We start from the raw sequence: 57,671 nt of genomic DNA, 5'->3' as shown, positions 1-57,671 counted from the left end.
TCATAAAAGTTACCTCCATTTTTAATTCTTAAAAATTTAAGAATATTTTAGATAGCTCTATGGCATTGCATTAAAGATCTTATTTCAGTTATTGCTCTAAAAGTACGCAAAAAATACCTGTAGAACAATAAACTGTCCCACAGGTATTTAAGTCCTGTTGCCAATTAAGGCCCGGCTCCATAAATTAAAGTCATTCATCGGCCTGATCAGTTTGTACTGTAGATTTATATGCAGTGCAAAGAGATTTTATATTATTATATGACTTTTTCTTTATAAACTCCACTAATATTTTCATTCTTTTTTCGACATAAATAATAATTATATTCCAACTTTACCTTTTATTAAATTGTCTTAATGTTGAATATTCTACTATAGAATCACCAATAATTACTTTATACTTAACTAATCCTAATCCCTTTGAATAGTAACATACCTTAACGCTTTCAGAATCATTATTTTTTGTTTTTTCCCATGTTTTAACGTATGGTCCATTTAAAATTAGTCCATCTAAATTTAGATTTTCACCAACTTCAACTATTTCTTTATTTCCCCATCTAGTACCAACAGCTATTGGAGTACTTAAAAGTGCTACCTTTTGACTTACATCATTTTTACTTAAATAATCAAAATTTTTTATTTCATCTTCAGTCAAGTCACTAGAATAATACACTTCACATAACTTGTTGTCTTGTATAGAATATACTGTTACAAAAGGTCCCTTACCATTTGTCCCAATAGTTTCAAAAGATTTTCCATTTCCCTTTATATAATTTAAGTTGGGTGACAAATCGCTACCTAAATATGATACTTCGTAGCTTCCATTAGGAACAAACATTGAAACACCTAAATCCTCTTTTTCACTAACCTTATTGTCTACACTTTTAGATGTATTATCTTCTTTTAACACTGGTACCTTATTAACTTTTGCATCATTACTATTATCTTTAGGTTTTTCTATATTTTTTTCATTAGGTTCTTTATCTTTCTCTATAATCACTTCACTCTTTTTCTCTTTTATCTTAGCATTACTCTCATGTTTTACAGTCTGAGAATTTTTATTGTCTTTGCTTTCTATAGAAGATTCCTTCTCTTTATTAGTTGTACATCCTACCATTATTATTGTCGTTACAATTAATCCTAACCATATTAATTTTCCTTTCATTTATTTCCTCCTATAAAATTTCAAATTGAAATTACTGTATTTCTAGAGTTCCAAGTTCAAATCTTAAATAACATCTTTATCAAGTGATACTATTATTACAGTTTACTCCTGTTTTTGTAGTTGGAACCAAGTAAGAAGTAAGAGTGAATAATGAGCAGTTATGGTTGATATTACTCATTTCATTCCCAACATTCAAAATTCAATGTATATTTTTTATAAATCAAGGAAGTAAGTCGCATTAATAATGTCATTTTATTAACTAGAATTTAATTACATAGTTCTGAATTTAGCCGTTTAGTCTTGGAAATAAAATGACAAATCAATTAGAGTTTCTTTGAAATTTTTATGAATAATATTTAAAATAATTACTGTTTCTTTGAATCAAATTATCCTCAGTTAATATTTGAATAATTTGATTTTTTAGTTTGGAAACATATAGCTTTAAACATACTAATATTTTCTGTACTTAGCTTATATATTACTTTCATTATATGAAAATTTAAATATTAAAATACAAATTATTCAAATTTGTATCTTTTATGTTACTTTTAATAAGACTAAAATTTTATTCTAATTATAATTAAAAGGAGCCTTTATAAAAGACTCCCTTTAATAAATTTATGTTTTATTTCTTATTTTTAGATTTCCAATATGCATTTGCTTCATTTTCAAGTTTCTTTAATCTTGTATAATAATCTGGAAATTCCATTAAATGAGCTAATGCTATTTTCCCAGTTAATATAGGATCATTTTGTGTAACATTTGTATTTGGAAACTTACTTCCATGTTCAAGTTCCACATTAACGCCTATAGTAAATTCATCTAAATCAAATAACTCTTTTGAAAAATCAATGCCTAATAATTTTGCTATTTCTTTAGCCTCCTCTTTACTAAATGAAACTTTATTATTTTCACCTCTAAAATTCATTATTATCCATGTATCTTTCATTTATACACCAACTAAATATTATTTCACAAAATTATTATATGATTTACTTCATAATATTGATTATACTTATCTCTATTTTATTATTATATTATATCCAAAATCCTTTTTCCCAAAGTATGCTTCTGCACATACAAAACTATTTTCATATACACTACATATATTTTTTATTACATTTTCAACACTTATACTACGATTAGCAATCTCTGTCTCATTAATTTTAAATTCAATATTTGCTTTAAGTTTATCTCCTTTCTTATTCTCATCTACTAACTCATATACACTAATATATATTTCTATTTCTTTCATATAAATTATTTCTCCTTAGTTAATATTTTTATAAATTATATCATTTTCTAATATTTAGGTGAATTATTATTTATAATTTTTTATTATAAGGAAATTATATATTTATAATAACTGATTTTTGAAAGGAGATTTTTATATGAATTTAAAATATACTAAAGAGCTTTCTAACAAAAAAGACTTATATGAATTATATAATACTCTAGAATTTAGTAGCTTATCAAATTTAAATGAATTTCAATTGTTAAGAGCAATAAATAATAGTTACTATGTACTTTATGCTTATAATGATGATAAACTAATTGCTATGGGAAGAATAATTTCTGATGGTGTCACAAATGCTTATTTATGTGATATAGGTGTTCATCCTAATTATAGAAATAAGCATGTAGGTTACACTATAGCTAATAAATTGATAGATAAATGTAAAAATGATAACTTAAAGCCATATGTAAATTGCACTGAAAATCTAATACCTTTTTTTGAAAAATTAGATTTCAAAAAACATAATATTAATTTAACTATATAGATAAATAAAGCTAGAAAACACATTGTTTTCTAGCTTTATTTCTTTATTTATTATAATATTCTTCTACTTTTGACCAGTCTATTATATTCCATATATTCTCAACATAGTTTTGTCTTAAGTTCTTATATTTTAAATAATATGCATGTTCCCATACATCTATCATTAATATTGGAATTAATTTGTCACTAAATGGAGAATTTTGATTTGATACTTGCATTACTATTAATCTATTCTCTTTATCTTTAACTAAACATCCGTAGCCAGATCCAAATTGCTTTATAGCTGCTGAAGTTAATTTTTCTTTTAATTCTTCTAAACTTCCAAAGGTTTTATTGATTTCATCTAAAAACTTACCTTTTGGAGATTTAGCTGGCTTTGGAGAAAGTATTGAAAAATATAGATTATGATTAGATACTCCACCACCTTGATTTATTATATCTTGTCGTATTTCTTGTGGGATATCTTCTATATTGTAAAGAATTTCATCTAGTGTTTTGCCTTTAACAAATTCATTATACCCATCTAAAGCTTTGTTTAAATTATTTACATAAGTTTGAAGATGCTTATTATAATGTATGTTTACAGTTTCTGCATCTATGTATGGTTCTAGTTCATCATAAGAATATGGTAATTTAATTTTATCATACATACTTTTATACTCTCCTTAATTTATAATTATTTAATATTATCTTTTCTTGATTTATATATTATATTCATAAATTATATATCATAACTATAGATAAATAAACTTAATATTGAAAATTTTTTGTTTATTTTATTTGTTATTGATATTAAATTTATTTTTTATTAACAAAAGCTAGAAAACATATTATTTTCTAGCTTTATATGTTTATTTATTATAATATTCTTCTACTTTTGCCCAATCTATTATATTCCATATATTTTCAACATAGTTTTGTCTTAAGTTTTTATATTTTAAATAATATGCATGCTCCCATACATCTATCATTAATATTGGAATTAACTTCTCATTAAGAGGACAATTTTGATTAGGAGTTTTCATAATCATTAATTTTCCATGTTTATCTTTAACTAAACATCCATATCCAGATCCAAATTGCTTTATTGATGCTTCAGTTAAGTTTTTCTTTAACTTATCAAAACTTCCAAAAGCCTTATTTATTTCATTTAAAAACTTTCCAGTAGGACATTTAGTTGGATTAGGTGATAATATAGAAAAATATAAATTATGATTGTATACTCCACCACCTTGATTTATTACATCTTGTCTAATTCTTTTAGGTACCTTTTCTATATTGAAAAGTAATTCTTTTAATGTATATTTATTTACTAAGTCATCATATCCTTCTAATATTTTATTTAAATTATTTACATAAGTTTGAAGATGCTTATTATAGTGTATATTTACAGTTTCAGCATCTATATATGGTTCTAATGCATCATAAGAATAAGGTAATTGAATTTTATCATACATATAGTTTTCTCCTTAAACATATTATTACTTATAAATAATATATATTACATAAAAAAAATTATATTACAACATTTTCTTCTCTAATTGTACTTTTCCCCATTTTGTGATTTCTAAAAGTGCAGGCATTAAAGTTTCTCCTACTTCTGTTAACGAATATTCTACACGTGGTGGAATCTCGTTAAATTGAACTCTTTCTATCACACCATCTTTTACAAGTTCTTTTAGTGAGCTTGAAAGAACCATATCTGTTATTCCATAAACTGTTCTTTTAAGTTCATTATATCTAATATTTTTTTCTTCATCTATCGCAACTATAATTCTTATTTTCCATTTACCACCTATTATTCTCATAGCATATTCAAGTGGGCAAATCTTTGAAATGTCCAATCTACTTTCAATTTCCCTTTTTAAACTCTTTTCCATTATAAGCTTTCTCCTGTTAAATAGATTTATTTTATAATATTAATTTTAACACATTATATAAATAAGTTTTTAGATAACTTCAACTGTATTACTCACATTTTTGTGAGTTACTAATAAAATTCTGCATACTTGTTCTTATTTTTATAATATTTATAATGTTTATAGAGAAACAACTTAAGATTTTACAGGGTTCTAAATTTTATTTTTAAACCCTAAATAGGAGGATTTTTTATGGAAAAATTATTAAAATTTTTAAATGACAGTTCTGTTTTTTATCTTGCAACTATGGAAGGTAATATGCCACGTGTTAGACCTTTTGGTTTTTCAATGATTTATGATAATAAATTGTATTTTTTAACTAATACTGAAAAAAATGTTTATAAGCAATTAGAGAACAATCCATCATTTGAAATTTGTGCATTATCACCTTCAAATGAATGGATACGTATAAATGGACAAGCTAAATTTGATAATGATAACTTAGATGCAAAGAAAAAGGTATTTGAAATTGCTCCAGATTTACTAGGATTATATGAAAGCCCTGAAAATCCTAAAATGTCTTTATTTTATTTAAGCAAAGGGTCTGCTACTGTATATTCTATGAAAAATGACCCTAAGCTAATAAACTTTTAAATTTAAAATAGGAATTCAATTATTGCTTGAATTCCTATTTTTATTCTTACATGTAGAAATATATATAAATTTTAATTAAGCCCAATATAATTAAGTGCAATGGATAAAATATATAAAATCCCCATTTGGTAAGGACTGTTTTCTTACCTCTTTCACCATTATAAAAATATATTATTGGCAATGATAGTAATATACCAAATTGGAAGAATTGAGTGTATATTGGCCTACCATATTGATATGCAGAAATTCCAAAAATAAACACAAATACAACACTTATAATACATAACCACAAACATTGTTTTTTAAATTTTCCTCTATTTATATAAAATGCAAGAGTCATAAATATTGCAATAAAACTCCAATCCCCTGGTATTGCTAAAATACATAATCCTAATATTGCTAAAGTTTTTAATCCTTTATTATTAATTTTATCATAAGCCCAAATTGATAATAAACTTAAAAATAATGTATATATTACCCCTGAAGGAAAAAATATACCTATTCTACCTGTTTCAAAAAATACAAATGGTATATGTGATATTAATGCAAATATGCCTAATCTAGTAGCATATTTTTTTATATTTTTAGTATGAGTATATCCCTCTGCAATAAAATAACACATAGTTGGTGCTGTTATTCTTCCAATAATATGCATTATTTGACCTAATACTGAATCAAAGGGTACAAAGGCCCACCCAATATGATCTATTAGCATTGCAACAATTGCAATAACTTTGATTGTATTTCCATTAATTCCATTTTTGTTATTTTTTAAACTTTCCGACATGATATCCCCCTTTAATAGCTTGTACAACTTTCCTTTTTAAGTGAAGATATATAAATTCTATATCCTCACTTTAACTTTATTTAAAATATACTTTAAATACTACTGCCCAATCGGCTTTAGAAACCCCATCATCTATGCTCATGTTTGGTGTCATAGTCTCTTTATGTGCAGTTATAGCAAATATAGATGTTTCTTCTTCGTCCTTTTTAGTTATAGGTTCTTGTAAATTAAGACGTACAGTAGAATAATCAATAGGTGCTGAATCAATTAATGTTCTCACATTTCCTTTATTTGTTTCTATGGTTAATATATTTTTATTTATACTTTGCTTATTTTTAAGTATTAAATTATCTTGCAAACTTACACTTACATTTATTAATTTATTTTTGTCATCCTTAGTAATTACATTCCCTATAGATTCATGTGATTCTTTAATTTTACCATTTTCCCAAATTTCATATTTTACATATAAATTTTCTTTATCACCTTTATAAATAACATCTACACATCCACTTATAAGTCCTAAATGTGGCTCTATTTTTTTTAATTCTTCAGTTTTAAATAATGTGCTTGGCTTGACTACATAAGTGTTATTTGCACTTTCTCCAACTTTACATCCAACTAAAAATATGCAAATTATAGTAATAAAAATCATATAAAATTTTTTAATAATAACCACCACACCTTCTTATATAAAATTTTTAATATCTATAATTAGTATTATGGCAATAATTCAAAGTTATATCCTTGATTTTTAGCTTCTTTTATAACTTTATCAAGTATTTGTGAATTTGTTTTAGATACTGGATGAAGCAGTATTATACTTCCATTATGAAGCCCATTTAAAATTGTATTTTGAGCATATTCACATGTAGGTTGATTATCTATTTCCCAATCCTTATATGCAAAACTCCAAAAAACTGTCTTATAGCCTAATTCTTTTGTCATACTTAAAGATTTTTCAGAGTATTTTCCCATTGGTGGTCTATAATATTTTTTTATTTCTTGTCCAGTGAGATTTTTAAAGCTCTGTTCAACACTTTGAAGTTCACATTTAAATGTATTTACATCATTAGTTAAAGATGTTGTTGATAAGTGTGATTTTGAATGATTTGCTACAACATGACCTTCATTTACCATCCTTAATACTATATTGGGGTTATTTTCTATATACGATGACAATACAAAAAATGTGGCTTTAACATCATTTGATTTTAATACATCTAAAATTAAGTTAGTATAATTATTTTCATATCCTTCATCCATTGTTAAATATAGAACTTTTCTACTTGTATCACCTACATACATAGTATCATACTTACTTAATATAGAATTTAAATTTTCATCTATTTTAGGTTTCATATGTTCTGAGTTAGGTACATACCAAAAATCATATTCAGTATTATCTAATTCATTAATTTTTTCAAGTTCAGTATATAGCCTATTCTCTTTATTTTCTTTTTCTAATTTTTCATTTTGTTTTTCTAAGTTACTATTTTCAGTTTTATCGTCTGTTTTCTCATTTTTTTGAGTTTTTTTATCTAGACTTTTATCTAATTGAGTTTTTTTATTTTCTTCCTTTTTTGTATTATTTCCTTTGTCTTTTATTACTTTATTATTAGGAGTTTTTTCATTTTTTTCTTCTTTATAACTCATGTTCTTATCTATTTTGTAAGTGTATATACATGTAGAAATTACTGCTATTATTAATATTAAAATAATAATTAGCCTTTTTTTAATAATTGATTTTTTCATAACAATCCTTCTTATAAATCAATTTAAAATAAAACTTTAATTTAAAAAGTAATATTTCTCTACTATATTAATATATGTTGTAAAATTTTACTTATTACTTAAAACTTGTTTCTATATCTATAATTATAGTAAAATTAACTTTGTTGTATATAAATAAATTTACAACTTTAAAATTATTTAACATTTAAATATATATTAAGGAGATGAAAATATGAAATCTACACCTACTATAAATAAATTTAAAGGAATTATATTTATAATACTTGCATCATTTTTATTTGCTACAATGAATTTATTTGCTAAGTTAGCATCAGGGTGCACACCTTATCAAAAAACTTTTATTTCAAATGCAGTAGCAACTATAGTGGTTTGTTTTATAATTTTTAGAAAAAAGCAATCTTTTATAGGAAAAAAGGAGAACAGAAAATATCTTTTTCTAAGAGGTGTTATGGGAACAGCTTCTATATTAACACTTTATAGTTCTATGGAATCTTTACTTTTGGCTGATGCCACAATTCTTACAAAACTTAGTCCTTTTTTCACTATAATCTTTTCTTTTATTATAATTAAAGAAAAAATTACTAAAAAACAACTAATTTCTCTAATTATAGCTTTCTTAGGTAGCTTATTTGTAATAAAACCTGAATTTAATTCATCTATGCTACCATCAATTCTAGGTGTTATATCAGCTCTAACTGCTGGTATTGCATACACTATGATAAGAGTTTTAGGTGATAAAGAAAGCTTTTTTACTGTAATTTTATCTTTTACAGGCATAGCTACTATAACTATGTTTCCATCAATATTTATTAACAATGAGCATTTAACATTTTATAATCTTTGTATTTTAATAGCTGCTGGAATTTGTTTTACATTAGGTCAAGTTTTCTTAACCTTAGCCTATAAAAATGCTCCTGCATCTGAAATATCTATGTTTGATTATATTGGACTTTTATTTGCTGCTTTTTATGGATTTATACTATTTAGTGAAGTTCCTGATTATTTATCTATAATTGGTTACATAATTATTATTGGAATATCTATAATTAACATATTATCTAATAAAAAAAATAATTTATAGAGTACTATATGGAAACAAGCTCGAATTCAAAACTATTCTTTTATCTGTAAATATATTGCTTTCAAAAGAAATGCTTATTATAAAATAATTCCGAGCTAGTCTCAATCTTAAGGGTATCCAAGTTTTGGAACTAATAATTATGAAGATGAACTTGGAACCCTATACTAAATTTAAAATAAAATAAAGCTTACTATGTTATAAAAAAATAGTAAGCTTTATTTCATAAAAGTTTATTCTTTTACTTTTTTATTCTTACTTAATTTTATTATTATAAATAAAATTAAAGCACCACATATAGGAACTGACAATATAATTAATCCAACTTTAATATCACTTAAAGTCTCAATTTTTATATTGGAATCTTTAAAAACCAGGGATTTTGCTGCATTTGTGTCTTCTATATATATGATTCCATCAAAAGAATCTCTTAAATCAAAATTATACACTCCAGAATTTTTACATAATATAGACGTTGATCCATCAATAACATATAAATTTTCCTTTTCACTAAATATTTTTCCTAACTTATTACTCTTCATAGCTTTGTTTATATCAAAATATATAATATCTTCATTTAAAGGTTTTAACTTAGCTGATAAATGACTTTTGGGACTACTTTTTATATTAAATTTAGTTGGATTATCACTTTTTTTAAAATCATTAAAGGCTAAAAATGAACCTTTATAAAAATCTATACCTATACTATAATAATCGTCTTTATAGATTTCATTTAAAATCTCACCCATAGCTTTATAATGTATTTTTTCTGTTATATGCATATTGTGACCCCAAAGCATCATCTTATCATTATTAAAGTACTTTCTTTCATATGATACTAACCACTTTACATTTTCAGCCATAAACTTATCTCTTAATTCATTCTTATTATATTCATAAACATTACTATTTTCATACTCTTTAAATTTATCTACATTATCTAAACAATGTTTTATATAATCATATTCAACTTCAGATGTTTTACTTATATATACGTCTTTGTTTTCATTAATTTTTTCTTTTATATCTCTTGATATATCTATAATTTTAGATATATCACTATCTTTATCCGTATTTTTGGGATCTATATTTATTTCAAGACCTTTACTATCTTCTACTTTTTCTAAATATTTATAAGCTACATCTATAGCTGATAAATAATTTTGCATATCAAATCCATAAAATCTTACTTTTTCATTTATAGGTTTATCACTATTATATGTTTTTAACCAATCTATAAAATCCAACATTTCTTCTGTTTTCCAAAACCAAAGTTCTGTTTTTAAAAGAGCATTTTTGCCACTTTCATTACCATTTATTATATAGTCATTTATATAAGATGCACTTGAAAAATCTATTTCCATTGCAAAAGCTTTATAATTAAGTTCTTCTATTAAAAACTTCATAAATTTATGTTTTACTTGAAAAAATTCTTTAGTATTATGAGTTGCTTCACCTATTCCTATAATCTTTTTATCATTTAATATACTTTTTAATGGCATTAAATCTTTATAACTACTATTAGGATCTACAGACTCTAATATATATGCATTTTTTTTAACTTCTCTTTCTATATCATCATTAGCTTTTACTCCATAACTAGTAATATTTAACAATATTAACAATGCAATAACTATCTTCTTTATTCCTCTTCTCATAAAAATATCCCCCTAGTTTTTAACTATATCCTTATAATACTACTATATCATTTAATTATTACTTATAGGTGAATTTTAAAGTTACAATTTGGTAACTTTAGAATAATTCAAAGTTAAAATAATATCTTTATAAAATGATACTATTAAGCTTATAGTTTATTCTGATATCATGTTGGAAAGCAAGTAAAAAGTAAGAGTGAATGGTGAATATTACTCACTTCGTTCTTAATATTTAAAATAGAAATAATTAAAAACTATTTTTTTATATTGTTTTGAACTAATTTACTCTGTAAATCTAATAAAAAATCATTCTTTAAAATTGGAAATTCAATTTTCACCTTTTATACTTTTAATATAAAACTCTATAGTTGCACCACCATAATTATTATTATATATTTTCATGTTTCCACCATGCTTTTCTACTAAGATTTTTGATATATATAACCCAAGTCCTGAGTTTCCATTTTGTGAACGACTTTTATCTCCCCTATAGAATTTAGTAAAAACACTTTTAAAATCTTCTTCTGTAAAACCAATACCATTATCATTAATTTGAAAATCTAAACAATTATCTTTATAATTAGTATTTAGTATAATCTTTCCACCAAATGGAGTATATCTAAAACTATTCATAACAATATTATCTAACACTTGAGAAAGCCTTAACTTGTCAATATTTAAACACATTTCATCACTTATATTATTCATATTCACAACTAAATCCACATTATTTTTTAAAGCTATAATTTTATATTCTTCAAATTTAAAATTTATAAAATTTTTAATAGAAATCAATTCTGAACACAACTTAAAATCAGAATTTTCAACCTTAAAAAGAGCATTTAAATCTTCAACAAGAGCTATAGATCTATTTGTTGAATTTTCAATTATTTTTAAGTATTTCAAAAGTCTATTCTCATTTTTATAACTTCCCTCTTCCAATAATTCAACATGTCCTTTTATTAAAGTAAGCGGTGTTCTTAAATCATGAGACAATGCAGAAATCATATCTTTCTTTTCTTTTTCAACCTTCCAGTTTTTTTCTAATGTAATTTTCAACTCATATCTCATTGCTTCAAAAGATTTAATAAGATTTCCTAATTCATTATCATAAGGATATTTTAATTCAAAATCTAAATCATAATTTTTAATCTTATTAGATGCATTTACTAATATTTCAATTGGCTCATTTATGTTTTTACTAAATTTTTTACCAAATATATATGTGTAAAGAATAATAAAAACAAAAGGTGAAAATAATACTACAACTTTAAGAATTTCATATTGAAATTTCTTATTTTCAACTGGTTCCATTTCTAAGGTATATTTAACACAGAGAACTCCATCTAAACTTTTCTTATCATTAGATATTGGTATGATTTTTGTAACAAATCCATTTTTATAATTTGTATAATTAATGTTATATAAAATTTTATCTTTATTTAAATTAAAGTGTTCTAAGTTACCGTAATGCTCATTAGTATTTAAATTTATAACTCTATATGACATACCTCCACTTGGAATAATTTCTTCTATTTTCTCCTTAAAATTATTATTTAAAATAACATTACTATTGTTTTTAACAAACTCTTCTATCTTTGGAACTTGTTTTTCATAATAATTAGCAACATGAACTAAATCATTAGTATTTATTATATGCATTGAAAAAGTAATACAAATAAGTGTACTTATCATGCTAGTAATAATTATAGCTATAAAACTTATTGTAAACTGTTTCTTTAAAGTATATTTTTTTAACATTATCTAATTATCCCTTCACTTTCATTGTTCCATTTATAGCCTACACCCCAAACTGTAGATATATATTGAAATTCTATTTTCTCATTTACAAATTTGGCTCTTATCTTTTTTATATGCTCTGATACAGTAGATGCATCTCCTTCTGCATCATATCCCCAAACTTTTTCATATATCTGTTCTTTAGTAAATACTTGTCCCTTATTAAAAGCTAAAAGCTCTATTATATCAAACTCTCTTTTAGTTAATCCAATCTTATTGCCTTTATATATTATTTCCCTACCACCTAAATCTATTTTTAAATTATCAAAAATAATATAATTTTTTTCTATATTTAAATTTCTTTTATCTCGTCTTAAATGTGCAGCTACTCTTGCCTTTACCTCTTTAATATTAAAAGGTTTTTTTATATAATCATCTCCACCTAGTGCAAGACCTTTTAAAATATCTTCTTCTTCTATTTTTGCTGTTATAAATACTATAGGACAGTTAACAACATTTCTAATTTCTCTACAAAATTCAAATCCATCTTTTCCTGGCATCATAATATCCAACAAAATTATATCTGGCTTAAATTTTATTTTTTCTAAAGCTTCATCACTATTTTTAGCTGAAAATATATTGTATTCCTCATCTAAAAGTATATCTGAAAGCAAATCTATAATTTCTTCATTATCATCTACTATAAGAACGTTAGATTTCAAACTTATCACCTCATTAAATATTTCAATTAATAAATTAACCACATTTATATAATACTTTAAAAGTTTAAAGATTTCATAAAGTTTCAGTAAAATTAAATTTATATATAATCTATAAATTTAATCTCCATAAAAAAATAGTAGGCTTCATTAAACCTACCATTAGAATTTTATAATTTCCTTGGCAATATTTTCCAGGAAATGTTTTTTTATTCTGCTTGTTTTATTAATTTTTTCATTACATCTTTTAATTTTAATTCACCAATTTCTTCATTAGCTACAGCCATTATTAATTTTATATCATTATCTGAAGGATCCCATTTATATGCTCTTATGTCTAGAATTGATTCTTCTGGCATATACTCTTCTAAATCTGTAGCAATCTCTTCTGCAAGAGTTAGATATTCATCAAATAACTCATCTTCATTTAATTCACTTAAATCATAATCTTCTTTCATTATTTCATTTAATATATCTATTTTTACACTTAAAGTATATGCTAAAACATCTTCTCTTTTAGTTCCTTTACACATATCTTTAACCACTTTAAATTCTGAACTCTTCTCAATTTTTTCTTTCATTTCTTTACTATCTATTACTGTATTTCCTAATACTATATACATTCTATCTCTCCTAAATTTAATAATAATTAATATATTTTACAATAAATTATATCATAATATATTACAAATACATATAATTAAAGAATATTTTTCTTTTATCTTATAAATTCTAACGTATCATTTATAAATATAAAAGGGAGAATAAATTCTCCCTAAATAAATTGTTTTAACCACTTCTTAGTGCTATCATTTGCAAAAGTAGCTTCTATTGAATCTAGATATATTTCTCTATATTCATCTTTAGTTACTCCTAAATTATTAAATATAACATCACATTCACTTGTAAGATTTATATCTGATACAGTTCTATTATCTGTATTTATTGTAACTTTTATTCCATCTTTATAGAAATCATAAAATGGATGATTTTCATATGAATTTACAGCTTTAGTTTGAACATTACTAGTTGGACACATTTCTAGGGCAATTTTTTTATCTTTTACAATTTTATAAGCACTTTCATCATTTCTAATAAAAACCCCATGTCCTATTCTTTCTGCACCTAAAATGTTTATAGCATCTAATACATTCTTTCCAAAACCTGTTTCACCTGCATGAATTGTAACTCTATACCCATACTGTCTAGCAAGGGAAATTGGCTCTTCAAATCTTTCACAAAAGCCCTCTTCTTCCGGACCACATAAATCTATTGCAACAACACCATTATTAAGATATTTTTTTCCTTTTTCAATTACTTCAAATACAGTATTAACATCTAAATGTCTTAAACACCCTAAAATTAAATTACCTTTTATCTCATACTTATATTCACCTTTTTTTATACCATTTAAAACACTTTCTATTACTTCTTCAATTGTTAATCCTTTTATTGTATGAAGTAATGGTGCAAATCTTATTTCTATATATTTTACATTTTCTTTAGCAGCATCCTCCATAAGTTCAAATGCTATTCTTTCTAAACTTTCCTTTGATTGCATAACTAAATTAGGTATATTAAATCTTTCTAAATATTCATTTAAAGAAGTACACTCTACTGGTGCTATAACTTTATTTTTTATATAATTAACATCAAAAGATTCTAATTTTATATTTTCTTTCTTAGCTATTTCTATTATTGTTTCTGGTCTAACACTACCATCTAAATGACAATGCAATTCTATTTTTGGAAGTTTTGTTAACATATTTTATTCCCCCTCATTACTTGTAATTTATATATTTTCTTATTTTCACAGTAATATTTTTATTAATTTTCACATATAAATATAAATTTATATACAAAAAAAATTCCTAATTCCAAAGAAGACATAATTATCCTGTCTTCTTCGTAATCAGGAATTATTGGTACCTGGTAGAGACCCCCAAACCATATTATTGGGGTTATACGAATTATTACTTTCTAGTGATTATAAACTGTTTTATATTCCATGTCAATAGTATTTTATATTACTTTTAAAATTTATTTCATTTAAATATTACATAAAATCTACAAAAAATGAAGCCACTCTTAGTAGCTTCATTTTTTATACTAATTATAATATAGGTTTTCAGAAGGATATTCAGCATCACAAGTTACATCTATACCTAGTTTTCTAAATGTTTGTTCTGCATTTTTACCTATTATAGTTGTTGAGTGTGCTTGACATCCTTTTAATTCTTTTAACTTATCAAGTGCAACTTGTGCTGTTGGATTAGTTGCTGCACATATACTAAGTGCTATAAGAATTTCCTCACAACTTAATGTAACATTTTTATTTCCTAAAGTTTTAGATTTTAAATTCATTATAGGTTCTAATATTACTGGTGATATTAGATGTATTTCATCTTGTATATTTGCAAAGTATTTTATAGCATTTAAAACAACTGCTGCTGTTGCATCCATAACACTTGAAGTTCTTCCTGTTAAAATAGTTCCATCTTCAATTTCTAATGCAACTGCTGAACAAATTTCATTTTTAGCACAATTTTCTCTTATTTTGGCAGCATGTTCTCTTGCTATAGTAACTACTTTTCTATCTTCTTCTTTTAAATTAAGTTCTTCCATTATAAGTTTCGCTCTTTGGAATGTTTCTTTATCTACATAACCTTTTTTATATTCACAACCAGTTTTAAAATATCTTCTAATGATTTCTTGTTTTGAAGCTTCTTTTACAACCTCATCATCAATTATTCCAAATCCAACTCTATTAACACCCATATCTGTTGGTGATTTATATGTTGATTCTTCTCCAGTTATTTTTTCTATAATTCTCTTTAATACTGGGAAACTTTCAATATCACGATTATAGTTTACTGATACTTTATTATAAGCATCAAAATGGAATGAATCTATCATGTTTACATCTTTTAAATCAACTGTAGCCGCTTCATATGCTATATTTAATGGATGTTTTAGTGGAACATTCCATACAGGGAATGTTTCAAATTTTGAATATCCTGCTACTTTTCCACGTCTATATTCATGATAAAGCTGACTTAAACATGTAGCAAGTTTACCACTTCCTGGACCTGGAGCTGTTACTACAACTATAGGTTTAGTAGTTTCTATATATGGATTTTTTCCATATCCTTCATCACTTACAATGGTATCTACATCTGTTGGATATCCTTTAGTTGCTTCATGTTTGTATACTTTTATTCCTCTACGTTCAAGTTTATTTATAAATACAGTTGTTGCTGGTTGACCATCATATCTTGTTATAACAACACTATTTACATCTAATTCATAAGATCTTAAATCATCAATTAGTCTTAATACGTCCATATCATATGTAATTCCAAAATCTCCTCTGATTTTGTTTCTTTCTATATCACCAGCATATACACATATAACTACTTCTACTTTTTCTTTTAATTTATGTAATAATTTTATTTTTGCATTTTCATCAAATCCAGGTAAAACTCTTTTTGCATGAAGATCAAATAAAAGTTTTCCTCCAAATTCTAGATATAATTTATCATAATTATTAACTCTTTCCAAAATATATTTAGATTGTTCTTCTATATATTTTTTGTGGTCAAATCCTATTTTCATCTTATCTACCTCACTAACTTGTAAAACATACTTATATATTATCACACAAAATTTTCATTTCGTAAAATACTATTATGTCATTTTTTTTAGTTTCTAGTTATAATTTATTAATTTTTTCATCATTATACAGTATTCTTCTACAAATTTTAAATAATTATTAGATCAATAATTTCCCTACATAGTATTTTAAATACCATATAGGGAAAATTAATTAAACAATACTTATATTTACATTTATTTACTTGTTACATTCAAATGTATCAACATGGATATTATATACTTTTGTAAATCTATTTTTATGCATATTTAATATGTCTTCTACTTTCATTTTATTAATGCCTTCAGTTTTTATAATTTTAAAGCATGGAACATATTCTATATGAAATAAAATTACCTCTTTTAATATAAGTAAATGAATTTGGAATATTTGCTCTGAAGATAACTTTAAATCTTCTTTCATTATATTTCTAAATAATTTCTCAATTTCTACTTTTGCTTTACTTAATATATTTTGTAAAATTTCATTAGATGAATTTTCTTTATTCATCTCTACATTGTCATAACACTTAAATACATTCATATGCATTTTTAAAGTTACTCTAAATTTATTTTCATGAAATTTCAAAAGTTGTTCTAAATTCATTCCATTTATGCTTTCAGTTTTAGCTTTTGAAAAACATTTTACATTATTTGCATGTAAATCAAATATAAATTTTAATATATCAGTATAAAAATTTACAGCCTCATCAACATTTAAAATACTTACCATAGGCTTTAACTTTTCAAATATATTTATTAACTCATTTCTGACATTACTTTTTATAATGTCAAATTCTTCATAACTTACACCAATTTGTCTGTAAAAACAATTCCATATTTCAATATTTCTATGCTTTGTTATTAATAAATCTTTTTCATTTTCTAATTTCCTTTTTGTAATATTAAATAACTCTTCATTTTTAAACTGGCTATTATAATCCATTGTAATCCAATTTGTATTCTAAAACTGTAATACAAATTAGGATTTTCACCTGCCTTTTTATAATTATTCCATATTATAATATGTATAATTTTATATAATGAACCATAATTAACTAATTTAAAATTATATAAAAATAGTTATTATTATAAAAAAGGTTGCTTTCATATGTGTACTTTTATAAACCTAAATTGTGGATTGCATATTATATATAAAATTTTCATCTAAAAAAGTTATCTTAATGTAAATTCAACTCTACATTAAGATAACTTTCTATTTTATATAAGTGCTCATTTTTTCCGATACATCTACTAACTCTATTAAACAATCTTTAGCTATTAAAACTTCATTAAATAAAATTTCTATTTCTGCTTTAGTGTTTTGAGAATTAGCCAAAGTCTCTTCTGAAATAGCTGATACATTTTCAACCTTTTCATTTATTTTATTATTATCCATACTTACCTTACTTATTTTATTAGATACCTTAGACATAACTTTTTCTAACATTAATAAATCTTCTTTTAATTTTTCTAAATTGTTGTTAGTACTTTTAACTAATATATCTTCATCCTCTATAATATTAGAAACATCTTCAATAGATGTAGATATATTTAATACTTCTTCTTCTAAGTTGCCTATAATTGTACTAATCTCTTCAGATGATGACTTACTTTGCTCTGCAAGTTTTCGTATTTCTTCTGCAACTACCGAAAAACCTTTACCATACTCTCCAGCTCTTGCAGATTCTATTGCTGCATTTAGAGCTAATAAATTTGTTTTTTCTGATATAGCCTTTATAATGTTAATTATTGAAATAACCTTATTTGTTTTTTCAACTAAGTCCTCTGATATTTTCTGAACATTATTGTTTTTATTTTTAATTAATACAGATTTTTCTTCTAAGTTTCCAACTAATTTAAAAGTATTTATAAATGTATTTTTACTTTCAGTAAAGCTATTTTCCATACTTTTTGAATTAACTAAAGTTTCATCTATGTCACTTTTTATATTATTAGTTGCAATTGTTTGATCTTCAATGCTTAAAGTAGTATCTTCGCAGCCATTTAAAATTTGATCTATTGCAATATGTATTACGCCAGATGACTTTTCTATAGTTTTAAATATATTTTCTATAGTTTCAGTATTTTTGCTTAATAATTCAGTTGCATTTTCTATGTCTTTTAATATTTCATTTTGAGATTTGTTAAGTTCTAGTGTTTTTAATTTTTCTTCTTCTCCATCTTGCCTTACTTCACCAGATATTTTAGTTACTATATAAGATATCATAAGAAATAAAAATAAACTAATCTCTGTAAGTAAAACCTGAGAATATATAGAACTGTCTCCAATATGTTTAAATGTCCATGCTCCATTTAATATTATAGCTCCAATAATAAGTCTTAATATAAATTTAGAATCTAAATAAATCATAGACATAACTATAAGTTCAGTTATTATAATAGGTGCTGCTAGTGAATCTGTTCCAAATAAACTTATTGCATATAAAATAGCAAAGGGTGTTGCTACTATGTGCCTTATTTTTATATTTTTATGATCTTTCCTGTAAGCTACTAACATTACAGATATGGCTGTGACTATTATTATTATACATAATAATCCTAAATACCCTTTCATTGTTCCATTTTTAACCATAAGCATTAATCCCACTGAATTTGCTATAGCTAAAATTGTTACACCTATAGCAAAACACTTATTGATTTTCTCTATCATTGTAATTTTCTCCATCAAATTCCTCCTTAAATCTTTACTTTCAAATTATTGAATTTAAATTTTGTAATAAGTTTTTCTTGTAAACTGAAATTCATGTAAAAATAGTTTCTATAATATATTCGTTTAATTATTGGTAAAAATTTATAGAAATTTGTTATTTTTTTCTTTACAGTTTGAATTTAGCTAAATTTTGCAAAGTAAATTACAATTTTTAATAATTCTTTAATAAAATTTCACAACTTATAAAATTATTAAAAGTTGTATTAAAACTCTATAGTTTGTATAATAAATTATTATTACTTAAACTATAGGAGAAAAATTTTTATGATTAATAATTTGTTAGATAAAAATGTTATATACATATTAAATAATTTTATTTCTGAAGAATTAAGAATATATATTATGAAAAATATAATCACTATATATAATTCTTTTGACAATGCTCATAATATAAAACATGCATTAACAGTAATAAATTCTTCCATATTACTTGCAAGAAATTACAATGTAAATTATAGTATGGTATTTACAATTGCGGCCTTTCATGATATTGGTCTTAAAGTAGATAGAAAAAATCATCATATTAATTCCAAACATATTCTTCTAAATGATATTTTGTTAAAAGACTACTTTTCTCAGGATGAATTAATTATAATGGCTAATGCATGTGAAGATCATAGAGCATCTAATTTAAAGATACCTCGTACGCTATATGGTTTAATAGTATCTGATGCTGATAGGACTACTAACATAGTAGATATGATAACTCGTTGTTATGACTACACATTAAATTACTATAATGATTTAACCAAAGAAAAAACTTACTCTATTGTATATTCACATTTAAAAGATAAATATGGTGAAAATGGATATGTAAAATTTCATTTGAAAGAAAGTCAAGAAATCATTATGCAACCAATTTTAGAAGCTCAAGAAATTTTGAAAAATGAGTCAAAGTTTAAAGAAGTTTATAACAAAATAATTTACTAAGTTGTATACATTTATAGGGTTACAAATTCAAAGTAATCTCTTTATCAAACGATACTACTAAAGTTACATGTTATTCCTATATTTATATTTGGAATCAATTAACAATGATGGTGAGCAGAAGTGCATAAAAAACTAAATTTTTATATAATGCTTAAATAATTTACTTTTCAAATTATTATAGAAATTGATTGAAAAAACTGATACTTCCGTTTTATCCTTCATTGTTAATTGCTATAAAATACTTAAAATCTCTATTTCTCCACTAAAGTAGTCATGCCTTACTTTCTTATATGTTCAACTAATTCTAACTTTTCGCCACTAGGACCTTCTATGAAAAATATTTTCTTGTTATCCACTTCTTTAAATTCTTTAGATATACATTTAACATTATTTTTCATTAATTTTTCTTTGTACAAATCTATGTTATCTACAGTAAATGCTATATGCTCAACAATTCCATTTTGTACATAATTATAATCTTTTTCTTTAGTATATATAAGTTCTATAATTGAATTTTCATTTTCCAAAAAAGTTAATTTAATTCTTTCATCTTCATACTCATGATGAATTTTAAAATCAAAATTTTCGCAATAAAAACTCTTACAATATTCTATATCTTTAACCTTTAATCCTATATGATTTGTAAACATTTCTTTTCCCTTCTTTCATTTTAATAATATTTACTTTAATACAATTATAATACAAATTACTTTTATATACATAAAAATCCTATATTAAATAAATATTAGATTATAATAATTAAAATTTTCATTTTGTTAACATTTTATAAATACAAAAATTCCTTTACTTTATTTAAAATTTTTTTAAAATTCTATTCCGTATTTTCCCATTTTGATTGTATATTTAAATATGTTGTTTAAAAAAGAAAAGCTATAATGTCAATTTTAAGCTTATATTTACTATGGTAAAATACTATAACTGTTATTCCATTTATTTCATTTTAATATAATAAATTGACAGTTGTACATCATTAAAATAAAATTTAATTATACACTTTAAAATATTTTAACTATGTATTCATAGAGAAGCGAGGCGTATCATGTTTAAAAATTATGAAGAATTAAAAAATTACGTTGATAGTGAAGGCATAAAAATTATTGATTTTAAAGTTGTAACCTTAGATGGAAAATGGAATCATTTATCTATTCCAAGCGAAAGATTAAATAATCAGCTTTTTATAGATGGAATTGGATTTGATGGATCTAGCTATGGCTACTCTTCTGTAGAAAATTCTGATATGTGTTTTATTCCCGATTACACTACTGCATTTGTAGATACATATTGCAGTGCTCCTACCTTAAGTATGCTTGCTAATATATATACTGTAGGTTCATTAGAGGACAGATATTCTGGTGATCCAAGATATATAGCTGAAAAAGCTAAAAAATGTTTAAAAGATTTAAATATAGCAGATACTTTTTCTATTGCTCCAGAATTTGAATTTTATATATTTGATCATGCAGCATTTGAAGTTAAACATGAGCATCAAGAAGTCACCATAGATTCAAAAGAAGCATATTGGAATAGCAATGTAGGAGAAAACAATAATGGATATAAGGTTCCATTTCAAAATGGTTATCACATGTCACTTCCTCATGATTTAAATAATGATTTAAGAAGTGCTATGATTTTAAAACTTGAGGAAATGGGTATTAGAGTTAAATATCATCATCATGAAGTTGGTGCAGCTGGTCAATTAGAAATTGAAGTAGAACTTGATGAAATGTTACACATGGCCGATGCAACAATGATGGCTAAATATTTAATTAGAAATGAATCTGTATTACATGGAAAAACTGCAACTTTTATGCCAAAACCACTATATAATGAAGCTGGTAGTGGAATGCATATTCATATGTTGCTTGAAAAAAATGGCGAAAATATTTTTTATGATGAAAATGGATATTCTAAATTAAGTGATAAAGCTCTTTATTTTATAGGAGGAGTTTTAAAACATAGTAAAGCTTTATTAGGATTTACAAATCCTTCAACTAACTCTTATAAAAGACTTATTCCTGGATTTGAAGCTCCTGTTTCTATATGTTTCGCTACTGGAAATAGAAGTTCCGTTATAAGAATTCCTGGATATATAAAAGATCCTAAAAAGCGTAGATTTGAATTCAGACCTTCTGATGCTACTTGTAACCCATACCTTGCTTATTCTGCAATTCTAATGGCTGGAATTGATGGAATTATAAACAAAATTGATCCTACTAAAGAAGGTTTTGGTCCATATGATGTAAATGTATTTGATTTACCAGAAGAAGAAAAAAATAAAATTAAAGCTCTTCCAACTTCACTAGAAGAAGCATTAAAAGAATTAGATAAAGATCATGATTTTTTATTGCGTGAAAATGTATTTACTGAAGACTTCATAAAAAATTGGATAAATCATAAATATAATAATGATTGTAAAAGAGTTAATAATATTCCGTCACCAATAGAATTTGAACTTTACTACGATTTATAAAATAGAAATATCCTACTTAAGATTATGATTAAGTAGGATATTTTTATTAGTTTAAAATTAATTAAAAACAAAAACCACAAGAATTTCTTGTGGTTTTTTATGAAAATATTTTAATTATCTTCTATTTTGTTGTTTTCTTGCTCTTCTGCAATCTGGGCATCTTACAGGATCGTTATCGAATCCTTTTTCTTTGTAGAATTCTTGTTCTCCTTCTGTGAATATGAATTCTTTACCGCAATCTTTGCATACTATTGTTCTATCTGCCATTGTATATTCCTCCTTAAAATTAAAGATTTTACATAAGTTAATATATTCTCTAATTTATATTAGGAGAAATGTATTTATCTTTGTAAAACTTTTTTTAAATTATGTATTAATTATAACACGTTTTATTATTATTACAAGTAGTTTATGGAAAATTTATTTTAAAATTTCAACATTATAGAAAACAATATTGATTCATTTTATTTTAACTTTTAGAAATTTATTTTTATAAATAACTTTCTAAAAATAATAAAAAACTACAAGGAATGCTTGTAGTTTTTCTATGAAAATATTTAATTATCTTCTATTTTGTTGTTTTCTTGCTCTTCTGCAATCTGCACATCTTACAGGATCGTTATCGAATCCTTTTTCTTTGTAGAATTCTTGTTCTCCTTCTGTGAATACGAATTCTTGTCCGCAATCTTTGCATACTAATGTTCTATCTGCCATTGTATATTCCTCCTTAAAATTAAAGATTTTACGTTGATTAATATATACTCTCTAATTTTTATTAGGAGAAATCTATCTTTCTTTGTAAACCTTTTTTAAATTATGTATTTATTGTATCATATGTATATATATTAATGCAAGTGTTTTTTAAAATTTGTCTTTTTTTATTTTAATTTAAATTTAATATAAATTATTTAAATCTATATCAATTCACATTTTAATAAAATATCTTATAGGGTTCCAAATTAAAAGTAATGTCTTTCTCAAATAATAATACTAATCTTACAGTTTATTCTGATATCATGGTTGAAACCAATTAAGAACTAAGAGTGAAAAGTGAATAGTTATGGTGAATATTACTCGCTTCGCTTTTAATATTTAAATTTGTTATTTTGAATTTGAACTTGTAACCCTATAGTTAATGCTAACTCTAAATTTTAAGTTTACATTTAATTATTGCTTTAGTTTCAAATACATACATAAGTATTATTACATCCTTAAAAGTTCAACTAATTTCATTTAATATGTAAAAACAAAAGCTATAAGATTACTCTTATAGCTTTTTATGAAAATATTTAATTATCTTCTGTTTTGTTGTTTTCTTGCTCTTCTGCAATCTGCACATCTTACAGGATCGTTATCGAATCCTTTTTCTTTGTAGAATTCTTGTTCTCCTTCTGTGAATACGAATTCTTGTCCGCAATCTTTGCATACTAATGTTCTATCTGCCATTGTATATTCCTCCTTAAAATTAAAGATTTTACGTTGATTAATATATATTCTCTAATTTGTATTAGGAGAAATCTATCTTTCTTTGTAAACCTTTTTTAAATTATGTATTTATTATATCATAAGTATATAGTTTAATGCAAGTACTTTAAAGTAAAATTTTATATTTACTTTTTCTTTGTAGAGTTACTACTTTAAATTAATTTTTTACTCTTTATACAAATTGAAATAAATAATAGTTTAAACTCAAAATATTTATGTAAAAACAAAAGCTATAAGATTACTCTTATAGCTTTTTATGAAAATATTAATTATCTTCTGTTTTGTTGTTTTCTTGCTCTTCTGCAATCTGCACATCTTACAGGATCATTATCGAATCCTTTTTCTTTGTAGAATTCTTGTTCTCCTTCTGTGAATACGAATTCTTGTCCGCAATCTTTGCATACTAATGTTCTATCTGCCATTGTATATTCCTCCTTAAAATTAAAGATTTTACGTTGATTAATATATATTCTCTAATTTTTATTAGGAGAAATCTATCTTTCTTTGTAAACCTTTTTTAAATTATGTGTTTATTATACCATATGAACATATATTAATGCAAGCATTTTATTTTTATATTTTGTATTATAGTTTTTTAAATTCAAAATTTAGACAACATCTTTATTAAATGATTATGCTAAAGTTGCAAGTTATTTCTATTTTTATAATTTTTTTTAAAAATAAAAGCTATAAGATTACTCTTATAGCTTTCTATGAAAATATTTAATTATCTTCTATTTTGTTGTTTTCTTGCTCTTCTGCAATCTGGGCATCTTACAGGATCGTTATCAAATCCTTTTTCTTTGTAGAATTCTTGTTCTCCTTCTGTGAATATGAATTCTTTACCGCAATCTTTGCATACTATTGTTCTATCTGCCATTGTATATTCCTCCTTAAAATTAAAGATTTCTGTTGATTAATATATATTCTCTAATTTATATTAGGAGAAATGTATTCATCTACGTAAACCTTTTTTTAATTTAAATTGATTATATCATATTTTTAAATTAATTCAAGTATTTATATTCAGTTTTTAAAAATTTTTTCAATAATTATTTATTTAATAATAAAAACAAAAGCTATAAGATTATTCTTATAGCTTTTTATGAAAATATTTAATTATCTTCTGTTTTGTTGTTTTCTTGCTCTTCTGCAATCTGCACATCTTACAGGATCGTTATCGAATCCTTTTTCTTTGTAGAATTCTTGTTCTCCTTCTGTGAATACGAATTCTTTACCGCAATCTTTGCATACTAATGTTCTATCTGCCATTGTATATTCCTCCTTAAAATTAAAGATTTTACGTTGATTAATATATATTCTCTAATTTGTATTAGGAGAAATCTATCTTTCTTTGTAAACCTTTTTTAAACTATGTATTCATTATATCATATTTAAAATTTAATTCAAGTATTTATATTCAGTTCTAAAAAAATATTTTTAATAATTATTTATTTTAACATTTAAAACTTATTATAATAAAAACAAAAGCTATAAGATTACTCTTATAGCTTTTTATGAAAATATTTAATTATCTTCTGTTTTGTTGTTTTCTTGCTCTTCTGCAATCTGCACATCTTACAGGATCGTTATCGAATCCTTTTTCTTTGTAGAATTCTTGTTCTCCTTCTGTGAATACGAATTCTTGTCCGCAATCTTTGCATACTAATGTTCTATCTGCCATTGTATATTCCTCCTTAAAATTAAAGATTTCTGTTGATTAATATATACTCTCTAATTTATATTAGGAGAAATGTATTTATCTTTGTAAATCTTTTTTCATTATGAATTAATTATAACACATATATTACTAAATGCAATACTATTTTTAAATTTTAATTATTAAAATCTAAATTTTTAATAATTACTCCAAACCAAATCATACATATACCTAGCATTGCATGAGTTGTACCAGCCATATGACTTAAGCCTACAAAATCTTTATTCATAACTTGAAGTATTCCTCTTAAAATTAACATAATCACAACTAGAATTAATGATATATTATATGACATAAACCAAATATTAAATTTCTTATACTTACTTATACTAAAATTTTTTTCAAGAATAAGTACTATTATAAAAAATATAAAACCTAAAACCAACAAATGTGGATGTATTGACTTCAATACAGTTTGTCCATTAAAGTCATTAAACTTTGTGAACTCTCTATAAAATACGCCACCTATAAGACCTAATATTAAATATAAAAATGATAAGTTAGCAAATTTCTTCATATTTTCTCCTTACTTTATAATAATTATTATTTAATAATTATTATAAAGTACTATTGTTTTTAATTCAACTACAAATTTTATTTAAATATATGTCTTATAAACTCATAAGGATGATAAAACAATAAACGCGGTCCTGAAAACTTCATAACTTCCTTTATTTTAAGTTTCATTTCAGGTTTATAACAATGTATAGTACACTTACTACAAGACGTTTTCTCATTTCCGAACTTGCAATATTTTAACCTTGTATGTGCGTATTTTAGAAGTTCACTACATTCTTTACATAATTCATTTTTAATTCCATGATTTTTTCTACAATAAAGTTTAATCATAACTTCCACAATATTTTTTTCTTTTTCAATTCTATTCAATATAATCATTACCTTTCACAATACTTTTTTGATTGTTTTTCTTAACTGTTTTAATTTTAAATATAAAATAATAAAGTTTTATTATTATTAATGATATTAAAAATATTCTAACATGAATCGAATCTACTATTATAATAGGAATTAAAATCATTGTATCTGCAAAAAGTAATATGCATATTTTTTCTTTTAACGTCATAGACTTTTCATTTACAAAGCTTTCTAAATGTTTTTTATAAAGTTTTGTATTTTTAAACCAATCATCAAATCTTTTCGATCCTCTAACAAAACAAAATGATGCTAAAAGATAAAAAGGAGTTGTAGGAAGAATAGGCAGTATAACCCCTATTGTTCCTAATGTAAAAGCAATAATTCCCACTACTATATAAATATATTTTTTTATTTTATTCATTTCTCCCCCATAATGTCTATTTAATTTAAAATTCTTGTTACAGTTCACTTAATTTTTTATTTTCTAGTTTAAATATTTTATTGGTTATAGCTTCTGTAGATTTTCTATGTGTAATTAGAACTATAGTTTTATCTTTTATATTGTGATTTATTGCATTTAATACTTCACCTTCATTTAAAGTATCTAAATTGCTAGTTGGTTCATCTAATATGATTATTTCAGCCTTACTTAAAAATGTTCTAGCAAGTCCAATTCTTTGTTTTTCTCCTGACGAAAGATTGCCACCTAACTCTCCTACAATAGTTTCATATCCTTTAGGTAAAGATATTATAAAATCATGTATAGACGCTTTTTTTGCAGCATCCACTACTTCTTCATGATTTGCATTTATTGATGCAATCTTTATATTTTCTTCTATACTTTCATTAAAAAGAAAAGTTTCTTGACTCATTAATACTTGATTTTTTCTTAAAGTATTTGTAGGTAATTCTTTTAGGTTTACATTACCTAAAGTTACATTCCCCTTATTTACATCAAAAAATCTCATAAGTAATTTTGCAAATGTACTTTTTCCTATTCCACTCTCACCAACTATAGATATCTTATCTCTTTTTTTTATATTTATATTTACATCTTTTAATATCTCTTTTCTATTATCATATTTAAATGATACATCTTCATAAATAATATTTAATGAATTCAGATCACAATCACCAAAAACTTCTTCAACTTCTGGATTTTCATCTAAAATATTAAATAGCCTTTCAGCAGAAGCCAATGTAAATATTAAATTATTTGATAAATTGCTTAGTGCAACTACCGGCCCAAAAGATGAAGCTATAATAACTATTGCTATTATTAGTATAGATAATGTAATTTCTCCCTTATAAAGCAAATGACTTCCCACAAATAAAAAGACTAATATAGAGCTCATAATTGTAAGATCAGTAATTGCTCTAACTATTCCTTCGTGATTCTTTATTGTTTTTTGCTTTTCATTTAAGTTTATAGATTTATTATGTATTTTGTTTAATCTTTCATTTCCATTTTTATAAATTAATATTTCTTTTAATCCTCTCAATGAATCTAACATATATGAATTTGCATCTCCAAATGCGCTTCTATATTCAACTCCTGATTGTTTAGCAAATTTAGATGTTGTATAAGGTATTATAAAACCTACAATTATAAAAAATATCAAAGCAATCATTCCATAATACATATGTATATTCCATAATATTATTGTTATTATAAAATTTGTTATTATGGCAATTGCTATAGGTGCTATTGTATGTGCATAAAAAACTTCTAGTAATTCTATATCCGATGTTATAATAGACACTAAATTCCCTTTTTCCTTATTTTCTAATTTTGCAGGAGCAAGTTTTCTTAATGCTTTAAACACCTTATCCCTAAGTATAGCTAATATTTTAAAAGCAATATAATGACCTGATAACTGTTCTATATATCTTAAAGGTCCCCTTAAAATTGCACATATTATCATAATTATAATTGAACTTGTAAAAGTTATATTAATCATTTTATAATTTAATACTGGTGTTGCTAGAGATATAGCATCTATTCCATTAGAATCAATGATTGTACCAATGGCAACTGCTCCAAAAGTTGTTATACTTATTGCAGCTAAAAATCCTAAAACCCCCATGGATATTGTTAAAACCATAAAAGGTATTAATGGTTTTAATTCTTTAATTAATCTTTTCATTATTTTGAATCCAGATTGTCTTTCCATTATATTGCCTCCTTTCTCTCTAATTTTTTTTGATTTTCAATCATTTTATAATACTCATTTTTTAAGCTTAATAAAGTATGATGATCTCCTTCTTCAACAACTTTTCCATTTTTCATAACATAAATTTTATCTGCATTTTTAACATTTTGTAATCTGTGAGAAATCATAATTATAGTTTTTTCTTTAGACAATTTATTTATTGAATCTAAAGTTAGTTCTTCAGACTCAACATCTATATTAGAAGTTGCTTCATCAAAAATCATAACTTCCCTATTAGATAAAATAGCCCTAGCTAAAGCTAATCTTTGTTTTTGACCTCCAGATAATAAATTTCCGTTCTCTCCAGTTTTAGTGTGTAATCCATCTTTTAATGTGTTTATAAATTCTTTCAAATTAGATAACTCTAGTGCTCTATTAATTTCCTCTTTAGTTGCATCATCCTTTGCCATAAGTAAATTATCTAATATTGTTCCATTAAATATGTATGAATTAGTGCTTATAAGTGTGATTTTCTCATATATATTATCAAAACTTAAATCATCTATATCAATAGAATTAAATAGAATTTTTCCATTATCTACTTTATACGTGTTTAAAATCAACGATGCAATAGTGCTTTTCCCCGAACCACTTTTACCTACTATTGCAGTAAAAGTACCTTTAGCAAACTTCATTGAAACATTATCTATAACTTTTCTCTCCTTATCATAACTAAAACTTATATTCTTAATATTTATATTTAAGTCACATAATTCATTTTTCATATTAAAATTCTCTTTTTCAAGCTCTTTTGCATCTAATAACTTAAATATTTTTTCTGACGCAGCTATACCATTCATTGCCACATGAAAGAAAGAACCTAAAAGTCTTAGTGGTATAAAAAATTCTGAAGATAATAATATTATCACAACTACTTCTCCAATAGTCAGCCTACCATTCAAAAATTCATTTATTGCTACAATAGAACCTATACTAGCTCCTAAGAACGCTATTAAGTCCATAATAGTTATTGAATTAAGTTGCATTCTTAAAACTTTCATTGTTATTTTTCTAAAATTCTCTGCTTCATCATTCATTTTTTTATGTTTAATATCATCAACATTAAAAACTTTTAGAGTAGTTAATCCTTGAAGATTCTCAAGAAAAGTATCACCTAAATTTGAGTATATACCCCAATATTTCTTTAATATTTTTTTTGCAATCTTCATAATTGCTATTATTGAAATTGGAATAAGTGGAACTGATATTATAAAAACTACTGCTGACTTAATTGATATAAATGATATAACAATAAATAAAGTAAGCGGTGCTATAAGTGAGTAAAATAGTTGTGGCAAGTATTTACCAAAATATATTTCTAATTGCTCAACCCCTTCTATAGATGCTTGTACAATTGAAGAAGTTGACATAACCTCATTATAATTTAATCCTAGCTTTAGAAGCTTTCTGTAAATCATATCTCTTAGCGTAACTTTTACATTTGAAGATGCCTTGTATGAAAAATATCCACTACTTAAACTACTTATAAATCTAATAATGAGAAAAAGTGCTATAATAATAAATTTTCTTGTATCTATTACATTCAAATTAGCCAAATCATTTATTATATTACCTATAATAGTAATAATACCTATATTGCATATTATAGATATCCAATTCACTAGAACTGTAAAGTTAATATATTTTTTCGAATCTTTGCATAAGTTTATCAATCGTTTATCTATCATCATTATTTATCACCTCTAATTTAATTAATCATAATTTCAAATTTGGATCCTATAATAAAATAACACAATTGATAATGATTTTCAATGTTATTTATATTATATTTTTATGATTTAATTAAAAAAATAAGAAGAAATACAACAAAATGTTGCATTACTTCTTATGTACAAAAGATTTTCCAATCCACTTTTTCTTATTCCATCTATTATATACTAATATAGCTCTAAACCACTCATCTACAGTAAATCCAATCCACATTCCAACAAGTCCAAGACCTAATTTTATACCTAACAAGTATGAAAGACCTACACCAAAAGTCCACATTGAAAATATCCCTATATATACAGGAAATTTAACATCTCCTGCTGCTCTTAAGGAATTTATACCAACTATATTCACTGTCCTACCTGGCTCTAATATTAAATCTATGGCTAATACTATAGCACCTAAACTTATTATTTCAGAGTTTGAAGTAAACATATGTAAAATATTCTTTCCAAATATAAAAAATACAAAACTAATACTAACCGTTACGATAATTGCCTTCTTTAAACATACTAAACAAAGTTTATGTGCTACGTCATTTTCTTCTTCACCAACTAATTGTCCTATTACTATACTTGCACCTTGTCCTAGTGCTGCTGAGAATAGATATGCAAAACTTGCTATATTTGAGATATAGCTTTTTGTTGCCATGGAGTTTATACTTATCAAATTAATAAAGCTTATAACTACTAATTGAGATAAATTATATGATATTTCTTCACCTGCTGCTGGTATACCAATTTTTAATATGTTTTTCAAATCTTCTTTTGGAAATGGTTTAAATAAATCAAGTTTTATTCTTTTTAATACATTTCTATATAAAACTATCCCCAATACAATTAACCCTATAAACTTACTTAATGTTGTTGATATTGCAGCTCCTCTAACACCTAAACTTTCAAATCCAAAATGTCCAAATATAAGTATATAATTTAAAACTACATTAATTATATTCATTAGCAATGTTACAAACATACAAACTTTTGTAAGTCCATGAGGTCTTAAAATTGCTGTAAAAGTCATTGAAATAGCTTGTATAAATATGAAACCACCTACAAATTCTATATATTGTTTTCCATATATAAGTAACTCATCTGATGTATTTAAAAGTTTTAGAAGAGTTGTTCCTAAAAATATCATTATTATACTTAAAATTATTCCTATTAAAAAGTTAAAACCTATAGAAACTCCACTTAATCTAATAATATTATCATTATTTTTACCATTTTCCTTATTGTATCCTATGTACTGTGCTACAAGTATAGATGTTCCTGCAGTAATTAATGAAAACATAAGATTAACCATAAACATTAACTGATTTGCAACTCCTACTGCTGCAACTGCATTATCTGAGTATCGTCCTAACATAAAAATATCTACTCCACCAAGAAGTGATATAAGTATACTTTCTATAAATATAGGCCATGTAATTTGTATTAACTTATTTTTAATTTTCTTATCTATCATATTATCTCCTTTATCTTTTGTTTTTTAATCTTTCTTTGTCAAAAATTTGACTTTTTAATTATATATTAAAATTAAATGTACATCTATAAGATTTTAAGTTCAAAACTAAAATATCATCCTTATCAAATGATAATTCTACAGTTATGAGTTATTAATATTTTTATATAGCCTTTAAGTATCAATGAATAACTTTTTTAACATAATTGTTTATGTAGTAATACCAATACTCATCTTTTGAATTTCTTCTTCAAAAATTTGAAATTCCTATAAAGTAAAAAAATGACTACATCATTTGTAGTCATCTAAGTTTATTGTTATATTACAATCCTCTAAAATCCTATCTTTATGAGATATTAGAAGTACAATTTTATTTTTATAATAATACTTTATATTTTCTATTATATTTTCTTCCATTTTGTCATCTAACGCACTATTTATTTCATCTAAAATTAAAATATCACTTTTCTTTAATAATGCTCTTGCTATACATATTATTTGCTTTTCCCCTCCTGATAAATTTAAGTTTTGTTCATCCACCATAGTATTATATCCATCTGATAATCCTAAAATCTTATTGTGTATATTTAACTTTTTACAAACTTTATAAACTTCTTCCTCCTTAGCTTGTCCAAAACAACTTATATTGTTTAAAATGCTGTCAGGAAACAAATAAATATTCTGTGGTACATAAGATATTCTTCTTAATATTTCATATTCTGATAAATCTTTTTGAGCTATTTCATTAAAAAATAAATTATCTACTTCATAGAATCCACATATTAATTTCATTAAAGATGTTTTTCCAGATCCATTGCTTCCACGTATTGCAACTACATCATTTTTTCTTAATTTAAATGAAAGGTTATTAAAAATTCTATTATCCTTATAATCAAATTTCATATTTTTTGATTCAATAGTATTGATAATAATATTTCTTTCTTTTAAAGGTCTTTCTACTTCAAATTGATTTATAAACTTAATTATTCTATCTAAAGAAGTTTCTACATCTTTTAAAATTATATCTATTTTTATTATACTTCTCAATTCAGTTGTTAATTGAATTGCATAAGAATACATTGAAAAAATTTCGCCTAAAGTTATACTTCTCCATATAAGATATATCAATCCACCAATCAATAATGATAACACCCTAAATACTGATATAATGAAAAAGCTTACATTAGAATATATACTCGAAACTTTATTAACTAATTTACAATTTTTAAAATTTTCTTTATTTTTCTCATTTAAAATATTTAAACATGTACTTTCTAAAGCAAATATTTTTATATTCATAAAGCCTGAGATAAATTTTTTTAAATTTTTTAAAAGTTCTTCTTCTGAATCTTTATAATCATAATATCCTTTTTCAAGTTTTTTTGAAAATATTCTTTGAATTATAATTAATATAACAAAAAATATTATTAATATCTCAGTAGCAATTGCATTTATATTTATCATAGAAATTATTAATGCTAAAATTTGAACTGTAGATACAATCAAATTAAATAGATTTAAAAAGGCTTGTTCTAATTTTTCAGTATCCTTTAGTAGTTTATTTATTATTTCTCCTTCACTTTTATCCTCTATTAATGATATTTTAGAATTTAAAATCTTATTATAACAAAAACTTCTTATATCATTTTGAATATTTTTATTTATCTCCGCAAACTTTATATCTATTACTGTATTAGATAAGTCCCATATAAAGTATAATCCTATCACAATTATAAAATTTTTAATAAGTGATTCTATAGTTGCGTAATTAGTTTCTAAACTTGTAATCATTCGTCCTAGAAAATATGGAACTGAAATTGATGTAAATACCATAACTAGTTCTAATATACTAACAAATATTATAGCTTTATATTGTTTTTTTATAAAACTTTTTAAAAACCTTAAATTTTGTCTTTTTATCATAATATTCTCCTTTTTTAAAATTTTCAGACTTTATTTGTTTTACATTAACATACTACCTTAATTCCGTCAAATATGTTCTATTGCATTTTTCCTTATATATATTCAATAATTTATACCACATTTGCTATTTAAGCAAAAAATAAAGCGTGTTTTCACACGCCTTTGTTTAATAAATTATTACTTCATACATTCATCAAAATGTACTACTTTATCTCGGCCACTTTCTTTTGCTACATAAAGAGCTTTATCTGCTTTATTAACTACATTTTTTAAACTTTCTTTTTTATATTTTCCCTTAGTATATACTCCAATACTTACAGTTATTATGTTAGTCACTTTAGAATGTCTATGCGCTATCCTTTTTCTTTTTATAGAATTTCTAAGTCTTTTTACTCTTTCTAATGCAACTTCTTTTGGTGTTTCTTTAAGAATAATACAGAACTCTTCTCCACCATATCTTACACATATATCATCTTTTCTAAAAACTTCTCTTATTGCATTAGATACTTCTTTTATAACTTTATCCCCTTTAACATGACCATAGTTGTCATTGTATAACTTAAAGTAATCTATATCTAACATTATAATTGAAAACTCGTAATCATCAATATAGTTATAGACTTTATTTTCATATTCATCTAAATATCTTCTATTATATAACATTGTTAAAAAATCTTTATCTTTTTCTTCTTCTAATCTTCTTATTCTTCTTCTATCATTATTATAAAGTTCTTCTAATATTAATAACAATATTAATGTTATTATCCAGTTCTTTTGCTCTACAGATTCATGCTTGTAATTTTTAGCCATAGCTTCTTGATACTTTTGCTTTTCTACAGCATATATACTGTAATCTTTATGTATAACTTCTTGTTCTTCATAACTTAAATTTATTAGCTCATCCTTGTAAAAATTAGATGTATCTTTATCACCAATTTTACTATATAACTCTGCAAGTTTTTCAGTTATTATTTTTTTCAGTTCCCTATTATTTCTTTCTTTAGCTAGTTTTAAAGCATATTCATATTTTGATATAGAATCCTTATAATCTTTTTTATTGTAAAGTAAATCCCCATAAGCTTTAATCAATGTTATATCTTGATCTAAATACAGCTTTTTACTTTCACACTTCATTAAAAGTTCTGCTTCTTTTAATGAGTTTTCAGCCTTTTCTAGTTCTCCTTTATAACTATATACCTGAGATTCAATAATATTTTTTAAAGCCTCAACATTATTTGCTTCATCCTCACTTAAGTATTTTGTGTAATCACTAATTCTTAATGCGGTTTCTAAAGCTGCATCATAGTGTTTTGTAATAATATGTAATTCCGATAAATTTATAAGTCCATATGTTTTAGCTAATGCATTTTCATAATCATCATCTATGTCTATTTCTAAACTTTCTTTTAATGGCAATTTAGCTTGATCATATCCTCCTAATTTTCTAAATACTAAAGATAAATCTACAATAGCCTTTGCTTTAAAATATTGTTTGTCCAATTTTTCTGACAGTGTTACTATCTCTAAACCATACTCTATAGCTTTGCCATAATTAGAGTTTGCAACATAGAGCATCTCTAATTTTCTAATTATATAAAACCTATATTCATCACTTATATTTTCATGAGATATTCCACGTTCTAAAATTTTTATAACTTTTTCTCTTCCTTCTGGTATATATAGTATAGTTTTTAAAACTTCCCATATATCTTCTTCATTATAGTGAGGATTACTCTCATTTATATATCCAAACCCTTCTTCTATGTAATAAACAGCTTCATTATACTTCTCGTTTCGTATAAAACAATCTGCCAAAAACTTATTACTATAAATTTTAACAAAATAACTTGTAGTATTATTTATATTTGTACATGCCAATTTAAAATTTTTTAGGGCACTATTAAAATCATAACTTATGTAATCAAAATATCCATTTAAAAAATGTTTAGTAGAACTATTGGGATAATTTTTTATTATATTTCTTTTCTCTTCTATAGTTTTTTTATCAATAATCGTCTTATTAAAATAGGACTCAGAAACTTCTTTAATTAAACTATTCATATTTTTATCATCATCAATTTCTATTGGTATTATAAATAGAAATAGCATAATAATTAAAGTTGTAAAATAAATTAAATTTTTTTTCATACGTTTCTCCAAATTTATTAAGTAGCCTTTTTAAAACATTAATATTCTAATTAAAATATTTAACCTTATTTCTTCCTGAATTTTTAGCGTCATATAATGCTTTATCTGCAAATTTTACTCCTTCAAAGAAACTATTTTCATCTTTATTAAAAAAGTATAAACCTATACTTACAGTAACTTTCAAACTATTCATATCTTTAGCTTCAAAAGTATGTAATTCTATAGTTTCTTGAATTGATTTTGCAATATCTTTAACTTTACAAATATCTTGTTCTAATACTATAATGATAAATTCTTCTCCACCATATCGACCTAATACACAATTATCTTCTAAATGTTTGCTTATTACGTTTGCAGTTTCAGTTAACACATAATCTCCATAACAATGTCCTAATGTATCATTTATTTTTTTAAAATGATCTACATCTATCATCATAACTGAAAAATTTATGTTATCTTTTTTTGTTGCTTTAAAGAACTCCTCACCTATTCTTAAAATTTCTCTTCTATTTAAAACTCCAGTTAGGCTATCATAACTAGCCAAATATTTACTTTCACTAAATAATAATGAATTCTTTATAGCAATTGCCGCATAAGATGAAAATATTTTAAGTATATTTAAATCTGCGATTGTATATTTATTTTCTTTCTTACTTTGAATAGTTAAAACACCAATAACTTCATTTTCTATAATCAACGGACAATATATTGCAGACTTTACTTTATCCCCCACAATATAATATTTAGGAAGCTTTTTAACATATTTTCTATATTCATTTTCAAAATTATTAATAAGTATTTCTTTTTTTGTTTTATAACAATAAACTCCTAGATTATCATCATCATCTAATAATATTTTATTAACTTTTAGTTTACACCCACTTTCAACAAATATTTCAGAAGTTAAAAATTTATCATTGTTTTGACTTAAAGCAATAGCAAAAATATCTAATTCTATTATTTTGCTTAGTTCCTTTGCTATAACTCCAAATATTTTATCTTTATTTAAAATAGATGTAATTTTTCTTCCCATATGTGAAATATTATTCATGTTACTATACAATTTTTTATATGTATTAGCTTCTTTCTTAAATGTTTTATTATAAAATCTATCAAAAATAACAATATTTGTATCGTTCATTATTTCTTTTTCATATTTACATTTATTTTCTAATGATTCAAATGCATTTTTAAAATCGCCCATATTTTTGTATAAATCACTTAAATTTGAATAAATATCTTTTAATAAAACTGTAGATTTTATTTCTTTTGCATATTTTAAAGCATTAAGCAATAGTTTTTCCGACTTACTATAATCGCACAGATTACTTTTGCATTTTCCCCACTCTATTAGTGTTTTAACAATAATAAATTTATTATTGTGATTTAAAGCTATATTATATGTATCTTCAAAACTTTTTTCAGATTCACTATACAATTCAAATTTATGCTGTATTTTACCATTTAAATATAGAAATTCAGCTTGATAAAAAAAACACTTCATTTTTTTTGATAAATTATATCCTTTTTTAAAATATTTATAAGCATCATAAATCTCATCATTCTTTAATTTAATCTCTATCATAACTGTATATAATAACAATTGTTCTTCATTTTGCAATTCATAATTATTATCTTTGTTTAAATTAAACAATCGTTCTATTAATTCTAACGACTCACAAAATTTGCCATAATCTAAATATGCTACTGCAGTATTTATAATTATTGAACTCAATATAGTGTAATCCCTCAATTTTTCTGCTATAGCAATTGCTTTCAATCCAAATTCTATAGCAAAAACAAACATTCCAAGTTTTGTATAATTAGCTATAAGTCCATTAAAAACTTTCACTATACTTTTTTCATTATTAAGTTTCAAAAATATTTCATAGGATTCTCTTTGATATTTTATTGATTTATTATATTCACCGTTATCATGGTAATACCAACTTAAATAAAGTAAGCATTCTCCAATAGAATTCTTATAATCATTTTTTCTAGCTATTAAAAATACTTTTTCCATTACATATTTCATATATTTAGGATTATATCTTAGATTATCTAATGCAAATTTAATGAAGTAATCTATATATTTTTCATCATGTTGAAATTTAATTAAATAGTCATTTACTTCATTTTCTTTTTCCAAATTATTACCACCTATTTTCTAATATAATTTTTTCTTAATATATACTTTGTATTATTTTGCATTTTATTTCAATATTCGACTTTCATAAGAAAATATACTTAATTTACACAAATGTAAATTAAGTATATTAATTCACAATAAAATTTATTATACTATCTATTTTTTTGAAATACTTCCTTCTACTTCATTCAACATATTAATTGAAACTGGTTTAGAATAAAAATAACCTTGAATATAAAACTTATCATGGTTGTACTTTTTTATAATTTCTTTTTGAGTTTTATTTTCAACCCCTTCTGCTATAATTACTTTATTATTATCCATTGCAAAATTGGAAATAAAATCAACAGCATTTTTTCTAAACTTAGATGTTTCAATTTTATCTATGAAATATTTATCTAGTTTTATTATATCAAAATCTAACTTTTCTATTATTTCTAATGTAGAATATTCAACTCCAAAATCATCAATAGCTATCATAAATCCACATTCTTTTAACTTTGACAATACTATTTTAAGTTTTTCTAAGTTTCCTATGCCCACATTTTCAGTTATTTCTAGACATATAGAATTTCGTGGAAGTTTAGAATTGTTAAATATAACTATCATATTATCAACAAATAATTCATTTTCTATTTCATTTAATGATATATTTATAGATATGTAAAATGAGTCATATTTATAATTTATTTCTTCTTTAATTAATTTATACTCAATTATAACTTTCTTTAGTATCCAATAAGATACTTCAGAAAGCATTTTACTTTCTTCTATCTCTTTTAAGAATTCATTGGGATAAATTAAGCCTTTTTTTGTATTTAGCCTTAATAATGCTTCAAATCCAACTAAAGTTTCTAATTTAGGATTTATTATAGGCTGATAATGTAACATATATTGATTTTTTTTCATTCTAATATTTATTTTATTCTTTATTCTAAAAATTTTTATTTTAGGATATATATTTTTTACATATATGAATAGTAAAAGTAATAATGTGAAACTAAACATAAATTTTATTATTTCTGGATATGAATTTGGATTAACATAAATTTTCATAAAATGTTTTCCATAAATTTTTTCTATATGATTTTCCTTTGAATTAATACTTTTCAATAAAATCTCATTAATATTAGCTATAATATCTTCATTTTTATTATTAGCTGCTATATATATAGGTCCATCATTATATTCATATATTTTATTAAATTTTTTGTATTTTTCATCATGACTGCTAGTTAAAATTAAATTTGCTTCATTATTGTTAATTAACTTTTTAGCTTCATAATCATTGCTAACTAATTCTAATTTGAAATTTATATTTAAATTTTCCAAAGATTTAATTAACCATTCAACTTCAAATACGTCTTCTACTACTACAATGTTAACCTCCTCTAAATTTTTTAAATCACTATATTTAACATCATTTTTTGAATATAATCTTTGGCTATTAAAACCTATATAATATTGAGAGTACAAAACATTATTTTTTTCTTTTTCAATATAAGGAATACCCATTAATAAATCTAATTCACCATCTTTTAATTTTTTTAGATTATTAGAAAAATTATCTACTTCAGTATCAAACTCAATATTTAATTCATTTCCTATAAATTGAGTAATTTCATTATAATAACCACTTACTTTTCCTTCTTTATTTTCTGATAAATATGGATTTAAAGCATTTGACCCAATTTTATAAACTTTCTTATCTTCAATTTCTGCATCTTTTCTTTCATATGCTAATAATTCAGTAGAAAGAATGTAAAATGTCAAAAATAATACAATAATAAATTTATCTGTTTTTTTCTTCTTTATATTTTCCATCTTTTTACCTTTCTTGATTTAAATAAACCCATATTCTAAAATAAATATAATATTTAAACTTTATTTATATTATTTTTAAGCATCTATTTAATAACTATATAATTAATTTTATAAACAAATTTAGAATACTTATACTTCTTTCATACAATATAAGTATCGAATATTTTTTATATATTCTTAAATATTTTTTTGTATTTTTTAATTAAATATTATTTTATTTAATATGCATTCATTTATAAAGGAATAGATGTTAATATATTGAAATTAAAAAAGGCTCTTGCTTTTACTATTTTAGTTCTTTTGCAATGCCCTTTTCTATAGAATTAATTTATTAAATTTATAAATCTATTATCACTTCTTACTGGATCAAAATCTACTTCTTCTCTTGCATGATTTTTTATAGATTCATCTAACTTTATAGCTTCACTAAGATATTTTATTGTATTATCTGCATCTCCTCTTCTTCCATAACAAGACGCTATTCCGTAATATGACCATACATATTTCTCTACGTCTAAAGCTTTATTATAAAAAACTATTGCTTCATCTAATTTTTCATAAAGTTCATATGTAAGGGCTTTATTAAATAGTGCATAACCATACTCTGGTTGTATTTCTAAAGCTTTATCTATGTCTCTCATACCTTCTTCATAATTACCATTATAAGCCTTTGCTATTCCTCTAATATTATAACCTTTATAACTTTCAGGAAATTCATTTATTAATAAATTTGATTTTTCTATAGCTTCATCATATCTATTTTCAAAAAACAAATCATATGCTACTTTATACAATTCCTCCTCTTTTTCAGATTCAACTTTTGATATATCGTTGTTGTTTTCATCTATACTACTTTCAACTTTTATATTACTTTTATTATTATAATTTTCTTTTGAACGCTCACCACACCCTGTCAACAAAATTACAAAAGACATCATTAAAAATATTTTACTTCTCTTATTTTTCATGTTTTCTACCTTTCATCCACTTTTAAATACAAATAAAATGTGCCAATTCATCTATAGGAGAGGTTTCAACCTTGCACAACTACATTGTGATATATTATTTTCTAATTTTCAATTTATTTCAAATAATAAATTAGAACTTGAAAATTCCAGCTTGTTTTCCTATATTAAATTATATCATAATGATATTATAGATAGAATTTAATTTTATTCTTAAACTTTTCTTTAAAAATGTATAACCTCTTTTATTTGTAATGATTTATAATATATATGATTAAACATAAAAAGAGATTAATTTAAAATTTATAAATTAATCTCTTTTTATATTTATTTTATCTTAAGCAAAACCAAGTAATGAACCTATTTGGAATACAAATACTGCTCCAAGCCATCCTATAAAGAATGTATATACTGCAGTAAATAGTGTCCATTTCCATGAGTTTGTCTCTCTTCTAATTGCACCTAATGCAACTAAACATGGAGTATATAAAAGTGACATAACCATAAATGACATTGCTGATAATGGAGTAAATATTGATTGAATCGAAGATACTAATGCTGGTCCTTCTTCTACACCTGCATATATTAATCCCATAGTTCCTATGACTGTTTCTTTTGCAAGTATTCCTGTAACTAATGAAACACCTGCTTGCCATGTTCCAAAACCTGCTGGCTTAAATATTGGTGCAACAAATGAACCTATCATTCCAAGTAGTGAGTCTTCGCTATTTGGTTCTACTCCCATTGGTAAATATGATAATGCCCATAACACTACCATTATTGGTAATATAATTTTTCCTGCTTTTTTAATAAATGCACCTGCTTTGTCCCACATTAACATAAATACATTTCTTAAAGATGGAATTTTATAACTTGGAAGTTCCATTACAAAGTAAGATGGTTCTCCCTTAAATAAAGTTTTACTAAATATTTTACCCATAATAAGTGCTACTATTAAACCTAATGCATAAAGCGAAAATAGTATTAATGCTTGATTCTTTTTAAAGAAAGCACTAATGAATAACATATAAATTGGTAATCTTGCTCCACAAGATATAAATGGATTTATAAGAATTGCAATCATTCTATCTTTCTTGTTTTCAAGTGTTCTTGTTGCCATTATTCCTGGAACATTACAACCTATACTTACAAGCATTGATACGAAAGTTTTACCATGTAAACCTAAAGATCTCATTAATTTATCCATAACATATGCCGCTCTTGCCATATATCCACTGTCTTCTAATAAGCCTATTAAGAAATACATAACCATGATTAAGGGTAAGAATGCAATTACTGCTGCAAGCCCACCAAATATAGCTTTTTCAACAAAAGTTTGAATTACCATCGGTGCTCCTACTGTAGCTAAATATCCACTAATAGATTCACCTAATCCATTTATAAATCCATCTACAGCATCCTGTATTCCTGCTCCAACAATAAAAGTTATTTGATATAAAACAAACATAATAGCTGCAAAAATAGGTAATCCTAAAAATTTATTTGTCACAACTTTATCTATTTTATCTGTAAATGTATCTTCATTCTTTTCTTTTCTCTTAACAGTATCTGATACTATTTCTGATATAACAGAGTACCTTTCATTTACTATTGCCATTTCTGGTTCAAATCCAACTTTAGATTCTATTTCTTTATAGCATCCTTCTAATTGTCTTTTTAAATTAATATTTTTATCAACTTCTAATTCTTCTTTCATATGACTATCATTTTCTAAAAGTTTTAAAGCTGCCCATTTTGAAGAAATAGATTTATTCTTAACACTCTTTTCTATAATTCTAGCAAGACTTTCTATTTCTTTATTAATGTCTTCGCCATAATTTATATTTACATTTGCCTTTTCTATATCATCACTTATACTAGCTTCTATAAGTTCTTTTATTCCTTTTTGCTTTAATGCCACTGTTGGAATAACTTTAACGCCTAATTTGCTAGAAAGTTCTTTTATTTTTATCATAATTTCTTTATTTTCAGCTTCATCCATCATATTTAATGCTATAACAACTTTAGCTCCCATTTCTATTAGCTGAAGAGTTAAATATAAATTTCTTTCTATATTAGTAGCATCAATTACGTTTATTACCACGTCTGGTTTATCATTTACAATATAATTCCTAGCTATAACTTCATCTTCTGAATATGCACCTAAACTATAAGTTCCTGGTAAATCTATAATTTTATATTCATTTCCATTATGCTTTAATATTCCTTCTTTTTTTTCTACTGTAACTCCTGGCCAATTTCCTACATGTTGTCTAGCCTTAGTCAAGATATTAAACAAACTTGTTTTTCCGCAGTTTGGATTACCTGCTAATGCAATTGTTCTCATTTTCTTCCCCCTTGAATTTGAAAGTCATTATCATCACTTTCCTATAATTATGTCTTCTTTTAAACAGCTATTAAAACATTTCTAGCTATATTATTATCTAATGCAAATCTGCTTTCCTTAATTGAAATAATTAAACTTCTACCATCATTTTTTACAATTTTAATTTTATTTCCTGATACAATACCAAGTTCTCCTAATCTTTTGTTTAACCCTTCCTTCATAGAAACTGATTTTACCTCAACTATATTTCCTTCATGAGCCAAATTCATTGGTATTAACATAACATCACCTCTTATTCTCCACTAATTACTTTAGCCTCATTTTTTCTAAGAGTTAACTTATATCCTCTTACTAAAACTTCTAATGGATCGCCCATTGGTGCTTTACCTGTAACTTCAATTTCAACACCTGGAGTAATACCCATATCTAGTAATTTTCTTCTTACTGCACTATCTCTTTCAATATTTTTTACTTTTATCTTATCTCCAATATTTAGTTTATCTAATGTATTCATAATTTTACCTCCCATTTTATACATTGTTTATAATGACTTGTTTAATAACTTTATTCCCTTTTCTGTTATCTCCCAATCAATTTTATCATTTAGTTTTTTAGTACTACATCCACAAGTACATTTTTCACACATAGTCCTATCACAAGTTATTTTTTTTATGTAACCCATACTTATTAATCTTGATTTTAAATCATCTATAATAGGTTCTGGAATAGATAATCCTTTAGATATTGCTTTAGTCGAAAAATTTCCTTCTTTATGGAGAAATTCTAATACCTTATATAACACATTTGCACCTCTTTTCTCCTCAATAGTTAAATTATATTTTTATTTCCATATTTAAACTACAAAATTATATTATCATATTTATTTTTTAATTGCAAGTGATTATCAATAATATTTATTTATCATTTTCAAAAGACTTCATTTATCAATCTGGAATCATTCTATATATCTTGTTAAACAATAAATTTTCTCCTATCTATAATTTATAGGCTTCCAAGCTCAAATTCAAAGTAATGTCTTTCTCAAATAATACTATTAAGCCTACAGTTTATTCTATTATCATGTTGAGAACCAATTAAAAAGTAAGATTGAATAGTGATAGTGAATAGAATAATTTTTAAAGTTACAAACTTTTATATAATAAAAAAACAGTTTAAATAAAATGCAATTTTAAACATTTATTTAAACTGCTTTATATATTTTTTATAAAATTATAAATTTATAGTTTTATCATCAATTTCAGCTTTTATATCTTTTATAAATTCATCTAGGTTTTTAGAACCTTCATCTCCATTTTTTCTACTTCTAAGAGAAATATTGTTACCTTCTTCCTCTTTTTCACCTATAACAATCATATAAGGTATTCTTTCATTTCTAGCTTCTCTAATCTTATAGCCTATCTTTTCATCTCTATTATCTATAGCTACTCTTATATTATTATCTTTTAAAGCTTTTACTATTTCTTCTGAATACTCATTAAATTTATTTGATATAGGTAATACTTTAACTTGAACTGGAGCTAACCATACTGGGAATTTTCCCGCAAAGTGTTCTATTAAAATTCCTATAAATCTTTCAATACTTCCAAGAACAACTCTGTGAATAACTATAGGTCTATGTTTTTCTCCATCACTACCTATATAGCTAAGTTCAAATCTTTGAGGAAGTTGAAAATCTAATTGAATAGTTCCACATTGCCAAGTTCTTCCTAAACTATCTTCAAGATGAAAATCTATCTTAGGTCCATAAAAAGCACCATCACCTTCATTTATTTTATACTCAATCTTTTCTTCGTTTAATGCTTCACTTAAAGAAGCCTCTGCAAGATTCCATTCTTTATCACTACCCATAGAATTTTCAGGTCTTGTTGAAAGTTCCACATTATATTTAAATCCAAACTGAGAATAAACTTTATCAATAAGTCTTATAACATCTTTAATTTCTGACTTTATTTGTTCAGGCAACATAAATATATGTGCATCATCTTGTGTAAAAGCTCTAACCCTCATAAGTCCATGAAGTGCACCTGAAAGCTCATGTCTATGAACTCTTCCAAGTTCAGCAACTCTCAATGGTAAATCTCTATATGAATGTGATTCAGATTTATAAACAAGCATTCCCCCTGGACAATTCATAGGTTTTAATGCAAATTCTTCATCATCTATTTTAGAAGTATACATATTTTCTTTATAATGATACCAATGTCCTGAAGTTTCCCAAAGTTTTTTATTAAGCATTATAGGTGTTTCTATTTCAACATAATTATTTTCCTTGTGAACTTGTCTCCAAAAATCTATTAAAGTATTTTTTAAAACAACACCATTTGGTAAGAAAAATGGAAATCCTGGGCCTTCATCCATAACTGTAAATATTTTAAGTTCTTTTCCAAGTTTTCTATGATCTCTTTTTTTAGCTTCTTCTAAATTTTTTAAATATTTTTCTAATGATTTTTTATCTTCAAATGCAGTACCATAAATTCTTTGTAGCATTTTATTTTTTTCGCTACCTCTCCAATAGGCTCCTGCCACACTTAAAAGTTTAAATGCTTTTATATATTTTGTTGAAGGTATATGCGGTCCTCTACAAAGATCAATAAAATCTCCTTGTTTATATAAAGATATATTTTGACCTTCTTCTAAATCTTCTATAAGCTCTATTTTATATGGTTCTACTTTGTTTCTCATAAGATTTAATGCTTCTTCTCTTGAAACATCAATTCTTTCAAATTTTAAATCTTCATCTATTATTTTGTTCATTTCTAATTCTATTTTTTCTAAATCTTCTTCTGAAAAAGTTTCATTTGCATCAAAATCATAATAAAATCCATTAGCAATAGATGGTCCTATAGCTAATTTTGCATCATTATAAAGTCTTTTCACAGCTTGTGCCATAACGTGAGTTGTTGAATGTCTTAAAACATCAATTGCTTCTTCATCTTCATAAGTTAAAATTTCAACTTTATCGTCATTTTTTAATAAATAACTTAAATCAACTAATATTTCATTTACTCTTCCCACTATAGCATTCTTTGCAAGCTTATTACTGATTGACTTTGCAAGATCGTATATACTCATATTTTCTTCTATTTCTTTTATTGAATTATCTTTAAGTTTTATATTAATATTTTTCATAAAATTCTCCTCCAATATACTATTTTTTTAAATTACTTTAATTTTAAAATTCACATTCTTTTGTTGATTATGAATTTTCTTTTTCCAATATTTTGTTTAATATTATTTATTTGATTCCATGTATTTTAAAACATTATATTAAAAACTAGTTTTTCTTTAACTTTTAAAAATTAAAAAATTAAATTAAATCATATAAAATTCCAAATTTGAGTATAAAAAAAACATCCATCCCGATCTTGGGACGAATGTTACACTTCGTGGTTCCACCCAAATTGAATTTTAAATTCAATTCTTCTCATCTTAATAACGGCATCTAACCGATGGCATTTCACTAAACAGTTACTAAACCATAGCTCCAGGGTAGTTTTCTTATAGACATATTTAGAAATACTCTCAGCTAATAATATTTCTTCTCTTTAAACTGTACTCTACAATACTCTTCCTATCATAGCATATTTAATCTTAAATTTAATAAATCTTTGTGCACAAAGTTAAGTATAGATAAATCGCAATTACTCATCTATATTTTTAGTTATATTACCATAATAAAATTAATTTGTAAATATGTTACCGCATTTTTTTATAAAAATTTAGCTATTTTCTAAAATTTTTTTACATTTTTATAGTTTTCTAAGCTAAAGTTTTAATTTATACATTTATCATTTAATAATCTTAAATTTGTATTTAATTTCTAGTTTTTTATTTAAAACCAGTTGAAAATTTAAAAGTAATATATTTAAATGTCGCTAGGCAAGAATGAATTCTCTACTACAAAGGTTTGGACTTTCAATTTAATTTCTATTTCCTTCGTAGCGGAGACTTTAGTCTTGACGGTAATGTATCCTTGCTAAATTTTATTGGTTTTATCTTTAAATATACTAATCAACAAGAGGGACAGACATATCATAGGCTAATTATCTTTTTATAATTAATAACCATTTAAAGAGAGATATTTATCACGACAAGTAGAGTCAGTCCCTAACAGATCACAAATTGAAAATAATATGTACAAGTAACGTTTTGCAAGAATGAATTCTCGCCTACATAGATTGATACAATTTCGCCTTTTTCCCTCGTAGCTGAGGTTTTAGTCTTGGCGGTAATGTATCCTTGCTAGATTTTATTAGTTTTATCTTTAAATATACTAATCAACAAGAGGGACAGACATATCATAGGCTGATTATCTTTTTATAATTAATAACCATTTTAAGAGATATATTTATCACGACAAGTAGAGTCAGTCACTAACAGATTACAAATTGAAAATAATATGTACAAGTAACGTTTTGCAAGAATGAATTCTTGCCTACATAGATTGATACAATTTCGCCTTTTTCCCTCGTAGCTGAGGTTTTAACCTTGGCTATCTTTGATTTGAATTTAAATATTTCTAGTAAAAATTAAATTTTCATCATTACTTAACTCTACGTTTAAAACATATTCATCTTCATTAAATTTTTTTATTTCATTTAATTTATCTATTTTATTTTGAATAATATATCTAGTCATTTTCCCTCTTGCTTTTTTAGAATACATACTTATAGATTTTAATTTTCCATTTTTATTCTCTTTAAAATCAATATTTATAACTTTAAATTTACTATTTATTTCTTTTAAATTTAAAACTTTACTATATTCACTAGATGCTAAATTAATTAAAATTTTGTCTCCACTACTTTTACCTATATCATCTATTATGTACTCTGTTAGTGATTCTCTCCAATAGCCATATAAATTATCAGCTAAATTATTTTTAAGTTTTGTACCCATTTCTAATCTATATTCCTTAATCTTATCTAAAGGTCTAATTATTCCATATAGTCCTGATAATATTCTCAAATTATCTTGTGAAAAATCAATATCTTCCCCTTTTAGATTATCAGCTTCTAATCCCTTATATAGTTCTCCATTAAAAGCTAGTATTCCATACATTTCTTTAACATTCTCATCATAAAACTTTTCATATCTATAATAATTTGTTTTTGCTAAATTTAAAGACATATTCATTAAAGTGGCTAATTCATCTATTGTATAATTTTTAAGTATCTCTATAATTTCCTTTGTTTTCTTATGAAAAATCAACTCAGAATTATCTATTTTTAAATCTATAAAATCCTCCCTAAAAGTTTTAGCTGGAGATATAATTGTTATCATAAAATCACCTTATTTCTAATTAAAATTTCAATTTAATTTTATCACATCTCTTTACAAATAGTAAATATTATTGGATAATAATTATTAAAGATGTGTTTTATTTTTAAGAATAAATATAAATTTTTATCAAATACTTTTATAGGTGAATTTAAAACCCTATATAATATAAATATATAAAGAAATGAGGATTTTTAAAATGGATAATTTAAATTTAACTGAAGGAATTAAAGCTCCTGACTTTTCATTAATAGGATCTGATAAAAAAGAACATAAATTAAGTGATTACTTAGGAAAGAAAGTAATATTATATTTCTATCCAAGAGACAATACACCTGGATGTACTAAAGAAGCTATAGCTTTTAAAGATTCATTTCAAGAGTTTATTGACAAGAACACAATTATTCTTGGTGTAAGTCGTGATTCACTTGCATCTCATGATAAATTTATAACTAAACATGAACTTCCTTTTATTTTACTTTCTGATGAAAATGAAGAAGTGTGTAAATTATATGATGTTCTAAAAGAAAAGAATTTATATGGTAAAAAATCTATAGGTATAGAAAGAAGTACATTTATAATTAACGAAGAAGGAATTATATGTAAAATTTACAGAAAAGTAAAAGTTGCTAATCATATCGAAACTATTAAATGTGATTTATAAAATTTAAGTTTTTAAATTAAAACCGGGGCTTTAACCCCGGTATTCTATTTTTAATTTATATATAGACTTCTTTTCTTATTTTAATTCACTCATTAGTTTTGTATACACTGTATCATATTTACTTCTTTCAATTTCACTAAGCCCTGAGTTTAAAAATTCTATATAATCATCAAAATCCTGTTCAATATATAAATCAGGCTCTGTATGGACTTCTTCATTTACAGTACCATCACTATTTATTCCAAATGTATGTGAAATTTGTATGGGTATCTTGCTATTTGGAAGCATTGTTGATATTGGTGTTGTTCCTAGACCATCTCCACCAGTAGTAATTCCTACAATCTTTGCAAACTTAGTGTTTTTAATTATATCTACAAAGTGTTCTGATGCAGAATAAACACTATCATCAACTAATACATAGATATCTCCCTTGAATTTTATTGAATCTTCATGTGGCATAATAATTTCAGGTTGCTTAAATATTCTAAAATCATCTAAGTTATAACTATTTTTGGGAAGCTGAGATTTATCTATTTCTTCCTGTTTTGTCATATCATAATCTATTTTTGAAAAGAAATTTTTCTCCATAAATTCTGTATTTTTATAACAATCATATACGTATTTAGATATAATCTTATCAGTTAAAATTGAAATTAGAAAATTCCCATATCCATTGTTTCCACCACAATTACCTCTAATATCTATAACAATATTATCTATATTTTTACATTTTTGTAGCAGAAAATCTTTTATAATAAGTTCATCAGTCTCCATATATTCAGTAGCAAAACTTCTAATTTTTATATATGCTGTTTTTTCATTGCTTGTAATATTTGTATAAACATTAGCAGCTTTTAAAGAATTAAAATATTCTTCACTATACCATCTTATTGCATCTTCATTTGTTAATTCATAGTTAATTTTCCCTTTAAATCTTCTTCCATTAAATTCAAATTCAATATTATCTATATGATTATGTTTATTCAAAGTTGTTTGATCAAAAGTATAATATAAATTTCTTTTGTAATCTTTTAGTAAATAATATGTTTCTTTATTATTTTGCAAATAATCACTAACACTTTTACCATTAAATTTTGTAATAATACTTCCTTTGGGTATATCTTTATTTTTTGACTTAATAACAACATATTTTCCCTGAACATATTTCCACTTTATACTTGGAATATATAGTATTTTTAAATACTCTTCTTTCCAATAATTAAGCTTTTCTAATGCATTTTTTTCTATTAAATTATTACAATCCAAGCATACATTGCTATGAGCATTTTGTAAAAACATCATTGTACTGCTTACATTCTTTATAAATTCAGCATCATTTCTAGATTTTGAAATCTTTTTAATAAATTTTTCTTTTGAATCTAAAAAATTATAATTTAATGTTTTTTCTTTCACTTCAAAATATGGATAATTATCTTCTAAAAAATTTAATAAATATACTGCATCTTCTTTATAAGTTTTATATTGATTGTATCTTTTAACTCCATAGAATCCACCTACAATTACAAATATGCAAATAAGTATTGCAAAACTTTTCTTAACTCTCCCCCTCATAAACCTCTCCCCCTCAAGTTTTTGAACAATTAACAATTAAAATTTTATTTACATTTTTAAGTAATCTTATTATTTATTTTAATTCACTCATTAGTTTTCTATATACTGTATCATATTTACTTCTTTCAATTTCACTAAGCCCTGAGTTTAAAAATTCTATATAATCATTAAAATCCTGTTCAATATATAAATCAGACTCTGTATGAACTTCTTCATCTATTCTACCATCACTATTTACTCCAAGCGTAGATGCAATTTGAACAGGTAATTTACTATTTGGAAGAAATGTTGATATAGGTTCTGGTCCTAAACCATCTCCACCAGTAGTAATTCCTACAATCTTTGCAGACTTAGTTTTTTTAATCATATTAGTAAAATATTCTGATGCAGAATAAACATTATCATCAACTAATACATAGATGTAACCCTTAAATTTTATTGAATCTTCATGTGGCATAATAATACGAGATTGCTTAAATATTCTATACTTTTCCAAATTATAATTATTTTCTGGAAGCTGTGATTTATCTATCTCATTTTCATTAAAAATTGTATAATCTACTTTTGAAAAATAATTTTCATCCATAAACTTTGTATTTTTATAACATTGGTAAAAAGTATTTTCTATATTCCTATCAGTTAAAATTGAAATTAAAAATTCTCCATATGAATTACTTCCACCAGAATTCCTTCTAATATCTATAACAATATTATCTACATTTTCACATTCTTTTAGCAGAAAATTCTTTAAACTCAATTTATCATTTTCCATATATTCAGTAGAAAAACTTTTAATTTTTACATATGCTGTTTTCCCATTATTTACAATATCTGTATCAATATTAATTCCACTTGAATTTACTCCAAAATTATTAGAAAATCCTCCAGAATACCATTTTAGTAAATCATCATTTATCAATTCATAATTAATTCTTCTGTTAAACTTTTTCCCATTATATTCAAATTCAATATTATCTCTAAAATTATCTAATTTAAAACTACCATCTTCTGAAGTATAATATAAATTTCTTTTATAATCCTTTAATAAATAATATTTATCTTTATTATTTTTTAAGTAATCACTAACGCTTTTACCGTTAAATTTTGTAATAATACTACCTTTGGGTATATCTTTATTTTTTGACTTAATAATAACATATTTTCCTTTAATATATTTCCATTTAGCATCAGGAATATATATGTTTTTTAACAGTTTTTCATTCCAATATCTAGTCTTTTCTAATGCATCTTTATCATTACTTTCTTTTAGAATATCTGAATTACAACCTATGCGGCTATGAGCATTTTGTAAAAACATCATTGTACTACTTACATTTTTTATAAATTCAGCATCATTTCTAGATTTTGAAATCTTTTTAATAAATTTTTCTTTTGAATCTAAAAAATTATAATTTAATGTTTTTTCTTTCACTTCAAAATATGGATAATTATCTTCTAAAAAATTTAATAAATATACTGCATCTTCTTTATAAGTTTTATATTGATTGTATCTTTTAACTCCATAGAATCCACCTACAATTACAAAGATGCAAATAAGTATTGCAAAACTTTTCTTAACTTTTCCCCTCATTAAATACCTCCTAAGTTGTTTAAGTACTTTGTACTTAAATAACATCTACAATAATTTATTTGTATACTAAATAAAATTACCATAGTACTTTATCATAAAAAATATCATACCCTGTAATACATATAACAATGATTATATTTGATTTGAATTTATACTTAAGCATTTCAACACATTTATATGTTTTCCCTTTCTTTATCCTGACTTAATTTTTAAAATTTATATTAACTTTATAAGAACTAATAATTCTAAAGATCAACTTGGAACCCTATATTTGATTTGATTTTACTTATATAAAGTTGAAATGTTACTTTTAAATAATAACGTAGTTTTGCAAGGTTAAAACCTCGCCTACATAGATTAATACAATTTCTCTTTTTTCTTTCGTATATGAGGTTTTAACTTTTAAGGCCTTTAATTCGAATATAAGTTTTAAAAATAATTTATATATATAACGTTTTGCAAGAATGAATTCCCGCCTACAAAGGTTGGGACTTTTAATTTAATTTCTATTTCCTTCGTAGCTGAGACTTTAGTCTTTTCAGTCTTTGATACGTATATAAATTTACAGTTAATATATTTAAATGACATTTTGCAAGGTTAAAACCTCGCCTACATAGATTAATACAATTTATCTTTTTTCATTCGTAGTTGAGATTTTAATCTTGGTAGTATTTAATTTGGATGCAAAAAAAGAACTCCTAAGAATTAATTCTTAGGAGTATTTTTTATAATTTTAAACATTAATTTCAGATTTTTCACCTAAAAGCTCTTTGTTGTTTTCTAATATAGGATTAACATATTCATTCATAAAGTCTTCTACTTGTCCTGGTGCTCTTCCTATAAAGTTTTTAGGATCTATTATTGATAATATTTCTTCTTTTGATAGAGGGAATGCATTGTCATTTATGATTCTTTCAATTAAATCATTACTTTCCCCTTCTTCTTTAACTCTTCTAGCTGCATCCATAGAGTGTATTCTTATTCTTTCATGTAATTCTTGTCTATCTCCACCTCTTTTTACAGCTTCCATTAATATGTTTTCAGTAGCCATAAATGGTAATTCACTATTTACATGTGATGCTATAACCTTTGGATATACAACCATATTTTCACTTACATTTAAATATAAATTTAACACTCCATCTAATGCTAAAAATGCTTCTGATACAGCAATTCTCTTATTAGCAGAGTCATCTAAAGTTCTTTCAAACCATTGTGTTCCTGCTGTTATTGCAGGATTTAAAGAATTAACTATTATATATCTTGCAAGCGCTCCTATTCTTTCACTTCTCATAGGATTTCTCTTGTAAGCCATAGCTGAAGATCCTATTTGATTTTTTTCAAAAGGTTCTTCCATTTCTTTCATATTTTGAAGTATTCTTAAGTCATTACTAAACTTATATGCACTTTGTGCAATTTCTGATAATGTATTTAATATTATAGAATCTACTTTTCTTGAATATGTTTGACCTGTCACAGGGAAAGATTTTTTAAAGCCCATTTTTTCACAAACCATTTTATCAAGTTCTTTAACTTTTGATTCATCATTGTTAAATAACGCCATAAAACTTGCTTGTGTTCCTGTTGTACCTTTAACACCTCTAAATTTCATACTATCTATTACGAAATCTAAATTTTCAAGATCCATAACAAGCTCATTCATCCAAAGTGTAGCTCTTTTTCCTACTGTTGTAAGTTGAGCTGGTTGTAAATGCGTAAATCCTAATGTAGGCATATCTTTATAGTTTAAAGCAAATCTTCCTAAATTATTTATAACATTTATAACTTTTTTTCTTATTAATAATAAAGCTTCTCTCATTACTATAAGGTCTGTATTATCACCTACATAACAACTTGTTGCACCTAAATGAATTATACCCTTTGCACTTGGTGCAGCAAGTCCATAAGCATATACATGACTCATTACATCATGTCTTATTTCTTTTTCTTTCTTTTCTGCTGCTTCAAAATCTATATTATCTATATTTGCTCTAAGTTCTTCAACTTGCTCTTTTGTTATATTTATTCCTAATTCATTTTCAGCTTCAGCAAGTGCAACCCAAAGTTTTCTCCAAGTTCTAAATTTCATATCATCTGAAAATATGTAAGACATCTCTTTTGATGAATATCTCTTATTAAATGGTGAGTTATATAAATTTCTCATATCTTCCTCCGTAAATTAACTAGTTTTTATTGTTTATATTTCATATTATAGCATATGTTTATCAAAAAAGTAATACTAATTTTCGTGTTTTTAGTTTTTTATTGAATTTTTAAATCACTTATTTTATATTGTTCTAAATTCTATATTTTATTTATAATATAGGGTTCCGAGTTCAAATTTAAAATAATGTCTTTCTCAAATGATACTACTAATCTTATAGTTTATTCTATTATAATGTCTGGAACCAATTAACAATTAACAGTTAGCAATTAACAATGATGGTTAATATTATTCACTTTGTTCTTAATATTTATGAATAGAATTCCATAAAAACTATGTTTTTATATTGTTTTCAAACTAATTTGCTTAGCAAATTATCATAAAAATTGATTTATAAAATCTTATTAATTTATGTTTTATTTATACTTCAAATAAAATTAATATAATATTTATCCATAAAAGTTAATTTTGAAAAGTAAATTCCACATTATAATATTCTTACTAATCATAGTTTTAATATTTAATTTTATAAAGTTCTAATAATATCTAATATATCATATATTTTCTATAAGATATATAAAAAAAATATATGGGGGGTAAAACATATGTATCATCTAAATTTATTGGACAAAATCTCTTTGATTCTTGTTATAATAGGTGGAATTAACTGGGGACTACTAGGAATACTTAATTTTAACTTAATAACTACTATTTTTTCAGTTTTCCCTGAAACAACAGGAATGATTTTATCTAGATTTGTTTACATTATAGTTGGACTAGCTGCTGCTAATTTAATAAAGCTTATAGTTACTTGTATAGGTGGAAAAAATTCTTTTTCTAAAGAACTATAAAATAAAAAATAAGTCTAATGATAAATTAGACTTATTTTTTATCACTTCATATTATCTACTAAATTGCTTATCCATAACTTTGATTTAAATCTTTTATAACCAAAAACTACTTTAACAAACTCTTGAATATATACTAACGCCACTACTATATATATAGGAAGCTTTAATACCATAGAACCAATTATTGCTAACGGAACTCCAATTATCCATATACCACTCATTTCAATAATAAATGAACGTTTTATATCTCCACCACTTCTTAAAATTCCAACTATTATAACACTTGTAAGCATTCTAAATGGAGTTATAAATGCAAATATTTTAAGTATAACTTTAGCATCATGTATTATATTTGGTGACACTTTATACATAGAAACTATAATATTTGAACTTATAAAAAGTAATGCTCCAGTTATACATCCTATAATGAATGTTATTTTTATAAATTTCATACCATATATTTGTGCTTTTTCTTCATTTCCGCGACCTATTTCATTTCCAAGCATTACAGAACAAGCATTAGCTAAACCAAAACCAGCTACTATAAATATATTTTGTACAGTGTTGGCTATTTGATACGTTGCAACTGCATCTGTGCTTATGTATGCATATATTACAGCATATATAGTCATTCCAATTGACCATAATATTTCATTTACAACTACTGGTGAAATTGTTTTTATAACAGTTTTGAAAAATTCTTTACTAAAAGATAAAAATTCTGATACTTTTCCAGCTATTGCATTTTTCCTTTTATAAGTGATTATTATTACAAGTGCCATTTCTACAATTCTAGCAATTAATGTAGCTATTGCTGCACCTTCTATTCCTAACTTTGGAAAACCTCCAATTCCAAATATTAAAAAAGCATTCAATACCGTATTACAAGCAAGTGCTATAGCACTTGTTATCATTGGCAGCTTAGCTTCACCAATCCCTCTACAAGAAAATGAAAAAGCATAACTTATTGCAGTAATAATATAACTAAAACCTACTATTCTAAGATAATTTCCACCAAGTTCTATAACTTTTAGATCATTAGTAAAAAATTTCATTACAAAATTCGGAGTAAAGGACGCAAATATATTAAATATAAGACCTGAAGCACAACCTAAAACTAAACATATACCCAAAACTTTTCTTACGTTTTCCTTATCTTTTTTACCCCAAAATTGAGCTGTAAATATAGAACATCCACTATTTACACCAAATATAACTAATGAAAATATAAAATAGAATTGATTAGCAAGTCCTACTGCGGCAATCTCATTTGCGCCCAATCTTCCTATCATAATAGTGTCTACCATATTTAAAGATGATGATATTAAGTTTTGTATCATTACAGGTATTGCAATTGTAATCATTTTTTTATAAAACTTTGTGTCATATTTTAAATTATTCTCCATTTAAGTCCCCCTTTAAATAAACAATTTTCAAATTTTTAATTTTTTTTAGTTTTTTAATTCACTATATTGAATATTATCATATATTTTTTTTCACTACTATATAATAGTTTACACAAAACTGAACATCTTTTTATGTAACTATAAAAACTTAGTATTTTCAATACTTATACATATTTCTTTTAAAAGTAAATTTTCTATTAACATAAAAATAAAGCCAACTTCATACTATAATGAAATTGACTTTATTTTTATGTTAATTTAATTATATTTGTTATTGAA

General features: G+C 24.2%; 55 protein-coding genes, 2 riboswitches and 1 other annotated feature (2 of these 58 cut by a window edge). Of the genes, 7 read left to right on the top strand and 48 right to left on the bottom strand.

Features of this window, described 5'->3' with window-relative positions:
* The 4 genes from BN346_RS06645 to BN346_RS06630 form a co-directional block, all read right to left on the bottom strand.
* Positions 1 to 4, bottom strand: partial view of a cation-translocating P-type ATPase gene (locus BN346_RS06645; protein WP_040327354.1) — the start only. 2,516 nt of this gene lie to the left of the window's left edge; only the first 4 of its 2,520 coding nucleotides appear in the window; the start codon lies at positions 2 to 4; its stop codon lies off the left edge, out of view.
* 126 nt (positions 5 to 130) lie between these two features.
* A riboswitch (NiCo riboswitch) is annotated at positions 131 to 220 on the bottom strand.
* Between the two features lie 111 nt (positions 221 to 331).
* The gene (locus tag BN346_RS06640) at positions 332 to 1,162 is read right to left on the bottom strand and encodes a hypothetical protein (protein ID WP_040327353.1); all 831 of its coding nucleotides are present in this window, start codon (positions 1,160 to 1,162) and stop codon (positions 332 to 334) included.
* A 625-nt stretch (positions 1,163 to 1,787) separates the two neighbouring features.
* The gene (locus tag BN346_RS06635) at positions 1,788 to 2,111 is read right to left on the bottom strand and encodes a DUF5661 family protein (RefSeq protein ID WP_040327352.1); all 324 of its coding nucleotides are present in this window, start codon (positions 2,109 to 2,111) and stop codon (positions 1,788 to 1,790) included.
* Positions 2,112 to 2,183: 72 nt separating this feature from the next.
* A complete protein-coding gene (locus tag BN346_RS06630; RefSeq protein WP_040327351.1) occupies positions 2,184 to 2,417 on the bottom strand; it encodes a hypothetical protein in 234 nt (77 codons plus the stop codon).
* Positions 2,418 to 2,553: 136 nt separating this feature from the next.
* On the opposite strand from BN346_RS06630, the gene BN346_RS06625 reads away from it, so the two are divergent.
* The gene (locus BN346_RS06625; RefSeq protein ID WP_040327350.1) at positions 2,554 to 2,943 is read left to right on the top strand and encodes a GNAT family N-acetyltransferase; all 390 of its coding nucleotides are present in this window, start codon (positions 2,554 to 2,556) and stop codon (positions 2,941 to 2,943) included.
* Positions 2,944 to 2,986: 43 nt separating this feature from the next.
* On the opposite strand, the gene BN346_RS06620 is transcribed toward BN346_RS06625, so the two are convergent.
* The 3 genes from BN346_RS06620 to BN346_RS06610 all read right to left on the bottom strand — a co-directional run bounded on the left by BN346_RS06620 (position 2,987) and on the right by BN346_RS06610 (position 4,822).
* Entirely contained in the window at positions 2,987 to 3,592 is a 606-nt protein-coding gene (locus tag BN346_RS06620; protein WP_040327349.1) for a superoxide dismutase, read from the bottom strand.
* A gap of 201 nt (positions 3,593 to 3,793) precedes the next feature.
* Positions 3,794 to 4,399, bottom strand: a complete 606-nt coding sequence (locus tag BN346_RS06615; protein ID WP_040327348.1) for a superoxide dismutase — start codon at positions 4,397 to 4,399, stop codon at positions 3,794 to 3,796.
* A 63-nt stretch (positions 4,400 to 4,462) separates the two neighbouring features.
* On the bottom strand, positions 4,463 to 4,822 hold the full coding sequence (locus BN346_RS06610; protein WP_040327347.1) for a winged helix-turn-helix transcriptional regulator: 360 nt from the start codon (positions 4,820 to 4,822) through the stop codon (positions 4,463 to 4,465).
* 231 nt (positions 4,823 to 5,053) lie between these two features.
* On the opposite strand from BN346_RS06610, the gene BN346_RS06605 reads away from it, so the two are divergent.
* Positions 5,054 to 5,455, top strand: a complete 402-nt coding sequence (locus tag BN346_RS06605) for a pyridoxamine 5'-phosphate oxidase family protein (protein ID WP_040327346.1) — start codon at positions 5,054 to 5,056, stop codon at positions 5,453 to 5,455.
* A 46-nt stretch (positions 5,456 to 5,501) separates the two neighbouring features.
* On the opposite strand, the gene BN346_RS06600 is transcribed toward BN346_RS06605, so the two are convergent.
* From BN346_RS06600 to pdaA, 3 genes are all read right to left on the bottom strand, one after another.
* Positions 5,502 to 6,242: a TraX family protein gene (locus BN346_RS06600; protein WP_040327345.1), complete on the bottom strand. Its 741-nt coding sequence runs from the start codon at positions 6,240 to 6,242 to the stop codon at positions 5,502 to 5,504.
* 76 nt (positions 6,243 to 6,318) lie between these two features.
* On the bottom strand, positions 6,319 to 6,897 hold the full coding sequence (locus BN346_RS06595) for a hypothetical protein (RefSeq protein ID WP_148361085.1): 579 nt from the start codon (positions 6,895 to 6,897) through the stop codon (positions 6,319 to 6,321).
* Between the two features lie 65 nt (positions 6,898 to 6,962).
* Positions 6,963 to 7,997, bottom strand: coding sequence for a delta-lactam-biosynthetic de-N-acetylase (pdaA, locus tag BN346_RS06590; RefSeq protein ID WP_051540125.1), 1,035 nt, complete (start codon positions 7,995 to 7,997; stop codon positions 6,963 to 6,965).
* A gap of 211 nt (positions 7,998 to 8,208) precedes the next feature.
* On the opposite strand from pdaA, the gene BN346_RS06585 reads away from it, so the two are divergent.
* Complete coding sequence (locus BN346_RS06585) at positions 8,209 to 9,078, top strand: DMT family transporter (RefSeq protein WP_040327343.1); 870 nt, start codon at positions 8,209 to 8,211, stop codon at positions 9,076 to 9,078.
* 230 nt (positions 9,079 to 9,308) lie between these two features.
* Here the strand turns inward: BN346_RS06585 and BN346_RS06580 are convergent, their stop codons facing one another.
* The 8 genes from BN346_RS06580 to BN346_RS06545 form a co-directional block, all read right to left on the bottom strand.
* Positions 9,309 to 10,733, bottom strand: a complete 1,425-nt coding sequence (locus BN346_RS06580) for an erythromycin esterase family protein (RefSeq protein WP_040327342.1) — start codon at positions 10,731 to 10,733, stop codon at positions 9,309 to 9,311.
* A 327-nt stretch (positions 10,734 to 11,060) separates the two neighbouring features.
* Positions 11,061 to 12,494 (bottom strand): sensor histidine kinase, encoded by a 1,434-nt coding sequence (locus BN346_RS06575; protein ID WP_040327341.1) that lies wholly within the window; start codon positions 12,492 to 12,494, stop codon positions 11,061 to 11,063.
* Positions 12,494 to 13,195 (bottom strand): response regulator transcription factor, encoded by a 702-nt coding sequence (locus BN346_RS06570; RefSeq protein WP_040327340.1) that lies wholly within the window; start codon positions 13,193 to 13,195, stop codon positions 12,494 to 12,496. The genes BN346_RS06575 and BN346_RS06570 overlap by 1 nt, the downstream gene beginning before the upstream one ends.
* Positions 13,196 to 13,401: 206 nt before the next feature.
* Entirely contained in the window at positions 13,402 to 13,815 is a 414-nt protein-coding gene (locus tag BN346_RS06565; RefSeq protein ID WP_040327339.1) for a hypothetical protein, read from the bottom strand.
* Positions 13,816 to 13,967: 152 nt separating this feature from the next.
* Positions 13,968 to 14,957 (bottom strand): adenosine deaminase, encoded by a 990-nt coding sequence (gene add, locus BN346_RS06560; RefSeq protein ID WP_040327338.1) that lies wholly within the window; start codon positions 14,955 to 14,957, stop codon positions 13,968 to 13,970.
* Between the two features lie 124 nt (positions 14,958 to 15,081).
* Positions 15,082 to 15,181, bottom strand: a riboswitch (purine riboswitch).
* A 120-nt stretch (positions 15,182 to 15,301) separates the two neighbouring features.
* On the bottom strand, positions 15,302 to 16,807 hold the full coding sequence (locus tag BN346_RS06555; protein ID WP_040327337.1) for a DUF1846 domain-containing protein: 1,506 nt from the start codon (positions 16,805 to 16,807) through the stop codon (positions 15,302 to 15,304).
* A gap of 238 nt (positions 16,808 to 17,045) precedes the next feature.
* Positions 17,046 to 17,789 carry a hypothetical protein gene (locus BN346_RS06550; protein ID WP_040327336.1) on the bottom strand — a complete coding sequence of 248 codons (744 nt, stop codon included), beginning with the start codon at positions 17,787 to 17,789 and terminating at the stop codon, positions 17,046 to 17,048.
* A 270-nt stretch (positions 17,790 to 18,059) separates the two neighbouring features.
* On the bottom strand, positions 18,060 to 19,532 hold the full coding sequence (locus BN346_RS06545; RefSeq protein ID WP_040327335.1) for a methyl-accepting chemotaxis protein: 1,473 nt from the start codon (positions 19,530 to 19,532) through the stop codon (positions 18,060 to 18,062).
* A 309-nt stretch (positions 19,533 to 19,841) separates the two neighbouring features.
* On the opposite strand from BN346_RS06545, the gene BN346_RS06540 reads away from it, so the two are divergent.
* Positions 19,842 to 20,507 carry an HD domain-containing protein gene (locus tag BN346_RS06540; RefSeq protein WP_051540122.1) on the top strand — a complete coding sequence of 222 codons (666 nt, stop codon included), beginning with the start codon at positions 19,842 to 19,844 and terminating at the stop codon, positions 20,505 to 20,507.
* A 278-nt stretch (positions 20,508 to 20,785) separates the two neighbouring features.
* Here the strand turns inward: BN346_RS06540 and BN346_RS06535 are convergent, their stop codons facing one another.
* Positions 20,786 to 21,157 carry a VOC family protein gene (locus BN346_RS06535; RefSeq protein WP_040327334.1) on the bottom strand — a complete coding sequence of 124 codons (372 nt, stop codon included), beginning with the start codon at positions 21,155 to 21,157 and terminating at the stop codon, positions 20,786 to 20,788.
* A gap of 410 nt (positions 21,158 to 21,567) precedes the next feature.
* Here BN346_RS06535 and glnA point away from each other — a divergent pair, with 410 nt between their 5' ends.
* The gene (glnA, locus tag BN346_RS06530; RefSeq protein WP_040327333.1) at positions 21,568 to 22,998 is read left to right on the top strand and encodes a type I glutamate--ammonia ligase; all 1,431 of its coding nucleotides are present in this window, start codon (positions 21,568 to 21,570) and stop codon (positions 22,996 to 22,998) included.
* A gap of 114 nt (positions 22,999 to 23,112) precedes the next feature.
* Here the strand turns inward: glnA and BN346_RS06525 are convergent, their stop codons facing one another.
* The 24 genes from BN346_RS06525 to BN346_RS06410 all read right to left on the bottom strand — a co-directional run bounded on the left by BN346_RS06525 (position 23,113) and on the right by BN346_RS06410 (position 49,147).
* Positions 23,113 to 23,265, bottom strand: coding sequence for a zinc-ribbon domain-containing protein (locus BN346_RS06525; RefSeq protein WP_040327332.1), 153 nt, complete (start codon positions 23,263 to 23,265; stop codon positions 23,113 to 23,115).
* A 294-nt stretch (positions 23,266 to 23,559) separates the two neighbouring features.
* Positions 23,560 to 23,712: a zinc-ribbon domain-containing protein gene (locus BN346_RS06520; RefSeq protein WP_040327330.1), complete on the bottom strand. Its 153-nt coding sequence runs from the start codon at positions 23,710 to 23,712 to the stop codon at positions 23,560 to 23,562.
* Between the two features lie 579 nt (positions 23,713 to 24,291).
* Positions 24,292 to 24,444 (bottom strand): zinc-ribbon domain-containing protein, encoded by a 153-nt coding sequence (locus BN346_RS06515; RefSeq protein ID WP_040327330.1) that lies wholly within the window; start codon positions 24,442 to 24,444, stop codon positions 24,292 to 24,294.
* Between the two features lie 308 nt (positions 24,445 to 24,752).
* The gene (locus BN346_RS06510) at positions 24,753 to 24,905 is read right to left on the bottom strand and encodes a zinc-ribbon domain-containing protein (RefSeq protein WP_040327330.1); all 153 of its coding nucleotides are present in this window, start codon (positions 24,903 to 24,905) and stop codon (positions 24,753 to 24,755) included.
* Positions 24,906 to 25,210: 305 nt separating this feature from the next.
* Positions 25,211 to 25,363, bottom strand: a complete 153-nt coding sequence (locus BN346_RS06505; protein WP_040327332.1) for a zinc-ribbon domain-containing protein — start codon at positions 25,361 to 25,363, stop codon at positions 25,211 to 25,213.
* Between the two features lie 239 nt (positions 25,364 to 25,602).
* On the bottom strand, positions 25,603 to 25,755 hold the full coding sequence (locus BN346_RS06500) for a zinc-ribbon domain-containing protein (protein WP_040327331.1): 153 nt from the start codon (positions 25,753 to 25,755) through the stop codon (positions 25,603 to 25,605).
* Positions 25,756 to 26,014: 259 nt separating this feature from the next.
* A complete protein-coding gene (locus BN346_RS06495; RefSeq protein WP_040327330.1) occupies positions 26,015 to 26,167 on the bottom strand; it encodes a zinc-ribbon domain-containing protein in 153 nt (50 codons plus the stop codon).
* Between the two features lie 151 nt (positions 26,168 to 26,318).
* Positions 26,319 to 26,720, bottom strand: a complete 402-nt coding sequence (locus BN346_RS06490; RefSeq protein ID WP_040327329.1) for a DUF2871 domain-containing protein — start codon at positions 26,718 to 26,720, stop codon at positions 26,319 to 26,321.
* A gap of 77 nt (positions 26,721 to 26,797) precedes the next feature.
* Positions 26,798 to 27,091 (bottom strand): nitrous oxide-stimulated promoter family protein, encoded by a 294-nt coding sequence (locus BN346_RS06485; RefSeq protein WP_187372129.1) that lies wholly within the window; start codon positions 27,089 to 27,091, stop codon positions 26,798 to 26,800.
* Positions 27,084 to 27,500: a YbaN family protein gene (locus BN346_RS06480; protein ID WP_040327327.1), complete on the bottom strand. Its 417-nt coding sequence runs from the start codon at positions 27,498 to 27,500 to the stop codon at positions 27,084 to 27,086. The genes BN346_RS06485 and BN346_RS06480 overlap by 8 nt, the downstream gene beginning before the upstream one ends.
* Positions 27,501 to 27,537: 37 nt before the next feature.
* Complete coding sequence (locus tag BN346_RS06475) at positions 27,538 to 29,253, bottom strand: ABC transporter ATP-binding protein (RefSeq protein ID WP_040327326.1); 1,716 nt, start codon at positions 29,251 to 29,253, stop codon at positions 27,538 to 27,540.
* A complete protein-coding gene (locus BN346_RS06470; protein ID WP_040327325.1) occupies positions 29,253 to 30,983 on the bottom strand; it encodes an ABC transporter ATP-binding protein/permease in 1,731 nt (576 codons plus the stop codon). Before BN346_RS06470 ends, BN346_RS06475 begins: the two co-directional genes overlap by 1 nt.
* 148 nt (positions 30,984 to 31,131) lie before the next feature.
* Entirely contained in the window at positions 31,132 to 32,490 is a 1,359-nt protein-coding gene (locus BN346_RS06465) for an MATE family efflux transporter (RefSeq protein WP_040327324.1), read from the bottom strand.
* Positions 32,491 to 32,778: 288 nt separating this feature from the next.
* Positions 32,779 to 34,410, bottom strand: a complete 1,632-nt coding sequence (locus tag BN346_RS06460) for an ABC transporter ATP-binding protein (RefSeq protein WP_040327323.1) — start codon at positions 34,408 to 34,410, stop codon at positions 32,779 to 32,781.
* A gap of 177 nt (positions 34,411 to 34,587) precedes the next feature.
* Positions 34,588 to 36,558, bottom strand: a complete 1,971-nt coding sequence (locus BN346_RS06455) for a tetratricopeptide repeat-containing diguanylate cyclase (protein WP_040327322.1) — start codon at positions 36,556 to 36,558, stop codon at positions 34,588 to 34,590.
* Positions 36,559 to 36,604: 46 nt separating this feature from the next.
* On the bottom strand, positions 36,605 to 38,707 hold the full coding sequence (locus BN346_RS06450) for a GGDEF domain-containing protein (RefSeq protein ID WP_040327321.1): 2,103 nt from the start codon (positions 38,705 to 38,707) through the stop codon (positions 36,605 to 36,607).
* A 156-nt stretch (positions 38,708 to 38,863) separates the two neighbouring features.
* On the bottom strand, positions 38,864 to 40,531 hold the full coding sequence (locus BN346_RS06445) for an EAL domain-containing protein (RefSeq protein WP_040327320.1): 1,668 nt from the start codon (positions 40,529 to 40,531) through the stop codon (positions 38,864 to 38,866).
* Positions 40,532 to 40,854: 323 nt separating this feature from the next.
* Complete coding sequence (locus tag BN346_RS06440; RefSeq protein WP_040327319.1) at positions 40,855 to 41,499, bottom strand: tetratricopeptide repeat protein; 645 nt, start codon at positions 41,497 to 41,499, stop codon at positions 40,855 to 40,857.
* 334 nt (positions 41,500 to 41,833) lie between these two features.
* Entirely contained in the window at positions 41,834 to 43,843 is a 2,010-nt protein-coding gene (gene feoB, locus BN346_RS06435; RefSeq protein WP_040327318.1) for a ferrous iron transport protein B, read from the bottom strand.
* A 59-nt stretch (positions 43,844 to 43,902) separates the two neighbouring features.
* A complete protein-coding gene (locus tag BN346_RS06430; RefSeq protein WP_040327317.1) occupies positions 43,903 to 44,124 on the bottom strand; it encodes a FeoA family protein in 222 nt (73 codons plus the stop codon).
* A gap of 11 nt (positions 44,125 to 44,135) precedes the next feature.
* The gene (locus BN346_RS06425; RefSeq protein ID WP_040327316.1) at positions 44,136 to 44,357 is read right to left on the bottom strand and encodes a FeoA family protein; all 222 of its coding nucleotides are present in this window, start codon (positions 44,355 to 44,357) and stop codon (positions 44,136 to 44,138) included.
* 27 nt (positions 44,358 to 44,384) lie between these two features.
* On the bottom strand, positions 44,385 to 44,645 hold the full coding sequence (locus BN346_RS06420; protein WP_040327315.1) for a FeoC-like transcriptional regulator: 261 nt from the start codon (positions 44,643 to 44,645) through the stop codon (positions 44,385 to 44,387).
* Positions 44,646 to 45,073: 428 nt separating this feature from the next.
* Positions 45,074 to 46,993, bottom strand: coding sequence for a threonine--tRNA ligase (thrS, locus tag BN346_RS06415; protein WP_040327314.1), 1,920 nt, complete (start codon positions 46,991 to 46,993; stop codon positions 45,074 to 45,076).
* 234 nt (positions 46,994 to 47,227) lie between these two features.
* Positions 47,228 to 47,451, bottom strand: a binding site (T-box leader).
* A gap of 922 nt (positions 47,452 to 48,373) precedes the next feature.
* A complete protein-coding gene (locus tag BN346_RS06410) occupies positions 48,374 to 49,147 on the bottom strand; it encodes a YaaA family protein (protein ID WP_040327313.1) in 774 nt (257 codons plus the stop codon).
* A 196-nt stretch (positions 49,148 to 49,343) separates the two neighbouring features.
* On the opposite strand from BN346_RS06410, the gene BN346_RS06405 reads away from it, so the two are divergent.
* Entirely contained in the window at positions 49,344 to 49,808 is a 465-nt protein-coding gene (locus BN346_RS06405) for a peroxiredoxin (RefSeq protein ID WP_040327312.1), read from the top strand.
* Between the two features lie 75 nt (positions 49,809 to 49,883).
* On the opposite strand, the gene BN346_RS21155 is transcribed toward BN346_RS06405, so the two are convergent.
* The 3 genes from BN346_RS21155 to purB all read right to left on the bottom strand — a co-directional run bounded on the left by BN346_RS21155 (position 49,884) and on the right by purB (position 55,135).
* Positions 49,884 to 51,380: a S41 family peptidase gene (locus BN346_RS21155; protein ID WP_081770938.1), complete on the bottom strand. Its 1,497-nt coding sequence runs from the start codon at positions 51,378 to 51,380 to the stop codon at positions 49,884 to 49,886.
* Positions 51,381 to 51,453: 73 nt separating this feature from the next.
* Positions 51,454 to 52,971 carry a S41 family peptidase gene (locus tag BN346_RS21150; RefSeq protein ID WP_051540120.1) on the bottom strand — a complete coding sequence of 506 codons (1,518 nt, stop codon included), beginning with the start codon at positions 52,969 to 52,971 and terminating at the stop codon, positions 51,454 to 51,456.
* Between the two features lie 733 nt (positions 52,972 to 53,704).
* Positions 53,705 to 55,135 (bottom strand): adenylosuccinate lyase, encoded by a 1,431-nt coding sequence (gene purB / locus BN346_RS06390; RefSeq protein ID WP_040327311.1) that lies wholly within the window; start codon positions 55,133 to 55,135, stop codon positions 53,705 to 53,707.
* Positions 55,136 to 55,740: 605 nt separating this feature from the next.
* On the opposite strand from purB, the gene BN346_RS06385 reads away from it, so the two are divergent.
* Positions 55,741 to 55,986: a DUF378 domain-containing protein gene (locus tag BN346_RS06385; RefSeq protein ID WP_040327310.1), complete on the top strand. Its 246-nt coding sequence runs from the start codon at positions 55,741 to 55,743 to the stop codon at positions 55,984 to 55,986.
* Positions 55,987 to 56,027: 41 nt separating this feature from the next.
* Here the strand turns inward: BN346_RS06385 and BN346_RS06380 are convergent, their stop codons facing one another.
* Positions 56,028 to 57,392, bottom strand: a complete 1,365-nt coding sequence (locus BN346_RS06380) for an MATE family efflux transporter (protein WP_040327309.1) — start codon at positions 57,390 to 57,392, stop codon at positions 56,028 to 56,030.
* Between the two features lie 271 nt (positions 57,393 to 57,663).
* Positions 57,664 to 57,671 carry the end of a pseudouridine-5'-phosphate glycosidase gene (locus BN346_RS06375; RefSeq protein WP_040327308.1) on the bottom strand. 910 nt of this gene lie beyond the right edge of the window, so only the last 8 of its 918 coding nucleotides appear in the window; the start codon falls outside the window, past its right edge — the gene reads right to left on this strand; its stop codon occupies positions 57,664 to 57,666.

Source organism: Clostridium ihumii AP5, from assembly GCF_000612845.1.
GTDB lineage: Bacteria > Bacillota > Clostridia > Clostridiales > Clostridiaceae > Clostridium_J > Clostridium_J ihumii.
This window is presented reverse-complemented; position numbering and strand designations above follow the sequence as displayed.

Excerpts from the sequence above, each read along its gene's own strand:
- BN346_RS06425 (WP_040327316.1), bottom strand. The coding sequence starts at position 44,357 with ATGAATACATTAGATAAACTAAATATTGGAGATAAGATAAAAGTAAAA.
- BN346_RS06605 (WP_040327346.1), top strand. The coding sequence starts at position 5,054 with ATGGAAAAATTATTAAAATTTTTAAATGACAGTTCTGTTTTTTATCTT.
- BN346_RS06455 (WP_040327322.1), bottom strand. The coding sequence starts at position 36,558 with ATGAAAAAAAATTTAATTTATTTTACAACTTTAATTATTATGCTATTT.
- BN346_RS06495 (WP_040327330.1), bottom strand. The coding sequence starts at position 26,167 with ATGGCAGATAGAACATTAGTATGCAAAGATTGCGGACAAGAATTCGTA.
- BN346_RS06490 (WP_040327329.1), bottom strand. The coding sequence starts at position 26,720 with ATGAAGAAATTTGCTAACTTATCATTTTTATATTTAATATTAGGTCTT.
- BN346_RS06540 (WP_051540122.1), top strand. The coding sequence starts at position 19,842 with ATGATTAATAATTTGTTAGATAAAAATGTTATATACATATTAAATAAT.
- BN346_RS06440 (WP_040327319.1), bottom strand. The coding sequence starts at position 41,499 with ATGAAAAATAAGAGAAGTAAAATATTTTTAATGATGTCTTTTGTAATT.
- BN346_RS21150 (WP_051540120.1), bottom strand. The coding sequence starts at position 52,971 with ATGAGGGGAAAAGTTAAGAAAAGTTTTGCAATACTTATTTGCATCTTT.
- BN346_RS06510 (WP_040327330.1), bottom strand. The coding sequence starts at position 24,905 with ATGGCAGATAGAACATTAGTATGCAAAGATTGCGGACAAGAATTCGTA.
- BN346_RS06615 (WP_040327348.1), bottom strand. The coding sequence starts at position 4,399 with ATGTATGATAAAATTCAATTACCTTATTCTTATGATGCATTAGAACCA.
- feoB (WP_040327318.1), bottom strand. The coding sequence starts at position 43,843 with ATGAGAACAATTGCATTAGCAGGTAATCCAAACTGCGGAAAAACAAGT.
- BN346_RS06525 (WP_040327332.1), bottom strand. The coding sequence starts at position 23,265 with ATGGCAGATAGAACAATAGTATGCAAAGATTGCGGTAAAGAATTCATA.
- BN346_RS06520 (WP_040327330.1), bottom strand. The coding sequence starts at position 23,712 with ATGGCAGATAGAACATTAGTATGCAAAGATTGCGGACAAGAATTCGTA.
- BN346_RS06640 (WP_040327353.1), bottom strand. The coding sequence starts at position 1,162 with ATGAAAGGAAAATTAATATGGTTAGGATTAATTGTAACGACAATAATA.
- BN346_RS06575 (WP_040327341.1), bottom strand. The coding sequence starts at position 12,494 with ATGTTAAAAAAATATACTTTAAAGAAACAGTTTACAATAAGTTTTATA.
- BN346_RS06430 (WP_040327317.1), bottom strand. The coding sequence starts at position 44,124 with ATGTTAATACCAATGAATTTGGCTCATGAAGGAAATATAGTTGAGGTA.
- BN346_RS06545 (WP_040327335.1), bottom strand. The coding sequence starts at position 19,532 with ATGGAGAAAATTACAATGATAGAGAAAATCAATAAGTGTTTTGCTATA.
- BN346_RS06515 (WP_040327330.1), bottom strand. The coding sequence starts at position 24,444 with ATGGCAGATAGAACATTAGTATGCAAAGATTGCGGACAAGAATTCGTA.
- BN346_RS06500 (WP_040327331.1), bottom strand. The coding sequence starts at position 25,755 with ATGGCAGATAGAACATTAGTATGCAAAGATTGCGGTAAAGAATTCGTA.
- BN346_RS06635 (WP_040327352.1), bottom strand. The coding sequence starts at position 2,111 with ATGAAAGATACATGGATAATAATGAATTTTAGAGGTGAAAATAATAAA.
- BN346_RS06405 (WP_040327312.1), top strand. The coding sequence starts at position 49,344 with ATGGATAATTTAAATTTAACTGAAGGAATTAAAGCTCCTGACTTTTCA.
- BN346_RS06600 (WP_040327345.1), bottom strand. The coding sequence starts at position 6,242 with ATGTCGGAAAGTTTAAAAAATAACAAAAATGGAATTAATGGAAATACA.
- thrS (WP_040327314.1), bottom strand. The coding sequence starts at position 46,993 with ATGAAAAATATTAATATAAAACTTAAAGATAATTCAATAAAAGAAATA.
- BN346_RS06470 (WP_040327325.1), bottom strand. The coding sequence starts at position 30,983 with ATGATGATAGATAAACGATTGATAAACTTATGCAAAGATTCGAAAAAA.
- BN346_RS06620 (WP_040327349.1), bottom strand. The coding sequence starts at position 3,592 with ATGTATGATAAAATTAAATTACCATATTCTTATGATGAACTAGAACCA.
- BN346_RS06460 (WP_040327323.1), bottom strand. The coding sequence starts at position 34,410 with ATGATAAAAAGACAAAATTTAAGGTTTTTAAAAAGTTTTATAAAAAAA.
- BN346_RS06625 (WP_040327350.1), top strand. The coding sequence starts at position 2,554 with ATGAATTTAAAATATACTAAAGAGCTTTCTAACAAAAAAGACTTATAT.
- BN346_RS06610 (WP_040327347.1), bottom strand. The coding sequence starts at position 4,822 with ATGGAAAAGAGTTTAAAAAGGGAAATTGAAAGTAGATTGGACATTTCA.
- BN346_RS06410 (WP_040327313.1), bottom strand. The coding sequence starts at position 49,147 with ATGATAACAATTATATCTCCAGCTAAAACTTTTAGGGAGGATTTTATA.
- purB (WP_040327311.1), bottom strand. The coding sequence starts at position 55,135 with ATGAGAAATTTATATAACTCACCATTTAATAAGAGATATTCATCAAAA.
- BN346_RS06565 (WP_040327339.1), bottom strand. The coding sequence starts at position 13,815 with ATGTATATAGTATTAGGAAATACAGTAATAGATAGTAAAGAAATGAAA.
- BN346_RS06505 (WP_040327332.1), bottom strand. The coding sequence starts at position 25,363 with ATGGCAGATAGAACAATAGTATGCAAAGATTGCGGTAAAGAATTCATA.
- add (WP_040327338.1), bottom strand. The coding sequence starts at position 14,957 with ATGTTAACAAAACTTCCAAAAATAGAATTGCATTGTCATTTAGATGGT.
- BN346_RS06465 (WP_040327324.1), bottom strand. The coding sequence starts at position 32,490 with ATGATAGATAAGAAAATTAAAAATAAGTTAATACAAATTACATGGCCT.
- BN346_RS06445 (WP_040327320.1), bottom strand. The coding sequence starts at position 40,531 with ATGGAAAATATAAAGAAGAAAAAAACAGATAAATTTATTATTGTATTA.
- BN346_RS06585 (WP_040327343.1), top strand. The coding sequence starts at position 8,209 with ATGAAATCTACACCTACTATAAATAAATTTAAAGGAATTATATTTATA.
- BN346_RS06580 (WP_040327342.1), bottom strand. The coding sequence starts at position 10,733 with ATGAGAAGAGGAATAAAGAAGATAGTTATTGCATTGTTAATATTGTTA.
- BN346_RS06550 (WP_040327336.1), bottom strand. The coding sequence starts at position 17,789 with ATGGATTATAATAGCCAGTTTAAAAATGAAGAGTTATTTAATATTACA.
- BN346_RS06535 (WP_040327334.1), bottom strand. The coding sequence starts at position 21,157 with ATGTTTACAAATCATATAGGATTAAAGGTTAAAGATATAGAATATTGT.
- BN346_RS06385 (WP_040327310.1), top strand. The coding sequence starts at position 55,741 with ATGTATCATCTAAATTTATTGGACAAAATCTCTTTGATTCTTGTTATA.
- BN346_RS06555 (WP_040327337.1), bottom strand. The coding sequence starts at position 16,807 with ATGAAAATAGGATTTGACCACAAAAAATATATAGAAGAACAATCTAAA.
- BN346_RS06480 (WP_040327327.1), bottom strand. The coding sequence starts at position 27,500 with ATGAATAAAATAAAAAAATATATTTATATAGTAGTGGGAATTATTGCT.
- glnA (WP_040327333.1), top strand. The coding sequence starts at position 21,568 with ATGTTTAAAAATTATGAAGAATTAAAAAATTACGTTGATAGTGAAGGC.
- BN346_RS06595 (WP_148361085.1), bottom strand. The coding sequence starts at position 6,897 with ATGATTTTTATTACTATAATTTGCATATTTTTAGTTGGATGTAAAGTT.
- BN346_RS06630 (WP_040327351.1), bottom strand. The coding sequence starts at position 2,417 with ATGAAAGAAATAGAAATATATATTAGTGTATATGAGTTAGTAGATGAG.
- BN346_RS06380 (WP_040327309.1), bottom strand. The coding sequence starts at position 57,392 with ATGGAGAATAATTTAAAATATGACACAAAGTTTTATAAAAAAATGATT.
- pdaA (WP_051540125.1), bottom strand. The coding sequence starts at position 7,997 with ATGAAAAAATCAATTATTAAAAAAAGGCTAATTATTATTTTAATATTA.
- BN346_RS21155 (WP_081770938.1), bottom strand. The coding sequence starts at position 51,380 with ATGAGGGGGAGAGTTAAGAAAAGTTTTGCAATACTTATTTGCATATTT.
- BN346_RS06475 (WP_040327326.1), bottom strand. The coding sequence starts at position 29,253 with ATGGAAAGACAATCTGGATTCAAAATAATGAAAAGATTAATTAAAGAA.